57 protein-coding genes and 1 tRNA gene are annotated in these 54,643 nt (G+C 60.6%); 32 read left to right on the forward strand and 26 right to left on the reverse strand.

All coding sequences use genetic code 11. The features are described from left to right. Positions 1–25: 25 nt before the first annotated feature. The 5 genes from HYE77_RS12850 to HYE77_RS12870 form a co-directional block, all read right to left on the reverse strand. Positions 26–406 (reverse strand): Rho termination factor N-terminal domain-containing protein, encoded by a 381-nt coding sequence (locus HYE77_RS12850; RefSeq protein ID WP_177041392.1) that lies wholly within the window; start codon positions 404–406, stop codon positions 26–28. A gap of 57 nt (positions 407–463) precedes the next feature. After that, positions 464–730 carry a hypothetical protein gene (locus HYE77_RS12855; protein ID WP_087692767.1) on the reverse strand — a complete coding sequence of 89 codons (267 nt, stop codon included), beginning with the start codon at positions 728–730 and terminating at the stop codon, positions 464–466. 48 nt (positions 731–778) lie between these two features. Further along, complete coding sequence (locus HYE77_RS12860) at positions 779–1,126, reverse strand: hypothetical protein (RefSeq protein ID WP_008434934.1); 348 nt, start codon at positions 1,124–1,126, stop codon at positions 779–781. An 85-nt stretch (positions 1,127–1,211) separates the two neighbouring features. Continuing rightward, positions 1,212–2,405 carry an MFS transporter gene (locus HYE77_RS12865; protein ID WP_177068852.1) on the reverse strand — a complete coding sequence of 398 codons (1,194 nt, stop codon included), beginning with the start codon at positions 2,403–2,405 and terminating at the stop codon, positions 1,212–1,214. Positions 2,406–2,491: 86 nt separating this feature from the next. Then, a complete protein-coding gene (locus tag HYE77_RS12870; RefSeq protein ID WP_177027701.1) occupies positions 2,492–3,151 on the reverse strand; it encodes an HD domain-containing protein in 660 nt (219 codons plus the stop codon). Between the two features lie 112 nt (positions 3,152–3,263). On the opposite strand from HYE77_RS12870, the gene HYE77_RS12875 reads away from it, so the two are divergent. The 6 genes from HYE77_RS12875 (at position 3,264) to HYE77_RS12900 (ending at position 9,202) form a co-directional block, all read left to right on the forward strand. After that, positions 3,264–3,743 carry a GNAT family N-acetyltransferase gene (locus HYE77_RS12875; RefSeq protein WP_004371239.1) on the forward strand — a complete coding sequence of 160 codons (480 nt, stop codon included), beginning with the start codon at positions 3,264–3,266 and terminating at the stop codon, positions 3,741–3,743. Between the two features lie 149 nt (positions 3,744–3,892). After that, a complete protein-coding gene (locus HYE77_RS12880; protein ID WP_004371237.1) occupies positions 3,893–4,714 on the forward strand; it encodes an SDR family oxidoreductase in 822 nt (273 codons plus the stop codon). A 31-nt stretch (positions 4,715–4,745) separates the two neighbouring features. Continuing rightward, the gene (locus HYE77_RS12885) at positions 4,746–5,726 is read left to right on the forward strand and encodes a substrate-binding domain-containing protein (RefSeq protein ID WP_008434927.1); all 981 of its coding nucleotides are present in this window, start codon (positions 4,746–4,748) and stop codon (positions 5,724–5,726) included. Continuing rightward, on the forward strand, positions 5,723–7,231 hold the full coding sequence (araG, locus tag HYE77_RS12890; RefSeq protein WP_004371233.1) for an L-arabinose ABC transporter ATP-binding protein AraG: 1,509 nt from the start codon (positions 5,723–5,725) through the stop codon (positions 7,229–7,231). Before HYE77_RS12885 ends, araG begins: the two co-directional genes overlap by 4 nt. A gap of 16 nt (positions 7,232–7,247) precedes the next feature. Continuing rightward, positions 7,248–8,213 (forward strand): L-arabinose ABC transporter permease AraH, encoded by a 966-nt coding sequence (gene araH, locus HYE77_RS12895; protein ID WP_004371231.1) that lies wholly within the window; start codon positions 7,248–7,250, stop codon positions 8,211–8,213. Positions 8,214–8,398: 185 nt separating this feature from the next. After that, positions 8,399–9,202, forward strand: a complete 804-nt coding sequence (locus tag HYE77_RS12900; protein WP_004371229.1) for an IclR family transcriptional regulator — start codon at positions 8,399–8,401, stop codon at positions 9,200–9,202. Between the two features lie 139 nt (positions 9,203–9,341). Here the strand turns inward: HYE77_RS12900 and HYE77_RS12905 are convergent, their stop codons facing one another. Continuing rightward, positions 9,342–10,394: an NAD(P)-dependent alcohol dehydrogenase gene (locus HYE77_RS12905; protein WP_177019619.1), complete on the reverse strand. Its 1,053-nt coding sequence runs from the start codon at positions 10,392–10,394 to the stop codon at positions 9,342–9,344. Positions 10,395–10,575: 181 nt separating this feature from the next. On the opposite strand from HYE77_RS12905, the gene HYE77_RS12910 reads away from it, so the two are divergent. Continuing rightward, positions 10,576–11,466: an AraC family transcriptional regulator gene (locus HYE77_RS12910; protein ID WP_004371227.1), complete on the forward strand. Its 891-nt coding sequence runs from the start codon at positions 10,576–10,578 to the stop codon at positions 11,464–11,466. A 193-nt stretch (positions 11,467–11,659) separates the two neighbouring features. On the opposite strand, the gene HYE77_RS12915 is transcribed toward HYE77_RS12910, so the two are convergent. Then, positions 11,660–13,324, reverse strand: a complete 1,665-nt coding sequence (locus HYE77_RS12915; protein ID WP_008434918.1) for an electron transfer flavoprotein-ubiquinone oxidoreductase — start codon at positions 13,322–13,324, stop codon at positions 11,660–11,662. 554 nt (positions 13,325–13,878) lie between these two features. Here HYE77_RS12915 and HYE77_RS12920 point away from each other — a divergent pair. The 14 genes from HYE77_RS12920 (at position 13,879) to HYE77_RS12985 (ending at position 25,549) form a co-directional block, all read left to right on the forward strand. Continuing rightward, positions 13,879–14,628 (forward strand): electron transfer flavoprotein subunit beta/FixA family protein, encoded by a 750-nt coding sequence (locus HYE77_RS12920; RefSeq protein WP_004371224.1) that lies wholly within the window; start codon positions 13,879–13,881, stop codon positions 14,626–14,628. A gap of 2 nt (positions 14,629–14,630) precedes the next feature. Then, positions 14,631–15,560, forward strand: a complete 930-nt coding sequence (locus HYE77_RS12925) for an electron transfer flavoprotein subunit alpha/FixB family protein (protein WP_004371223.1) — start codon at positions 14,631–14,633, stop codon at positions 15,558–15,560. A gap of 83 nt (positions 15,561–15,643) precedes the next feature. Further along, on the forward strand, positions 15,644–16,459 hold the full coding sequence (locus HYE77_RS12930; protein WP_177019573.1) for an ABC transporter substrate-binding protein: 816 nt from the start codon (positions 15,644–15,646) through the stop codon (positions 16,457–16,459). A 9-nt stretch (positions 16,460–16,468) separates the two neighbouring features. Next, positions 16,469–16,831: a DUF4398 domain-containing protein gene (locus tag HYE77_RS12935; RefSeq protein WP_177068853.1), complete on the forward strand. Its 363-nt coding sequence runs from the start codon at positions 16,469–16,471 to the stop codon at positions 16,829–16,831. Further along, positions 16,828–17,640 (forward strand): OmpA family protein, encoded by an 813-nt coding sequence (locus HYE77_RS12940; RefSeq protein ID WP_177068854.1) that lies wholly within the window; start codon positions 16,828–16,830, stop codon positions 17,638–17,640. Before HYE77_RS12935 ends, HYE77_RS12940 begins: the two co-directional genes overlap by 4 nt. 312 nt (positions 17,641–17,952) lie before the next feature. Continuing rightward, a complete protein-coding gene (locus tag HYE77_RS12945) occupies positions 17,953–19,392 on the forward strand; it encodes a PLP-dependent aminotransferase family protein (RefSeq protein WP_008434911.1) in 1,440 nt (479 codons plus the stop codon). Between the two features lie 104 nt (positions 19,393–19,496). Beyond that, positions 19,497–19,997, forward strand: coding sequence for a translation initiation factor 2 (locus HYE77_RS12950; RefSeq protein WP_102369692.1), 501 nt, complete (start codon positions 19,497–19,499; stop codon positions 19,995–19,997). Positions 19,998–20,160: 163 nt separating this feature from the next. Beyond that, the gene (locus HYE77_RS12955) at positions 20,161–20,415 is read left to right on the forward strand and encodes a YkgJ family cysteine cluster protein (protein WP_004371217.1); all 255 of its coding nucleotides are present in this window, start codon (positions 20,161–20,163) and stop codon (positions 20,413–20,415) included. 44 nt (positions 20,416–20,459) lie between these two features. Then, a complete protein-coding gene (locus tag HYE77_RS12960) occupies positions 20,460–21,065 on the forward strand; it encodes an START domain-containing protein (RefSeq protein WP_004371215.1) in 606 nt (201 codons plus the stop codon). Between the two features lie 79 nt (positions 21,066–21,144). Beyond that, positions 21,145–21,405 carry a hypothetical protein gene (locus HYE77_RS12965; RefSeq protein WP_004371213.1) on the forward strand — a complete coding sequence of 87 codons (261 nt, stop codon included), beginning with the start codon at positions 21,145–21,147 and terminating at the stop codon, positions 21,403–21,405. A 213-nt stretch (positions 21,406–21,618) separates the two neighbouring features. After that, a complete protein-coding gene (locus HYE77_RS12970; RefSeq protein WP_003193463.1) occupies positions 21,619–21,960 on the forward strand; it encodes a ribonuclease E inhibitor RraB in 342 nt (113 codons plus the stop codon). A 425-nt stretch (positions 21,961–22,385) separates the two neighbouring features. Then, positions 22,386–23,795, forward strand: coding sequence for a circularly permuted type 2 ATP-grasp protein (locus HYE77_RS12975; RefSeq protein ID WP_004371206.1), 1,410 nt, complete (start codon positions 22,386–22,388; stop codon positions 23,793–23,795). Between the two features lie 3 nt (positions 23,796–23,798). Further along, on the forward strand, positions 23,799–24,749 hold the full coding sequence (locus HYE77_RS12980) for an alpha-E domain-containing protein (protein WP_004371204.1): 951 nt from the start codon (positions 23,799–23,801) through the stop codon (positions 24,747–24,749). Next, complete coding sequence (locus tag HYE77_RS12985; protein WP_004371203.1) at positions 24,746–25,549, forward strand: transglutaminase family protein; 804 nt, start codon at positions 24,746–24,748, stop codon at positions 25,547–25,549. The genes HYE77_RS12980 and HYE77_RS12985 overlap by 4 nt, the downstream gene beginning before the upstream one ends. A gap of 206 nt (positions 25,550–25,755) precedes the next feature. On the opposite strand, the gene HYE77_RS12990 is transcribed toward HYE77_RS12985, so the two are convergent. After that, a complete protein-coding gene (locus HYE77_RS12990) occupies positions 25,756–26,559 on the reverse strand; it encodes a cytochrome c (protein ID WP_177068855.1) in 804 nt (267 codons plus the stop codon). A 681-nt stretch (positions 26,560–27,240) separates the two neighbouring features. Here HYE77_RS12990 and HYE77_RS12995 point away from each other — a divergent pair. The 3 genes from HYE77_RS12995 to HYE77_RS13005 all read left to right on the forward strand — a co-directional run bounded on the left by HYE77_RS12995 (position 27,241) and on the right by HYE77_RS13005 (position 31,431). Next, on the forward strand, positions 27,241–28,446 hold the full coding sequence (locus HYE77_RS12995; RefSeq protein ID WP_008434901.1) for an acetyl-CoA C-acetyltransferase: 1,206 nt from the start codon (positions 27,241–27,243) through the stop codon (positions 28,444–28,446). Positions 28,447–28,462: 16 nt separating this feature from the next. Next, positions 28,463–30,607: a 3-hydroxyacyl-CoA dehydrogenase NAD-binding domain-containing protein gene (locus HYE77_RS13000; RefSeq protein WP_177068856.1), complete on the forward strand. Its 2,145-nt coding sequence runs from the start codon at positions 28,463–28,465 to the stop codon at positions 30,605–30,607. Positions 30,608–30,702: 95 nt separating this feature from the next. Further along, a complete protein-coding gene (locus HYE77_RS13005) occupies positions 30,703–31,431 on the forward strand; it encodes an amidotransferase (protein ID WP_008434897.1) in 729 nt (242 codons plus the stop codon). A gap of 131 nt (positions 31,432–31,562) precedes the next feature. Here the strand turns inward: HYE77_RS13005 and HYE77_RS13010 are convergent, their stop codons facing one another. The 3 genes from HYE77_RS13010 to HYE77_RS13020 all read right to left on the reverse strand — a co-directional run bounded on the left by HYE77_RS13010 (position 31,563) and on the right by HYE77_RS13020 (position 34,266). Next, the gene (locus HYE77_RS13010) at positions 31,563–32,534 is read right to left on the reverse strand and encodes a magnesium and cobalt transport protein CorA (protein ID WP_004371189.1); all 972 of its coding nucleotides are present in this window, start codon (positions 32,532–32,534) and stop codon (positions 31,563–31,565) included. A gap of 71 nt (positions 32,535–32,605) precedes the next feature. After that, the gene (locus tag HYE77_RS13015; protein ID WP_010165976.1) at positions 32,606–33,361 is read right to left on the reverse strand and encodes a 1-acyl-sn-glycerol-3-phosphate acyltransferase; all 756 of its coding nucleotides are present in this window, start codon (positions 33,359–33,361) and stop codon (positions 32,606–32,608) included. 215 nt (positions 33,362–33,576) lie between these two features. Then, positions 33,577–34,266, reverse strand: coding sequence for a crotonase/enoyl-CoA hydratase family protein (locus HYE77_RS13020; RefSeq protein WP_004371187.1), 690 nt, complete (start codon positions 34,264–34,266; stop codon positions 33,577–33,579). Positions 34,267–34,599: 333 nt separating this feature from the next. On the opposite strand from HYE77_RS13020, the gene HYE77_RS13025 reads away from it, so the two are divergent. After that, positions 34,600–34,689, forward strand: a tRNA-Ser gene (locus HYE77_RS13025). Positions 34,690–34,792: 103 nt separating this feature from the next. Here HYE77_RS13025 and HYE77_RS13030 read toward each other — a convergent pair. The 6 genes from HYE77_RS13030 to HYE77_RS13055 form a co-directional block, all read right to left on the reverse strand. Further along, positions 34,793–35,062, reverse strand: a complete 270-nt coding sequence (locus HYE77_RS13030) for a hypothetical protein (protein ID WP_004371186.1) — start codon at positions 35,060–35,062, stop codon at positions 34,793–34,795. Positions 35,063–35,390: 328 nt separating this feature from the next. Then, positions 35,391–35,744: a gamma-glutamylcyclotransferase family protein gene (locus HYE77_RS13035; RefSeq protein ID WP_008434891.1), complete on the reverse strand. Its 354-nt coding sequence runs from the start codon at positions 35,742–35,744 to the stop codon at positions 35,391–35,393. 18 nt (positions 35,745–35,762) lie between these two features. Continuing rightward, positions 35,763–36,425, reverse strand: a complete 663-nt coding sequence (locus tag HYE77_RS13040; protein WP_177035130.1) for a M24 family metallopeptidase — start codon at positions 36,423–36,425, stop codon at positions 35,763–35,765. A 158-nt stretch (positions 36,426–36,583) separates the two neighbouring features. Next, positions 36,584–36,859 carry a hypothetical protein gene (locus tag HYE77_RS32970; protein WP_161635744.1) on the reverse strand — a complete coding sequence of 92 codons (276 nt, stop codon included), beginning with the start codon at positions 36,857–36,859 and terminating at the stop codon, positions 36,584–36,586. A gap of 114 nt (positions 36,860–36,973) precedes the next feature. Then, the gene (locus HYE77_RS13050; RefSeq protein WP_177067022.1) at positions 36,974–37,552 is read right to left on the reverse strand and encodes a DUF4337 domain-containing protein; all 579 of its coding nucleotides are present in this window, start codon (positions 37,550–37,552) and stop codon (positions 36,974–36,976) included. A gap of 54 nt (positions 37,553–37,606) precedes the next feature. Continuing rightward, entirely contained in the window at positions 37,607–38,491 is an 885-nt protein-coding gene (locus tag HYE77_RS13055) for a LysR family transcriptional regulator (protein WP_177068857.1), read from the reverse strand. Between the two features lie 96 nt (positions 38,492–38,587). Between HYE77_RS13055 and HYE77_RS13060 the strand changes: the two genes are divergently transcribed. Then, positions 38,588–39,556 (forward strand): SDR family oxidoreductase, encoded by a 969-nt coding sequence (locus HYE77_RS13060; protein WP_177068858.1) that lies wholly within the window; start codon positions 38,588–38,590, stop codon positions 39,554–39,556. Here the strand turns inward: HYE77_RS13060 and HYE77_RS13065 are convergent. Further along, positions 39,543–39,899 (reverse strand): DUF2784 domain-containing protein, encoded by a 357-nt coding sequence (locus HYE77_RS13065; protein WP_177068859.1) that lies wholly within the window; start codon positions 39,897–39,899, stop codon positions 39,543–39,545. The genes HYE77_RS13060 and HYE77_RS13065 overlap by 14 nt on opposite strands. 136 nt (positions 39,900–40,035) lie before the next feature. Here HYE77_RS13065 and HYE77_RS13070 point away from each other — a divergent pair, with 136 nt between their 5' ends. Then, positions 40,036–40,722 (forward strand): HAD-IA family hydrolase, encoded by a 687-nt coding sequence (locus tag HYE77_RS13070; RefSeq protein WP_004371166.1) that lies wholly within the window; start codon positions 40,036–40,038, stop codon positions 40,720–40,722. A gap of 117 nt (positions 40,723–40,839) precedes the next feature. Here the strand turns inward: HYE77_RS13070 and HYE77_RS13075 are convergent, their stop codons facing one another. Beyond that, positions 40,840–41,232: a YbaN family protein gene (locus tag HYE77_RS13075; RefSeq protein ID WP_102606413.1), complete on the reverse strand. Its 393-nt coding sequence runs from the start codon at positions 41,230–41,232 to the stop codon at positions 40,840–40,842. A 20-nt stretch (positions 41,233–41,252) separates the two neighbouring features. After that, entirely contained in the window at positions 41,253–41,840 is a 588-nt protein-coding gene (locus HYE77_RS13080; RefSeq protein ID WP_004371163.1) for a YecA family protein, read from the reverse strand. Between the two features lie 276 nt (positions 41,841–42,116). On the opposite strand from HYE77_RS13080, the gene recQ reads away from it, so the two are divergent. Both recQ and HYE77_RS13090 read left to right on the forward strand, forming a co-directional pair. Further along, complete coding sequence (recQ, locus tag HYE77_RS13085) at positions 42,117–44,243, forward strand: DNA helicase RecQ (protein WP_004371161.1); 2,127 nt, start codon at positions 42,117–42,119, stop codon at positions 44,241–44,243. 121 nt (positions 44,244–44,364) lie between these two features. After that, positions 44,365–44,799 (forward strand): MarR family transcriptional regulator, encoded by a 435-nt coding sequence (locus HYE77_RS13090; RefSeq protein ID WP_004371158.1) that lies wholly within the window; start codon positions 44,365–44,367, stop codon positions 44,797–44,799. Positions 44,800–44,931: 132 nt separating this feature from the next. On the opposite strand, the gene HYE77_RS13095 is transcribed toward HYE77_RS13090, so the two are convergent. Beyond that, positions 44,932–47,121, reverse strand: coding sequence for a patatin-like phospholipase family protein (locus HYE77_RS13095; RefSeq protein WP_003214625.1), 2,190 nt, complete (start codon positions 47,119–47,121; stop codon positions 44,932–44,934). 83 nt (positions 47,122–47,204) lie between these two features. On the opposite strand from HYE77_RS13095, the gene HYE77_RS13100 reads away from it, so the two are divergent. Beyond that, positions 47,205–47,492, forward strand: a complete 288-nt coding sequence (locus HYE77_RS13100; RefSeq protein ID WP_003214624.1) for a SelT/SelW/SelH family protein — start codon at positions 47,205–47,207, stop codon at positions 47,490–47,492. On the opposite strand, the gene HYE77_RS13105 is transcribed toward HYE77_RS13100, so the two are convergent. Together HYE77_RS13105 and HYE77_RS13110 are read right to left on the reverse strand one after the other, a co-directional pair. Further along, on the reverse strand, positions 47,486–48,376 hold the full coding sequence (locus HYE77_RS13105; protein ID WP_003214622.1) for a DMT family transporter: 891 nt from the start codon (positions 48,374–48,376) through the stop codon (positions 47,486–47,488). The two genes, HYE77_RS13100 and HYE77_RS13105, sit on opposite strands and share 7 nt — an antisense overlap. Before the next feature lie 154 nt (positions 48,377–48,530). After that, complete coding sequence (locus tag HYE77_RS13110) at positions 48,531–49,322, reverse strand: AraC family transcriptional regulator (protein WP_087692744.1); 792 nt, start codon at positions 49,320–49,322, stop codon at positions 48,531–48,533. Positions 49,323–49,455: 133 nt separating this feature from the next. On the opposite strand from HYE77_RS13110, the gene HYE77_RS13115 reads away from it, so the two are divergent. Beyond that, on the forward strand, positions 49,456–50,265 hold the full coding sequence (locus tag HYE77_RS13115; RefSeq protein WP_003214618.1) for a UDP-2,3-diacylglucosamine diphosphatase: 810 nt from the start codon (positions 49,456–49,458) through the stop codon (positions 50,263–50,265). 79 nt (positions 50,266–50,344) lie between these two features. On the opposite strand, the gene HYE77_RS13120 is transcribed toward HYE77_RS13115, so the two are convergent. The 3 genes from HYE77_RS13120 to phhA form a co-directional block, all read right to left on the reverse strand. Further along, a complete protein-coding gene (locus HYE77_RS13120) occupies positions 50,345–51,541 on the reverse strand; it encodes an amino acid aminotransferase (protein ID WP_177068860.1) in 1,197 nt (398 codons plus the stop codon). Beyond that, a complete protein-coding gene (locus HYE77_RS13125; RefSeq protein ID WP_010166022.1) occupies positions 51,541–51,897 on the reverse strand; it encodes a 4a-hydroxytetrahydrobiopterin dehydratase in 357 nt (118 codons plus the stop codon). The genes HYE77_RS13120 and HYE77_RS13125 overlap by 1 nt, the downstream gene beginning before the upstream one ends. A 104-nt stretch (positions 51,898–52,001) precedes the next feature. Beyond that, positions 52,002–52,793, reverse strand: a complete 792-nt coding sequence (phhA, locus tag HYE77_RS13130; RefSeq protein WP_177068861.1) for a phenylalanine 4-monooxygenase — start codon at positions 52,791–52,793, stop codon at positions 52,002–52,004. 266 nt (positions 52,794–53,059) lie between these two features. Here phhA and HYE77_RS13135 point away from each other — a divergent pair, with 266 nt between their 5' ends. After that, positions 53,060–54,625: a sigma-54-dependent transcriptional regulator gene (locus HYE77_RS13135; RefSeq protein ID WP_177041426.1), complete on the forward strand. Its 1,566-nt coding sequence runs from the start codon at positions 53,060–53,062 to the stop codon at positions 54,623–54,625. The last annotated feature ends 18 nt before the right edge of the window (positions 54,626–54,643 follow it).

The following is a 54,643-nucleotide window of genomic DNA, read 5'->3' on the forward strand; positions in this document are numbered from 1 at the left end:
GCCCGCTCCCACATTTTGTTCCGCGTTAACCGGCCTTTTTCAGCGCCTCAATCAACTCATCCTTGCGCATGGTCGAGCGCCCGGGAATGTCCTTGGCACGCGCTTCTCTCAGCAAGCTTTCCTTGGTCTGCGTACCCAGCGAAACCCGGCTGTTACGCGGATGCCCCTCACGGCTGGCCGCAGCCCGCTTGGCCGACTCATGCCGGTCCTGGGACTTCTTCGCCGGCGCCTTGCGCTGGCCTGAACCGCCGGCCTTTTCGCCGCCGCCAGACTGCTTGTTGACGGTGGCCCAGGCCCGCGCCTCGGCTTCTTCTTTCGACAAGCCCTGGTGCTCATAACTCGCTTCGATATGGGCGGCCTTGCGCTTCTGTTCGGTGGTGTATTTGGCTTTGCTTCCACGAGGCATTGCGATACTCCTTCTGGCCCTCATACAAGATACGAGGGCCAGACCAGGCAAGGTGTGTTATTGGCTCGCTTCGCTTTCAAGCTTGCGAGCCGCTTCCACGCCGGACGCGGTGAGCTTGATCGGCAGGTTCAGCGAATGTTCACCGGCATCGTTGCAGGTCACATGGCCTTCCTTGATCCACCCGCGGTCCTGCAAGGTGGCCAAGGCGCTGGCCACCACTTTTTCACCTCGGTAGTTGTCCAGCACTTCTTTGCCCAACCCACTGGGATGAGCGTGGAGCAGACGGGTGAGGACTTCTTTTTCAAGGTTGTGATCGACGTTCATGCATACCTCTTCACTGGGAAATGGTTGGGTGTTCGTCTTTCTTGCGCATTAAGGCGCTGGCTGTTTTGGCGCGCCGGGGATGTTGGAGTCATCGCCTTTATTGATCGAGGGCGAAGTGGCACCTGGGCCCATTTTGCCGTTAGGCACCGCACCGCTGTTGCGATTGGTGTCGTCGCCCTGGGTGCGTGGGTCCCTGCTGTTGTCGATGATGGCGCCGCCGTTGGTGTCCATGCCGGTACCCATCGAGTCCTTCGACTCCTGGGCGGCCGGGTTGGGCGGGCTGCCGACAGGGTCGGTCGGGCCGGTGCTGGAACCTGTGGAGGCGGCAAAGCTGCTCAGCGAAACAGCAGACAGCAAACCGGTGAGGGCGAGGGCGGCAAATTTGGAAGTCGTCATGATGGTGTCTCCATATGATTAATGTCCTTACCTGATATTGGTCCGCCCCCGTTTGTGATTCGTGCCTCGATACCGACGAACGGTCTTAGGTCGCTTGTAAGATTTTGTGTGACGAGATTCGGCGCCAGATCAACCGCGCCACCGTGATCAGCCAATTGAGCAGCGCCACCGCCAGTACACTCATCAACAGGGTCGGCATGCCGTATTCGACGATGAGCTTGCCCGCCAGCAACGGGAAACCGAACACCCCGATAAAGTACGCCAGGCTGAACAGCAGCAACGCCTGGGACGTGGTGCCCGCAGGTGCCTCGTTCGCAGCCAAACCATTGATCACCGAATACGTCAGGCCATAACCCACGCCCAGGGTGACGGCCGCCAGCAGGTAGCTGTAGTTGCCACTGACCCTGAACCCGAACAGGAAAATCGACCCCAGCATCAACCCGGACAACACACACGCCGCCCAATACGGATCACGCTTGACCACGATGCCGGCGATCAGCAGGCGGCTGGTAATCGCCGCACTCATGAAGCCCAGGAAGAACAGCGAATAGTCCAGCCCGTGCAACGCCGCGTAGCTGGTCTGGAAACTCGACAGCCCGCCAAACACGCAACCGCCGAGGCCCACCATGATGATCGCGAACACCGCCCGGGACGACAGCACCTTGCGTGTCGCCGACCAGGAAATCTTCGCCGCCGGCGCGGTGTGTTGACTCAGCGCGCGACCCAGTCGCCAGAAAATCAGCACACCTACCAAGCTCGCCAGCGCTGCTATATGAAAGGCCGCCGTCAGCGAAAAATCCAGGGCACTTGCCGCCCGCCCCAGCAGTGGCCCGGAGCCGATTCCGGTCATCATGCTGCCCGACAGCAGGGCAAAATACTTGGCCCGTTGCGCCGGTTCCACCAGCATCGCGACGATGATCGGCCCCAACGTGTAGAACACGCCCCAGCCCAATCCCAACGACAAGCCAAAGAACATCAAGCCCTCGCCGAACCCCGGCGCCAGCGCAAAGCCCAGGCACGCCACCACCAGCAATACGCCGAGCAGGGCGATCGACCTGGCAGCCCCCAGCAGGTCGGCCAGATGCCCGGAAACCAGCACCGCCACAAAGGTGCTGAGCATCGCCATGGAGATCACGCTGCCGGCGTCGTGTTCGTTGCCGCCGCGCGAATGGATCAGCAGCGACAGCAAGAATGTCGAGCCATAGGATAGGGAAAGCAAATAGCTGGCGAGGCAGAAGAGGGCGAACAGTTTTCCGCCAACCGCAGGTGAGGCGTGCATGGAAGAGCCTTGCGTCTGTTGGATTTATGCCCAACTTTTTACCATGCACGGCACGTGGGATTGTTCTGTGGTTCGCGGTGCTTGCGTTAGCCCGCAGCGGAGTATGGTGTGCCGATTTCTTCGATGAACAGATCCATGAATCCCTTCAGCCGTTCATGGCGCGCCAGGGCCATGCGTTGCCCCGTCGGCGTCTGAAATCCGCTCGCCAGATGCAGCAGCTTGGTCTGGAAATGATCGAGGCAAAAGCGCTTGTCGTCGTACTCGCGATGCTGCGCCGTTGGGTCAGCCGGGTCATACAGCCCGCTGCCCATGCGCCCGGCGATGTAAAATGTGCGGGCCACGCCGATCATGCCCAGGGAGTCCAAACGGTCGGCATCCTGCATAATCTTTGCTTCAAGCGTCACCGGCGTCAGGCCCGCCGAAAAGCTGTGGGTCTCGATGGCGTGGGTCACCGCTGCAATCGTCTCGGGCTGCCACGCCAACCCCTGCAAAATCTGCCCGGCCTTGTCCGCCGCCAATGTTGAGGCCTTGGAACGCAACGGCGAATTCTTCTCCACCGCGACGCAGTCATGGAGCAGCACCGCCGCCAGCAGCACCTCCAGATCGCCACCTTCCTCTGCCTGGATCGACCGCACGTTGTGCCACACCCGTTGCAAGTGGGACAGGTCGTGGGCGCCGTCTTCCGAAGGCTCAAGGGCGTGAGGCAATAACGTCGCGGCGAGGTCGGTCAAGGGCGTGAAGGGCATGGGGATTCTCAAAGGTCGATGGCCTGCAGGTTAGCCGCGAATCAAATTGCACTGCAATCGGTCATTAAAGCGCCTTAGTATGTGTGCTTTATTTCCCTGACAAGGCCTGCCCATGACCATCGAGATTCGCCCCGCCGTGCCCAGCGATGCTGCGCAGATCCTGACCTTCATCACCGAGCTTGCCGACTATGAAAAAGCCCGGCACGAAGTGATCGCCAGCGTGGTGGACATCGAGCGCAGCCTGTTCAGTGAAGGTGCCACCGCCCACGGCCTGATCTGCCTGCGCGACGGTTTGCCGATCGGCTTTGCGGTGTTCTTTTTCAGCTATTCCACGTGGCTGGGCAGCAACTGCCTGTACCTCGAAGACCTGTACATCAACCCCGAGCAACGCGGTGGCGGGGCGGGCAAGAAGTTGCTGCGCCACCTGGCGAAAATCGCCTGCGACAACGGCTGCGGGCGTTTCGAGTGGAGCGTGCTGGACTGGAACGAGCCGGCCATCGCGTTCTACAAATCCATCGGTGCCCAGCCCCAGGAAGAGTGGGTACGCTACCGCATGGAAGGCGACGCCCTCAGGGATTTCGCACAGGGTTAAGTGTGCATAAAGGACCGGCTTTTAAAGCCGGTTTTTTTATATATTTGCTCACTATATGGGATGATAATTTATATATTGAGATGTTCCGGTTTCTGGGTTTATAGTCTTGCGCATCAGCACTCACTACCAAAAACAAAACAGGTGAAGCGATGCAGGCACAACCGTTGTCGTTACCTCCGGTGCCCGAGCCGACTTACGGCGAGCGACTGAAGAACAAAGTCGTGGTCATCACCGGTGCCGCCCAAGGCATTGGCGAGGCTATCGTCGCCTGCTTCCAGGCTCAGCAGGCGCGCCTGGTGATCGGTGATATCCAGGGCGAGAAGGTCGAGCAGGTCGCCGCCCACTGGCGCGAACACGGCGCCGAGATCTACGCACAACCTGTCGACATCACTTCCAAGGATCAATGGCGCGCCCTGGTGGACGTCGCTATCGAACGCTTTGGCCGCGTCGATGTGCTGGTCAATTGCGCCGGCGTCAACGTGTTCCGCGACCCGCTGGAAATGACCGACGAAGACTGGCGCCGCTGCTTCGCCATCGACCTCGACGGCGCCTGGTACGGCTGCCGTACCGTGTTGCCGCACATGATCGAGCAAGGCATCGGCAACATCATCAACATCGCCTCCACCCACTCCAGCCACATCATTCCCGGCTGCTTCCCGTACCCGGTGGCCAAGCACGGCTTGCTCGGGCTGACCCGCGCGCTGGGCATCGAATACGCGCCCAAGGGCATCCGCGTAAATGCCATCGCGCCGGGCTATATCGAAACCCAACTCAACGTCGATTACTGGAACGGCTTTGCCGACCCGCACGCCGAGCGCCAGCGTGCCTTCGACCTGCACCCGCCCAAGCGCATCGGCCAGCCGATTGAAGTGGCGATGACGGCACTGTTTCTTGCGACCGATGAGGCGCCCTTTATCAATGCCACCTGCCTGATGATCGATGGTGGGCGGTCGGTGATGTACCACGATTAAAACTTTTCCAAATAACAAGAAGAGGTGGTTCATGCTCAAGAAAACACTAGGCACCCTTGCCCTCACGATGGCGCTCAGCGGCCTGGCCTCTGCCGAAGAAGTAAAGATCGGCTTCCTGGTCAAGCAGGCGGAAGAGCCCTGGTTCCAGACCGAATGGGCCTTCGCTGAAAAAGCCGGCAAGGACCATGGTTTCACCGTGATCAAGATCGCCGTGCCCGACGGCGAGAAAACCCTGTCCGCCATCGATACCCTGGCCGCCAACGGCGCCAAGGGTTTCGTGATCTGCCCGCCGGACGTGTCCCTGGGCCCTGCGATCATGGCCAAGGCCAAGCTGAATAACCTCAAAGTGCTGGCGGTAGACGACCGCTTCGTCGACGCCAAGGGCAAGCCCATGGAAGACGTGCCTTACGTCGGCCTGGACGCCTACAAGATCGGCCAGAAACAAGGCGAAGCCATGGCCACCGAAGCCAAGCATCGCAACTGGGACTGGAAGGACACCTACGCCGTCATCAATACCTTCGACGAGCTGGAAACCGGCAAGAAGCGCACCGACGGTTCGGTAGAAGGCCTCAAGGCCGCCGGCCTGCCGGTTGACCATATCCTGTTCACCGCGCAGAAAACCCTCGACGTGCCGGGCGCCATGGACTCCACCAACTCGGCCCTGGTGAAACTGCCCAGCGGCGCGAAAAACCTGCTGATTGGCGGCATGAACGACAGCACCGTACTGGGCGGCGTACGCGCCACCGAAAGCGCCGGCTTCAAGGCCACAAACGTGATTGGCGTGGGCATCAACGGCACCGACGCCATCGAAGAACTGAAGAAATCCGACACCGGTTTCTACGGCTCGATGCTGCTCAGCCCCGATGCGTCCGGCTATAAAACTGCGACCTCGATGTTCGAGTGGGTGACCAAAGGCACTGAGCCTGCCAAGTTCACCGCACTGGATAACGTGACCCTGATCACCCGCGCCAACTTCAAGGAAGAGTTGAGCAAGATCGGTCTGTGGAAATGAACAGCGCCGCTGCAGAGAGCCTGCGCTTCAACGGCATCGGCAAGGAGTTTCCCGGGGTGAAGGCCCTGGCGCAGATCAGCTTTGAAGCGCGGCCCCATTCGGTGCATGCGCTGATGGGCGAGAACGGCGCGGGCAAGTCGACCTTGCTGAAAATCCTCGGCGGTTTTTATCCGCCCAACAGCGGCAGCTTGCAGTTGGGCGAACGCAGCGTGAGTTTCAAGTCGGCGGCCGACAGCATCGCCAGCGGCATTGCAGTGATTCACCAGGAGCTGCAACTGGTGCCGGAAATGACCGTCGCCGAGAACCTGCTGCTGGGGCATATGCCGTCGCGCTTTGGCGTGGTCAATCGCGGGGCGATGGTGCGCAAGGCACGGGAACTGCTCAAGGGCCTGGCGGATGAAATCGATCCGAACATGCGCCTGGGCAGCCTGTCCCTCGGCCAGCGGCAACTGGTGGAAATCGCCAAGGCCATGTCGCGCAACGCCCATGTGATTGCGTTCGACGAACCCACCAGCAGCCTCTCGGCCCGTGAGATCGAGCGGCTGATGGTGATCATCGCCCGGCTGCGGGATGAAGGCCGGGTGATCCTCTACGTGTCGCACCGCATGGAGGAGGTGTTCCGCATTTGCGATGCGGTGACGGTGTTCAAGGACGGGCGCTTCGTGCGCACGTTCGAGGACATGACGCAGTTGAACGTCGACCAACTGGTCAACTGCATGGTCGGGCGCGATATCCAGGATATCTACGACTACAGGCCGCGCGAGCACTGCGGTGAAGCGCTGCGAGTCGAAGGTTTGCTCGGGCCGGGGTTGCAGGAACCGGTGAGCCTGCAGGTGAACAAGGGCGAGATTCTCGGGCTGTTCGGCCTGGTGGGGGCCGGGCGCACAGAGTTGTTGCGCCTGCTCGCCGGGCTGTCCCGCAGCACCCAGGGGACTCTGGTGCTGCATGGCCAGGCGCAGACGTTCAAGACACCACGGGATGCGATTGCGGCGGGGGTGTTGCTCTGCCCCGAGGACCGCAAGAAGGAAGGCATCGTGCCCCGCGCGAGTGTTGCGGAGAACATCAATATCAGTGCGCGGCGTGACCATGCGCGCTTCGGCTGGCTGATCCAGGGCGGCTGGGAACGCACCAACGCCCAGCGGCAGATCAGCGCGCTCAACGTGCGCACGCCGTCGGCGGACCAGCCGATTCTGTTCCTGTCGGGCGGCAATCAGCAGAAGGCGATTCTCGGCCGCTGGTTGTCGATGCCGATGAAAGTGTTGCTGCTGGACGAGCCGACCCGCGGCATCGATATCGGTGCCAAGTCGGAGATCTACCAGATCATTCATAACCTGGCGGCCAGTGGCATCGCGGTGATCGTGGTGTCCAGCGACCTGATGGAAGTGATGGGCATCTCCGACCGCATCCTGGTGATGAGCGAAGGCGCCCTGACCGGCGAATTGACCCGCGATCAAGCGGACGAAGCACGGCTGCTGCAACTGGCTCTTCCGCGTACGCGGGACTGAAGAATACGAGGTGGGTATGTCACAGGTAAAAACTGCAAGAAGCTTCTGGCCGGGGTTCAACCAGCGCAAGTTTCTCGATGATTGGGTCATGCTGCTGGCGGCCTTGAGCATCTTTGTGCTCAGCGCCATCTTCATCGACAACTTCCTCTCGCCGCTGAACATGCGTGGCCTGGGGCTGGCGATTTCCACTGTGGGGATTGCGGCCTGCACCATGCTGTTTTGCCTGGCGTCGGGGCACTTCGACTTGTCGGTGGGTTCGGTGATCGCCTGTTCGGGCGTGGTGGCGGGGATCGTGATTCGCGACACCGACAGCGTGTTCTTCGGCGTGTCGGCGGCGTTGGCCATGGGCCTGGTGGTGGGACTGATCAACGGCATCGTGATCGCCAAGCTGCGGATCAACGCGTTGATCACGACGCTGGCGACGATGCAGATCGTGCGTGGGCTGGCGTATATCTTTTCCAACGGCAAGGCGGTCGGCGTGATGGACGAAAACTTCTTCGTCTTTGGTAACGGCCAGCTGTTTGGCGTGCCGGTGCCAATCGTCATCACCGTGCTGTGCTTTGTATTTTTTGGCTGGTTGCTGAACTACACCACCTACGGGCGCAACACCATGGCCATCGGCGGCAACCAGGAAGCGGCGCTGTTGGCCGGGGTGAATGTCGACCGCACCAAGATCATCATCTTTGCCGTGCACGGGGTAATCGGGGCGTTGGCCGGGGTGATCCTGGCGTCGCGGATGACCTCGGGGCAACCGATGATTGGCCAGGGGTTCGAGTTGACGGTGATCTCGGCGTGCGTGCTGGGCGGGGTGTCGCTGAGCGGCGGGATCGGGATGATCCGGCATGTGATTGCCGGGGTGCTGATTCTGGCGATCATCGAAAACGCGATGAACCTGAAGAACATCGACACCTTCTACCAATACGTGATTCGCGGCTCGATCCTGTTGCTGGCGGTGATTATCGACCGCATGAAACAGCGATAAAAAGGGCGCCACACGACCAATGTGGGAGCGGGCTTGCTCGCGAAAACGGTGTGTCAGTCAGCGTATGCATTAACTGGAAAACCGCATTCGCGAGCAAGCCCGCTCCCACATTTTGATCTCCTCTGTTTTGCTGGTCCGCATTTGCCATAATGCTCGCCGTTTTCGTACTTCCCAATAGGCCCGATATGCAGGAAAACGCCCAAACTCCCGTCAAAGAAGCCGCGCCCACCGGCACTCAAACCCTGCTTCGTGGCCTGGGCGTGGTGCAGGCAGTGGCGGCCGGTGCGCGGGATCTGAAGGAAATCGCCAAGCGCATCGGCACCACCCGCAGCACCACTCACCGCCTGGCCAGTTGCCTGGTGGAAGAACGCTACCTGCGCGTAGTGCCGCAAGTCGGTTATCTGCTGGGCCCCAAATTGATCGAGCTGGGTTTCCAGGCCCGTGAAGAACTGCCTTTGGTCAGCCTGGCAGTGCCGTATCTGGACGAGTTGTCGGCGTTGACCGGCGATACCATCCACCTGGCTATTCGCGAATACGACGACGTGCTGTACCTGCACAAGAACCCTGGCCGCAACGGCCCGGAAATGCGCTCGCGCGTCGGCCATCGCATGCCGCTGGCGCGCACCGGGATCGGCAAGGCGTTGTTGCTGGATGACAGCGTGGAAGAGTGGCAGCGCCTGTATCAGGTCAGCCTGCCGACGGGCGGGAAGAATCTGCAGTGGCCGCAGCACCCCGAGCAATCCTGGGCGCAGTTTGAACAGCGCATGCAGGAATACGTGGCGGGCGGTTATGCATTCGACCTGGAAGACAACGAACCGTCGATCCGTTGTGTCGCGGCACCGGTGCGCGATGCCAGCCGGCGAATCGTCGCCGGCATCAGCATCGCCAGTACCGTGCCCTACATGCCGCTGGAGAAAATGGCCGAGCTGATCCCTGTGATCAAACAGGTCGCAGCACGGCTGTCAGCGGAGTTGGGCGCGAAGGCCTGATCAGGCCGTGATCGTTCCCATGCTCCGCGTGGGAATGCCGCTTCGGACGCTCCGCGTCCAGCAGGACTTGAGCCCTGCGCAACGGTGACGCAGAGCGTCACAGCATGCGTTCCCACGCAGAGCGTGGGAACGATCATGATCAGGCCTTCAGGGTCGCCATGTCGATCACGAAGCGGTACTTCACATCACCGGCAATCATGCGGGTGTAGGCTTCGTTGATCTGGCGGATGTCGAGCATCTCGATGTCGCAGGTGATGCCGTGCTCGGCGCAGAAATCCAGGACTTCCTGGGTTTCGGCAATCCCACCGATCAACGAACCGGCCAGCACTTTGCGGCCCAGCACCAGCTTGGCAGCGTTGACGGGCGGGTCGACCGGCTCGATCAAACCTACCAGGATGTGCACGCCGTCAAAGCGCAGTACGTCGAGGTAGGGATTCAAGTCGTGCTGCACCGGAATGGTGTCCAGCAGGAAGTCGAAATGCCCGGCAGCGGCTTTCATCTGGGCTTCGTCGGTGGACACGATCACGTGGTCGGCGCCCTGGCGACGGCCTTCTTCAGCCTTGCTCGCGGAGCGGGTGAACAGCGTCACTTCCGCGCCCATGGCCTTGGCGAACTTGATGCCCATATGGCCCAAACCGCCCATGCCCAGAACGCCAACCTTGTCGCCAGCCTTCACGCCGTAGTGCTTGAGCGGCGAGTAAGTGGTGATGCCGGCGCAGAGGATCGGCGCGGCGCTGGCCAGGTCGAGCTTGGCCGGGATCTTCACCACGAAGTGCTCGCTGACCACGATGCTGTCGGAGTAGCCGCCCATGGTGTTGCTGCCGTCGACCCGGTCCGGGGTGGCGTAGGTCATGGTCGGGCCTTCGAGGCAGTATTGCTCGAGGTCCGCGTGGCAGGCGTCGCAGTGACGGCAGGAGTCGACCATGCAGCCAACACCCACCAGGTCACCGACTTTGTGCGCGGTGACGCTGGCGCCGACGGCGGTGACTTTACCGACGATCTCGTGGCCCGGCATCAGCGGGTACACGGCGATGCCCCATTCGTTGCGTGCCTGGTGGATGTCGGAGTGGCAGACGCCGCAGTAGAGAATTTCGATCGCCACGTCATCGACGCGCGGGCTACGGCGTTCGAAGGACATGGGGGCGAGGGGAGTGGTGGCCGATTGAGCGGCATAACCGATGGCGGTGTACATGGAGAAACCTCGCAGGTGCAGTAACAGGTGAGGTGGCGCATTCTCCGCGCCGTGCCTGGGTGCGGCCATGGCGATTGCTCCGAGTCTCATGCCTATTCGTCCGGGAGTGCACCTGGATTGGATCGTTGTGGCGCCAGACCTGCGATGATGGTCTCATCCCCTTTTTCGCGAAGTTTTTGCCATGTTGTTGACCCGCCATGTCGATGCCAATGCCGCGTTGGTTGCCTTGATCGAACCCCTGACACCCCGTGATGGGTTCTCGCCCACGAACCTGCCGGGCGTGCAGGTATTGCGTGCCAGTTGCGATGTGGCGCGGGGCCCGCAGATTTATGAACCGAGCCTGATGATCGTCGCCCAGGGCAGCAAGGTCGCGTACCTGGGCCCGCGTACCCTGGAGTACGGCGCGGGGCATTACCTGATCCAGGCGATGCCGGTGCCGTTCGAATGCGAGACTTTTGCCATGCCGAATGCACCGCTGTTGGGGGTGACGGTGGGCATTGATCGGGTGGTGCTGGGTGAGCTGGTGATGGCGATGGGGATCCAGAGCGGGCCACCGCCAGCGGCGCAAACGTTGGAGTCGATGAGTTCGGTGGTGCTGGACGACGCCATGCGCGGCTGTGTCGAACGCCTGTTGCAGTGCCTGCACGATCCGCTGGAGAGCCGGATCATGGGTCCGGCGCGGGTGCGGGAATTATTGTTCACCGCATTGCGCGGGCCACAGGCGGATGTGTTGCGCGCGCTGGTGGAGCAGCAGGGGCAGTTTTCGCGGGTGGCGACTTCGTTGAATCACCTGCATGCCCATTACGCCGAGCCGCTGAATATCGAGACGTTGGCGGGTTATGCGCACATGAGCGCGTCGACCTTCCACGAACACTTCAAGCGCTGCACGCTGTTGTCGCCGGTGCAGTACCTCAAGCGTCTGCGGCTGCTCAAGGCGCAGCAGTTGCTGCTGGTGGAAGGCATGGGCGTGGCGCAGGCGGCCCATAGTGTGGGGTATCAGAGCACGTCGCAGTTTAGCCGGGAATACAAGCGCTACTTCGAGCGCAGCCCTGGGGATGAGCGGGCGGCATAACTCTCCCGGGCACAATTCGGTCAAAAATGTGGGAGCGGGCTTGCTCGCGAAAGCGGTGGTTCAGCCAAAACATCTGTGACTGATACACCGCTTTCGCGAGCAAGCCCGCTCCCACATTTGACCGAGTCGATGGGTCTTTTTCTGGGCTACAAAAAAGGCCCCCATTTGGGAGCCTTCTGTTCAAGCAGCGGATTTACATATTCGGGTAAGTCGGCCCACCCGCACCTTCCGGCGTCACCCACGTAATGTTCTGCGAAGGGTCCTTGATGTCACAGGTCTTGCAGTGCACGCAGTTCTGGGCGTTGATCTGGAAGCGCTTCTCGCCGTCTTCCTTGGTGATCACTTCATACACGCCGGCCGGGCAGTAGCGCTGCGCCGGTTCATCGTAAAGCGGCAGGTTGGTGCCGATCGGGATGCTCGGGTCTTTCAGCTTCAGGTGGCACGGTTGTTCTTCTTCGTGGTTGGTACCGGAGATGAACACCGAACTCAGCTTGTCGAAGCTCAGCTTGCCGTCGGGTTTCGGGTAGTCGATCTTCTTGCTGTCCTTGGCCAGCTTGAGGCAGGCGTAGTCCGGCTTGGTATCGTGCAGGGTAAACGGCATTTTGCCGCCGAGGATGTTCTGGTCGAACCAGTTGAAGCCGGCACCAATGATCGGGCCGAACTTGTGCATCGCCGGGCCGAAGTTACGGCTGGCGAACAGTTCTTCGTAGAGCCAGCTGTTCTTGAAGCTGTCGACGTAAGCGGTCAGTTCGTCACCGCCTTCGGATTCGGCGAACAGGCGGTCAGCCACGGCGTCAGCGGCGAGCATGCCGGACTTCATAGCGGTGTGGCTGCCCTTGATCTTGGCGAAGTTCAGGGTGCCCAGGTCGCAGCCGATCAGCGCGCCGCCCTTGAACACCATTTTCGGCAGCGAGTTCAGGCCGCCTTTGCAGATGGCGCGGGCGCCGTAGCTGATGCGTTTGCCGCCTTCCAGGTACTGGGCCAGCACGGGGTGATGCTTGAGGCGCTGGAACTCGTCGAACGGCGACAGGAAGGTGTTGCTGTAGGACAGGTCGACGATCAGGCCGACGACCACCTGGTTGTTTTCCAGGTGATAGAGGAACGAACCGCCGGTGTTCTCGGCGCTCATGATGTCCAGCGGCCAGCCGGCGGTGTGCACCACCAGGCCTGGCTGGTGTTTGGCCGGGTCGATTTCCCAGATTTCCTTCAGGCCGATGCCGTAGTGCTGGGCGTCGGCGTCGCTGTCCAGGTTGAAGCGCTGGATCAGTTGCTTGCCGATGTGGCCACGGCAACCCTCGGCGAACAGCGTGTACTTGCCACGCAGTTCCATGCCCGGGGTGTAGACGCCTTCTTTCGGGTTGCCTTCACGGTCGACGCCCAGGTCACCGGTGATGATCCCGCGCACCACGCCGTTTTCGTCGAACAGCGCTTCCTGGGCGGCGAAGCCCGGGTAGACTTCCACACCCAGGTTTTCGGCCTGCTGGGCGAGCCAGCGGCACAGGTTGCCCAGGGAAATAATGTAGTTGCCTTCGTTGTGCATGGTCTTGGGCACAAAGAAGTCAGGCACCTTGGTGGAAGCTTCGCTGGAGCGCAGTACATAGATGTCATCACGCACAACAGGGGTGTTGAGCGGCGCACCGAGTTCTTTCCAGTCCGGGAACAGTTCGTTCAGGGCACGGGGTTCAAACACGGCACCGGACAGGATATGAGCGCCGACTTCGGAGCCTTTTTCGACCACGCAGACGCTGATTTCCTTACCGGCTTCGGCGGCCTTCTGCTTCAATCGGCAGGCGGCAGACAGGCCTGCCGGGCCAGCGCCGACGATGACCACGTCGAATTCCATGTATTCGCGTTCCACAGGCTATCTCCTACTCAAGGCTCAACGGCTTTTTTTTCTAATGGGTGGAGGTTCGGTGATCCGTCCCACAATGCCTGCATCAATCTCATGCAAAGGGCAGGGGACGACCCACCTTTCTCTCTAGGTGGCGCATTATATCTACACCACTCTCAGCGTCCAATACAAACGTTTGTTTGAATTGCCCGCAAGCTAGGTAAATCAAAGCAACGCGGCTTATAACTGACCATTTTGGCGTATTGACCGGAATAGGCGTTCCGGTCAATATACGGTCGGTTTTGCGCATCCCGTAGGCAGACTGTGGGTTTCAAGGCCACCTCGAAAGACAGGCTGAAGGCAAATAAGGGTGACGCGCGAGCCACGATGGCGCGCAGTTTACACGCCACGATAATGAATGACCTCTCAGTCACCGCTGACGAACGGTCATCACTCCCGTGAGCAAGGTCCCCCGCCGACGATTGCCGGTGTTTTTGGAGGTGCCCTTGTGTGCCGATGAGCATCAAACCGCCAGGTTCGCCTAGGCGACTTTCTTTTCACCGGAGAGTAACGAGGAATCCATGAAGGTTCTTGTAGCTGTCAAACGCGTTGTCGATTACAACGTGAAAGTTCGCGTCAAGGCGGACAATTCCGGCGTCGACCTCGCTAACGTCAAGATGTCGATGAACCCTTTCTGCGAAATCGCCGTGGAAGAAGCCGTACGCCTGAAAGAGAAAGGCGTTGCGACTGAAATCGTCGTCGTTTCCATCGGTCCGACCACTGCTCAAGAGCAGCTGCGTACCGCCCTGGCGCTGGGTGCCGATCGCGCCATCCTCGTCGAATCCGCTGAAGAGCTGACTTCCCTGGCCGTTGCCAAGTTGTTGAAAGCCGTTGTCGACAAGGAACAGCCATCGCTGGTGATCCTCGGCAAACAAGCCATCGACAGCGACAACAACCAGACTGGCCAGATGCTGGCTGCACTGACCGGTTACGGCCAGGGCACCTTCGCCTCGAAAGTCGAAGTGAGCGGCGACAAGGTTGCCGTGACCCGCGAAATCGACGGCGGCGCGCAGACAGTTTCCCTGAAACTGCCGGCCATCGTCACCACCGACCTGCGTTTGAACGAGCCGCGCTACGCGTCCCTGCCAAACATCATGAAAGCCAAGAAGAAGCCTCTCGAAGTGCTGACTCCGGACGCTTTGGGCGTTTCCACCGCCTCCACCAACAAGACCGTCAAAGTCGAAGCGCCGGCTGCACGCAGCGCGGGCATCAAGGTCAAGTCGGTGGCTGAACTGGTCGAGAAACTGAAAAACGAAGCGAAGGTAATCTAACCATGACTATCTTGGTAATCGCAGAACACGACAACAAGGTCGTGGCTCCGGCCACCCTGAACACTGTCGCCGCCGCCGCCAAAATCGGTGGTGATATCCACGTCCTGGTCGCTGGCCAAAACGTTGGTGCCGTGGCTGAGGCCGCTGCCAAAATCGCTGGCGTGAGCAAAGTACTGGTTGCCGATAACGCAGCCTACGCTCACCAATTGCCGGAAAACGTTGCGCCGCTGGTAGCAGAGCTGGGCGCTGGCTACAGCCACATCCTGGCTGCTGCCACCTCCAATGGCAAAAACATCCTGCCGCGCGTTGCTGCGCAACTGGACGTTGACCAGATCTCCGAGATCGTTTCGGTAGAAAGCGCCGACACCTTCAAGCGTCCGATCTATGCCGGTAACGCCATCGCTACCGTGCAGTCCACTGCGTCGGTAAAAGTCATCACCGTGCGTGCCACCGGTTTCGACCCGGTTGCAGCTGAAGGTGGTTCGGCTGCGGTTGAAGCTGTGGCTGCTGCCCACGACGCTGGCACTTCCAGCTTCGTTGGCGAAGAGCTGGCCAAGTCCGATCGTCCAGAACTGACCGCTGCCAAGATCGTCGTTTCCGGCGGCCGCGGCATGCAGAACGGCGACAACTTCAAGCACCTGTACGCCCTGGCCGACAAGCTGGGCGCTGCGGTCGGCGCTTCCCGCGCTGCCGTCGACGCAGGTTTTGTACCGAACGACATGCAGGTCGGCCAGACCGGCAAGATCGTTGCGCCACAGCTGTACATCGCCGTCGGTATCTCCGGCGCGATCCAGCACTTGGCCGGTATGAAAGACTCCAAGGTGATCGTTGCGATCAACAAGGACGAAGAAGCACCGATCTTCCAGGTGGCTGATTACGGCCTGGTGGCGGACTTGTTCGAAGCCGTACCCGAGTTGGAGAAGCTGGTCTAATCCAGCCGCTTCACTTATAAAGAGCCCGGTCTTTTGACCGGGCTTTTTTTTGCCCGGTAATTTTTCAACTGGAGAACCCTGCCATGGAATTGCGTCCCTGGACTGTACTGCTGGCCCTGTCACTGCTGCCGACGGTGTCGCTGGCGGCGGGCAAATGTGATCGGCTGGTGATCACCGGCAGCCCGGACGCCCCGCCTTATCTGTGGCGTGATCCCCAGGACCCCACGCACTTGATCGGCGCCACCGCCGACATGCTGCAGCAAGTGGCCAAAGACCTCGGGGTGAAAATCGACCTGCTGTACGGCGGCAAACGTTCCCTGGCGCTGGAAGAAGTGCGCAGCGGGCGCATGGACATCCTCGCCGACGCGCCATTGACCCTCGACGCCCTGGACTCCCTCGACTACATCCACCCGGCATTGGTGCAAACCGATTATCTGGTCTGGACCCGCAAGGATTCGACCCTGGCCTACAGCCAGGCCGGCGACCTGCACGGCCACAAGGGCGCGGTGTCGGAAAGGGCACGCCTGAGCCGCGACTTTGAAACCTTCGCCGGTGAGCAACTCACCCTGCAGCGCCTGCCCACCCTGACCCCGGCGTTCCAGAAATTGCTGTTGGGAGAAGTGGACTACGTACTCGCCGGACGTTATTCCGGCATGGCCATGGCCCAGACCCTGGGCATGAGCAACGACCTGGTGGCGCGGGAAATCCCCATCGACCAGCCGGGCCTGTACCTGGCCATTTCCCACAACTCCGCCTGCAACGATCCGTGGTTGCGCGGACAGCTCGCCAAAAAGATGACAGAATTGCCCGCGTCCGGTCTGGCGGAAACCGCGCTGCAGAGCAATCTTGAGCGCTGGAAAGCGCAGTTGCAGCAACCCGTCGGCACCCCAACAAAGTAGGGATTTTCAGTGACTATTCGACCTCTTTTCGCGGCCCTCGCCGTTGTAGCTCTGGCGGGATGTGCAGCCGATCCTGCGCCGAATGAACAAATGCGCCTGACCCAGCAAGCCCTGGAACAAGCCAGCGCCGTGGGCGCCGTCGCCAGCGATTCGCCCGAGCTGAAGCTGGCGGAAGACAAGTTCACCCAGGCCCGTGCCGACATGGCCGATGAATCCTACAAGGACGCCCGCATGCAGGCTGAAGAAGCCGAGCTGGACGCCCGCCTGGCGGAAGCGCTGGTGCTGACCCGCAAAAGCCAGGAGCAACTGAACGTGCTCAACACCCGTATCACCCGCCTGCGCAAGCAGTTGCAGTTGGGAGACGCCCAATGAGCCCGTTGATGCGTGGGTTGAGCTGTGTGGTGTTGCTGGGCAGTGCGCTGGGTGGTTGTGCGACCCATCCCGACAGTAACCTCGCCTTGCAACAGGCCAGCACTGACTTCCAGAAGGTCAAGGAAGATTCGAATGTGCTGCGTATCGCACCCAAGGACGTGATTCGCGCCGGTGAGTCCCTGGCCCGTGCCGACCGTTTCTCCAGCTTCTGGGGCAGCGGCGTCGATGTGGCGCATTACGCCTACCTGAGCCAGCGCTACAGCGCGATTGCCCGGGAACACACCGAGCAGGCACTCAATCAGGAGCGTGGGGTCAAGCTGGAGCTGGAACGCCAGCGCCTGCAACTGGCCCTGCGTGAAGCCAAGCTCTCCAGCGTTCAGCAACAGGGCAAATGGATTGAGGCGCAGATATCAAGCCTGACCACCGTCCAGCCTGATCGCGGGCTGGTGATGACCCTGGGTGACGTGCTGTTCGATACGGGTGATGCAGAGCTGCAAAACTCGGCCAACCGCACCGTGCTCAAAGTGGTGCAGTTCCTGCAACTGAACCCCAAGCGCGTGGTGCGCATCGAGGGTTACACCGACAATACCGGCGGCGAACAGGAAAATATCAAACTGTCCCGGGACCGCGCTCAAGCGGTTGCGGATGTACTGAGCGACCTGGGGATCGACGAAAAACGCATTCAGGTCGAAGGCTACGGCGATCAGTATCCGGTCGAAGCCAACGCGTCTGAGCGGGGCAGGGCGCAGAACCGTCGGGTAGAAATTGTGTTCTCCGACGAGAAAGGCCAGCTGGGCGCTGCTCGCTAAACCTGATTCTCAAGGTGAAAGGTGATTCCTGTGGGAGCTGTCGAGCCCCAGCGAGGCTGCGACAGGATCGCCTCGGTGCACCTGCGAGACCGCAGCGCCTGCATCGCAGCCTCGCTGAAGCTCGACAGCTCCCACATAAGCCCGATCAATGATCGGGTTTTTTATGCCCGCGATTCAGTTCGCAACCCTTACAGTTTTTTCTATCACTGCCGCCCGCGCTCGACTATTGTGGCAACTGTCCCCGTACACTTCTAAACTGTGCCGGTATGTTTCACACAAAAATAAAATACCCGTGAAATCGAGTGCTGCGTCATGACCAATCTGTTGCTCTACCAACGTATCGCCCAGCAGCTGGCTGAGGATATCCGCCGCGGTGTCTATCAACCGGGCGAGCGCGTGCCTTCGGTACGCAAAATGAGCTCCCAGCTCAACGTCAGCCACGCCACCGTGTTGCAGGCCTACGCGAACCTGGAAGACCAGGGTTTGATTCGCGCGCGGCCGCAGTCCGGGTATTACGTGCACCAGACGCCGGCGCTCACTGCGCCCACGCCGGACATCGCCCGGGTCGAGCGTCCAGGGTTGGTCACCCGCAGCAGCATCATTCAACAGGTGTTGGTGGAATCCCGCCGCGAAGGCGTGTTCCCGCTCGGCGCCGCCGTGCCGAGTGTCGACTACCTGCCTGTGCGCGCGCTGCATCAGCAACTGGCCAAGGTCACGCGTTTCCAGAGCCCGCGGGCGTTCAGCTACATGTTCAGCCCGGGTTTCGAGCCGCTGCGGCGCCAGGTGGCGATCCGTATGCGCGATGCCGGGGTGGTGGTCGACCCCTCCGAAGTGGTGATCACCCATGGGTGTGTCGATGCATTGCAGATGTCGCTGCGGGTGCTGACCCGCCCCGGCGACCTGATCGCCGCCGAATCGCCGACCTATTACGGCTTGCTGCAACTGGCCGATCTGCTGGGCCTGAAGGTCATCGAAATCCCCAGCGACCCGGCCACCGGCATGAGCCTGGAAGCCCTGCAACTGGCAGCCAACCAATGGTCGATCAAGGCCCTGGTGCTGACCACGCGCCTGAGCAATCCCCTGGGCGGCACCATGCCCGAAGAGCGGCAGAAACAGTTGCTGCGCCTGGCCTCGGATTTCGATATCCAGGTGGTCGAGGACGATATCTATGGCGAACTGATGTTCGAACTGGGCCGCACCAAGGCCCTGAAAGCCTACGACCGTCTGGACCGGGTCATCTATTGCTCGAGTTTCTCGAAGACCCTGTCACCGGGCATTCGCATTGGCTGGATGATTGCCGGCAAGTACCAGCAGGAAATCCAGCGCCTGCAAATGTTCAGCACCCATTCGGCCTGCAGCGTGACCCAGATGGGCACGGCGGCGTACCTGGAGAATGGCGGCTACGACCGCCATCTGCGCTATATCCGCCAGGAGTACCGCAAGAACCTCAGCGCGTTCCAGCTGGCCGTGCAGCAGTATTTTCCCGAAGGCACCCAGATGACCCGCCCGACCGGCGGTTTTATCCTGTGGGTCAGTTTGCCTGGACGGGTCAATACCCAGGAACTGCACGTGCGCGCCTTGCAGCAGGGCATCAGCATTGCACCGGGGCTGATCTTCAGTAATACGGAACAGTTCAACCACTGTATTCGCCTGAACTGCGGCACCCCGTGGAACCGCGAGGCGGAGCGCGCCTTGATGACCCTCGGGATGCTGGCAAGCCAGTTATGCCAGGAGACTGCGGCGGGTTTTTGAGGCATGGAAAGGGGACACGACGGGTAGCTGGCTAATTACCATGCTTGTCATACCGTCCTCAACAAGCGAGCATATGGCCTTCTGCCGTTAATGCTGCTGGCGATATGACTTATACCTTTCCTGCTGCCCTGCTGATCTGCGTGTTAAGCCTGTGTAACGCTGGCGCTGTCCTGGCGGCTCCCGCTAGTGAAGCGGTGCCTGCTGCCAGCTCCCAGCAAACGGTGCCGGCGAAAAAAGCCGCTGCGGCCAAGAAGGCACCGGTCGCGAAGAAAGCCCCCGCAAAGAAAGCAACGCCGGTGAAAAAACGTGCGCCTATCGCCAGCAAGTCAAAGTCGGCCCACGAAGTCGCCAAGACGCCGCTGCCGCCTGCAGAGCTGGATTTGAGCCTGCCGTCGAACATGGTCCGCCACCTGCAACCCCTCGGCACCATGCCGCAGCCGAAGAACGTGCCGCTGCTGCCGCCGATGTTTGCCGAAAAGCCCACTGACAACAGTGCATTCCAGATCAACGGGCGCCTGCTCAGCAATGAAATGCAGCTGCAACTGCGCAACGAAGAACGCCGCGAAGTAGAAGGCGCAGCGCTGGATTTCCAGTTCAAGCAATAAACCCGACGAGTAAACGTGACGCGCACCCCTGACCTTCTGTCGCAGACTGGTCAGTCACTTTTGTTTTCGGTGAAAAACCCCTGTTAAGCCAATTTAAAACGTCTGTTTAAGGGCGTAGTCTTACGTGGCCATCAACGCTTGAGTTGTCGAGGATCTGTTCGTCATGAAATGCCGTGAAGGCTGTGGCGCTTGCTGCATTGCCCCATCCATCAGTTCTCCGTTGCCGGGAATGCCTGCCGGCAAACCGGCGGGCGAACGCTGCCTGCATCTTTCGGTCGAACAACTGTGCCAGTTGTTTGGCCAGCCTGAGCGGCCGGCAGTGTGTAGTTCGTTCCAGGCGGATATCGAGGTCTGTGGCAGTAGCCAGGCAGAAGCGATCAGGTTGATCGGCTGGTGGGAACAGATGACGGCGGCTTAGTGGGCTGTTCAAAGTACTGAACTTCAACAATAAGGAATAAGACCATGGGTTCACTGAAACGAATTGCTGTGTTGTGCGGTTTTACCGCGTTGTTCGCTGCCGCAGCGCATGCTGAAGACTGGCAGACGGCCAAGGATGAAGACGGCATCAAAGTGTCCTTGAGTGAAATTGCCGGTTCCAAGTACAAGGCTTATCGCGGTGTGACGACCATCAAGGCGCCGCTGGCCAAGATCCAGGCGCTGCAGGAAGACGTGGCGGGGGCCTGTTCCTGGATCCACGAATGCAAGTCGCAGAAACTGCTCAAGCAGGAAGGCGACAAGAGCTGGACCTACACCCAGTTCAAGGCACCGTTCCCGGTGACCGATCGTGACTCGATCCTGGAAATCACCACCACCAAGGCTGCCGATGGCACCGTCACCCGCAAGCTGTTGGAAGTGCCGACCTACCAGCCAGAAGTCAAAGGCTATGTGCGCGTAGCCCAGGTCGATGGTTACTGGAAACTGGTGCCTAAAGGCGACAACCTGACCGAAGTGACCTACCAGGTGCACACCGAGCCAGGTGGCAGCGTGCCGTCGTGGCTGGCCAACAAGTTTGTGGTGGACGCACCGTTCAACACCTTGAAAGCCCTGAAAGAACACGCTGAAAAATAACTGCAGTTGATCAGGTGCCTCCTGCCTTGAGTGGAACGATTTCCAGGCCCTCAAGGTCCAGATAGATGTAAGCCCACCCATGGGTTTTATCGAGGAGGCTCTGATGCCAAAGTGGAACGTTTCCTTCACCAATGATCATGGTGAGTCGGTAGTCGAGCAATTCGAGTGCGAGCAGAAACCCACGCTTGAAGAAGCTGCGCGCCTGGTTCGCGCCCGCGTATCACCGGTGCTGGAGGAACTGGATCTCAACGATCTGGAGGGGCGTATCGCCGAACCCACGGTCAAGATTCTGAAAGATCAAAACAGCATCAAAGACCTCAAGGTCGACCCCGCCGCCTGAACATTCCCTGTACGCCTTTAAACAGACTCTGGTGGAGGTGATAGCTTCGCGCTACTCTGCAATGGAGATCAGCGAATGAATCGCTAAGGTCTGGTCTTGTCAGCTACATGCTTGTCTCCCAGCGGCGACGTCACTGCCGTAACACCCGCGTCCTTGCAGCGCGGGCCTTGGGAAGCACGGAAAGTCTATCCATCGGTTTGAGGAGGACGTTTCATGAGCACAGCCTATCAAGAAGACATCAGCACCAACGTGTTGCGCCGCATGAAAGAGGGCGGCTTTGACTTCTCGCGTTTCCACCCCATCGAGTTCTACGCCATTTTCCCGGATGAGGAACGTGCGCGGCGGGCTGCGGGTCGGTTTCGTGGGGAATCCCTGAATGCCCAGGTCAGCGCGCGGGATGACGGCGCCTGGTACCTGGAATTGAGCAAAATCATGTTCGCCACCTACGACGGCATAGGAGACTTCGAGCAGGACTTTGAGGCGGTGGTCGAGCCCTTGGGCGGAATCATCGAGGGATGGGGCGTGAAACAGGAGGTGCGTGGGTTACCCATGTAGCGACATGAGCAACAACACAGCGTATCGGCTGACCTTTGGGTCGGCCGTTTTTGTTTCTGGCGCGGGAAAAATCCTGCGCAAAAAAAAGCCACCCGAGCAGGGTGGCCAAAGGGAAGATCGCAAAGGAGGAGAGCGATTCGGTACAAGCGGTAATGCGCAATGGATGGAGCTGTAGGACGCGTCCTGTTCAGCTGATGGAGGTGATTATCCGCGGGGTTTGCCGGGCAGTGAAATCAACTCTGACTATGCTGGTGATAGTCATGGCCTGCATTGCAATGAGGCGCCGCCCATGACAGCGGGCATTTGCTGCACCGGGACGGTGCGATGAGACCTGCGTCTATATCCAACTGATTGATACTTAAGTGTTTATGCCGCTGGCACGGGCCTTGCGATGGTTCTGGCGTCCGGGTGACAAGGAGTACGGCATGATCCGCACTTATTATGATGAGATGTACGACGGGGCAGGGCAGGTGCGCCCCCATTACCGCGAATTTGCCCGCTGGTTGGCCGACACGCCGGCCGAACTGCTGGCCCAGCGCCGGCGCGAAGCCGATTTGCTGTTTCACCGGGCCGGTATCACCTTCACCTTGTATGGCGATGAGCAAGGTACCGAGCGCCTGATCCCCTTCGACACGATCCCCCGCAGCATCCCGGCCAGTGAATGGCGGATCGTCGAGCGCGGCTGCATCCAGCGGGTCAAGGCGCTGAACATGTTTCTCGCCGACCTCTACCACGAACAACGCATTATCAAGGCTGGGATCATCCCCGCCGAGCAAGTGCTGGCCAACGAGCAATACCAGTTGGCGATGCAGGGCCTGGACCTGCACCGGGATATCTATTCCCACATCTCAGGTGTCGACCTCGTACGCGATGGCGACGGCACTTACTACGTCCTCGAAGACAATCTGCGCACCCCCAGCGGCGTGAGCTACATGCTCGAAGACCGCAAGATGATGATGCGCCTGTTCCCCGAACTGTTCGCGGCCCAGCGCATCGCGCCCATCGACCACTATCCCAACCTGTTGCTCGACACCCTGAAAAGCTCCAGCCCGCTGGATAATCCCAGTGTGGTGGTGCTGACGCCTGGGCGTTTCAACAGTGCGTTCTTCGAGCATGCATTCCTGGCCCGGGAAATGGGCGTGGAACTGGTGGAAGGCGCCGACCTGTTCGTGCGTGATGACCGCGTGTTCATGCGCACCACCGATGGTCCCAAGGCGGTGGATGTGATCTACCGTCGCCTCGACGACGCGTTCCTCGACCCGCTGGCCTTCAACCCGGACTCCATGCTCGGCGTACCGGGCCTGCTGGCGGCGTATCGCTCGGGCAACGTGGTGTTGGCCAATGCCATCGGCACCGGGGTGGCGGATGACAAGTCGGTGTACCCCTTCGTCACCGAGATGATCCGTTTTTACCTGGATGAAGAACCGATCCTGAAGAATGTTCCGACGTTCCAGTGCCGTAATCCCAGTGAACTGTCCCACGTACTGGCCAACCTTCCGCAACTGGTGGTGAAGGAAACCCAGGGCTCCGGTGGCTATGGCATGTTGGTCGGCCCGGCCGCCTCGGCAGCGGAAATCGAAGCCTTCCGTGCACGCATCAAGGCCAAGCCCCACGCCTACATCGCGCAGCCAACGCTGTGCCTGTCGACGTGCCCGACCTTCGTCGAAAACGGCATCGCCCCACGGCATATCGACCTGCGCCCGTTTGTGCTGCAAGGCAAGGAAACCCGTGTGGTCCCCGGCGGCCTGACTCGTGTGGCGCTGCGGGAAGGCTCGTTGGTGGTCAACTCGTCCCAGGGCGGCGGCACCAAAGACACCTGGGTGGTCGAGGATTGAAATATGTTGAGTAGAACTGCCTCGGATTTGTATTGGATGTCACGCTACCTGGAGCGCGCGGAAAACCTCGCGCGCATGCTCGATGTCAGTTATTCGCTGTCGCTGATGCCCCAGGACGGGCGCGGCGATGGCCTGCATGAACTGGCGATGCCGCTGCTGATCACCGGCACCCTCGACGATTACCGCGAGCGCCACGGTGAACTGCACGCCGAACGCCTGCTGCACTTCTTCGCCCTGGATGCTGCCAACCCGGCCAGCATCTATAGCTGCCTCGGCGCTGCACGCGCCAGTGCCCATGCCGTGCGTGGGCGAATCACCGCCGACATGTGGGAAAACATCAACGCCACCTGGCTGGAGATTCGCGACATCGCCCAGCAAGGCCTGAGCCGCTACGGCATGAGCCGGTTCTGCGAGTGGGTCAAGGAACGTTCCCACCTGTTCCGCGGTGCCACCTACGGCACCATCATGCGTAACGACGCCTTTCGTTTTATTCGCCTGGGCACCTTTATCGAGCGCGCCGACAACACCCTGCGCTTGCTCGACGCCCGCTATGAAATGGCCGGCGACCAGGCCGAAGCGGTCACCGATGGTACCGCCCACGCCTACTATCAATGGAGTGCGTTGTTGCGGGCGTTGTCGTCGTTCGAGGCCTACACAGAAATCTACCGTGATGCCCCCGGCGCCCGACAAGTCGCCGAGCTGTTGCTGCTGCGCGCCGACGTGCCGCGATCACTGCGGGCCTGCAGTGAAGAGATCGACCAGATCCTTGGCAGCCTGCCCGGCATCAACGGTCGCCCGGCCCAACGCCTGGCAGCGGAAATGGACGCACGCCTGCGCTATACCGCCATCGACGAAATTCTCGAGGAAGGCCTGCACGCTTGGCTGACCGACTTCATCCCGCTCGTGCGCGAGCTGGGCGATGCTATTTACAGTTCCTACCTGGAGGCGGCATGAGACTTTCCATCAGCCACGAAACCACCTACCACTACGAAGACCAGGTGCGTGCCAGCATCCAGTACCTGCGGCTCACGCCCCACGACAGCGAGCGCCAGCATGTCCTCAGTTGGCAGTTGGACTTGCCCCGGCCGGTACGGGCGCAACTGGACCCGTTCGGCAACATCCTGCACGTGTTGACCCTGGACGAGCCCCATGAAGCCATCATCATTGGCGCCCGTGGCCAGGTGGATATCGACGAATTGCGCGAGGCCGAGCATGAAAGCCAGTCGGCCTTCCCGTTCCTGCGCTGCACCCGGTTGACCGAGCCGGACGAGGCCCTGCGCAGCTTTGCCGAAAAGCATTGCCATCAACGCCGCGACCGCAGCGCATTGATCGACCTGATGCACGCGCTGAACCAGTACATGACCTATTCGCCGGGTTCTACCGAAGTCGACACCTGTGCGGCCAAGGCGTTTGCCGGGCGTGCCGGGGTGTGCCAGGACCACACCCACGCCTTCCTCGCCTGTGCCCGCAGCCTGGGGATTCCGGCGCGTTATGTGTCGGGGTATTTGTATAGCGAAGACTGCGAGCACCTCGCCAGCCATGCCTGGGCTGAAGCGTGGCTGGATGACGCCTGGTACAGTTTTGACGTGACCAATCAACTGGCGCGGCCGGAGCGGCATTTGAAGCTGGCGGTGGGTCTGGATTACCTGGACGCCTGCCCGGTACGAGGCATGCGTCGTGGGGGAGGGCATGAGCAGATGCATGCCAAGGTATTTGTAGCGCCGACACCGGTGATTTCGGTGCAGCAGCAGTAGGATCCAGGGAGAGAGGGAGCTCTGTGTAGCAGGAAAGCTCTCCGTGCCAGGACAGCTTTTTGTGGCGAGGGAGCTTGCTCCCGCTGGGCCGCGAAGCGGCCCCAAGGCATGCCCCCGAGTTCTGTCTGGAGAAATGTGATTGCCTGATTGGGGCTGCTGCGCAGCCCAGCGGGAGCAAGCTCCCTCGCCACAGATTTACCCGAGCCTTAAGGCTGCTTTCTGCCCGCCATATGCTTCAAATACCCCACCAGCAGATCCAGGTCCGCATCCGGCAGCACGCTGGTGGCAAACGCCGGCATTTTCGCCTGTGGCCAGTGCCGCATGCTTTGCGGATCGCGGATGTAGCGCTTGAGGAAATCCCCGGCAAAATATTCAGTGGGGTTGTAAGGAATATTCAGGTCCGGCCCCACCTGCGCATCGCCGGCCCCGTTCAGGCGATGACATGCCAGGCAGTTCTTCTGGAACAGTGCGAACCCCTGATTCACCGGGTCATTCGCCGCCAGTTTCGGATCCGGCAACAACGCCGGGAAGCGCTCCGCCACCGACTTCAACTGCTTGATCCCGGAAATCTGAAACGGCCACTGCTCAGGGCTGATATGCCCGGCTTGTGGATCGGTCCACACCAGATAAAACGGCCCGGCACTGGGCTTGCCGTCTGCCAGTGGTGGCCACGGATGCGCCGGATCTTCCACCGCCAGCCAGGCCCGCGCGCCGCTTTTTGATAGCAGCGGTGCCGCCGTCAGTTCCGCGGCAAAGCCGTCGAGGGCCACTGCCTGCAGATGGTTATCCGGCATGATGCCTGGCAACAGCGCTGCCAACGGCACTGCGCGATACGTCATGTTGCGCTTGTAGGAAACGTCATCAACGATCTGCACCGTCTGCGCATCCGGACGCTTGAGCAGTTCGGTGGTTTCCCAGGTTTTGCTGGCGTGATCCAGCTCGACGGTCAATTTCGCGGCGTGCGCCGGCAAGGCCAGCAGCAGGATCAGGAGGACGATGATCTGTTTCAAGGAAGGGCCACATATCGGAAAAGGCGGTGGAACTCACGATACCGCAAAATCAAAAAATCTCGGCGCGCAAAACGGCAGCCCCTGACGGGATCGCTATACGCAATATCCCGAAAGGCGCTGCCAAAGGCTGCGATCCTGGCGCTGTGTCTGCGCAGAATGTGGGGTGTGAGAGGTCACCCAATGACCTTGGTGAGGTTGGGCAAGATCAGAATCAGGGTGGTGGCGAACAGAATAAGTCCCGCCTGACGTACTTTCGAATGCTTGAACATGGCTGACTGCCTTTTGTTGTTATTCCTGAGCGTCAAATGCGTGCCGGTCGATTCAACTATGACGGTGCTACATGACTCTTTTCTTACAGTTCCTACGGGTGCTCCAGCAAAACCCGGCAGCAACCTTTAACTTCTCTTACAGATTCAACCTTAGAGCCCTCGTTCTACATGGCTTAGATCCATTTCATCTCATTAACTTAATAAAACTTATTAAAAAGGCATGAGGCCAATTGCCAGCCAGACGCCAGCCCTACGGCTAGACAGCTAAAACGATTAATCAGCCGATTCCCGTAGCCTCCTACCGTTCGTCTGAGCGTGAGCGTCAAGGTCAATGAGCGGTTCGGTCATTGAATCCGGCGCCCTGGCGCCTAAGGTAAGGGCACGATTCGTTGCATAGTGATTCGAGGACGTCATGACCCAAGCTTTGATCTTTGATGCGATACGCACGCCCCGGGGCAAAGGCAAGGCGGATGGCGCCCTGCACAGCGTCAAGCCGGTGAACCTGGTGGCCGGTTTGCTGACGGCACTGCAACAGCGCACCGACCTCGACACCCGGCAAGTGGATGACATCGTCCTGGGCTGTGTCACACCGATTGGCGACCAGGGCGCCGACATCGCCAAGACCGCCGCCTTGGTGGCGGACTGGGATATCAGCGTCGCCGGTGTGCAGATCAACCGGTTTTGCGCCTCGGGCCTGGAAGCCGTGAACCTCGGCGCGATGAAAGTGCGCTCCGGCTTTGAAGACCTCGTGGTGGTGGGCGGCGTCGAGTCCATGTCCCGAGTGCCCATGGGCAGTGACGGCGGCGCCTGGGTGCTCGACCCGCAAACCAATATGCACAGCCATTTCACCCCGCAAGGCATCGGTGCCGACCTGATCGCCACCCTGGAAGGCTTCACCCGCCAGGACGTCGACGCCTTTGCCCTGCACTCACAGCAGAAAGCGGCGCGGGCCAGATCAGACGGTTCCTTCAACAAGTCGCTGATCGCCGTGCAGGACCAAAATGGCATTGTGCTGCTGGATCAGGACGAATTCATCCGTGCCGACTCCACCCTCGAAGGCCTGGGCAAACTCAAGCCCAGCTTCGAAATGATGGGCCAGATGGGCTTCGACGCCACGGCGTTGCGGGTCTACAGCCACGTCGAACGCATCAATCACGTGCACACACCGGGCAACAGTTCCGGGATCGTCGATGGCGCGGCGCTGATGCTGATCGGTTCTGAAGCCAAAGGTCGCGAACTCGGCCTGCAACCCCGGGCGCGGATCGTCGCCACCGCTGTCACCAGTACCGACCCCACCATCATGTTGACCGGCCCGGCACCGGCAACCCGCAAGGCACTGGCCAAGGCGGGTTTGCGGGTTGAAGACATCGACCTGTTCGAGGTCAACGAAGCGTTTGCGTCGGTGGTGCTCAAGTTCATCAAGGACATGGGCATCGACGCCGCCCGGGTCAACGTCAACGGTGGCTCCATCGCCATGGGCCACCCGCTGGGCGCCACGGGCTGCGCGATTCTCGGCACCTTGCTCGATGAGCTGGAGGTGCGCCAGCAGCGTTATGGCCTGGCCACCCTGTGTGTCGGCGGCGGCATGGGTATCGCCACTATCATCGAACGCCTCTGAGCCTAAGGAATCAGTCATGACCGATGCCATTCGTTACGAAAAGGGCCAGGACCAGATTGTGGTGCTGACCATCGACATGCCCGGCCAGAGCGCCAACACCATGAACGGGGTGTACCGCGAGGCCATGGCGGCCACCGTCGCCCGCCTGGACGCCGAGAAGGATTCGATTGCGGGCGTGATCATCACCTCGGCGAAGAAGACCTTCTTTGCCGGCGGCGACCTTAATGAACTGATCAAGGTCGACAAGCCCCACGCCAAGGATTTCTACGACAGCGTGCTGGTGCTGAAGGCGCAACTGCGCACCCTGGAAACCCTCGGCAAACCGGTAGTGGCCGCGATCAACGGCGCAGCGCTGGGCGGTGGCTGGGAGATCTGCCTGGCGTGCCAGCACCGTGTGGCGCTGGACCACAAGTCGGTACAGATTGGCCTGCCGGAAGTCACCCTCGGGCTTTTGCCGGGTGGCGGCGGTGTGGTGCGCATGGTGCGGATGCTGGGCCTGGAAAAAGCCTTGCCCTACTTGCTGGAAGGCAAAAAGATTACGCCGCAGCAGGCGCTGCAAGCCGGGTTGATTGATGAGCTGGCGGCAGACCGTGACGAGCTGCTGGCCAAGTCCCGGGCGTGGATTCTGGCCAACCCCGAGGCGAAACAGCGTTGGGACATCAAGGGCTACCAGATCCCGGGTGGTACGCCGTCCAACCCGAAAGTCGCGCAAATGCTCGCCATTGCGCCATCGATCCTGCGCGCCAAAACCAACGGCTGCTTCCCGGCCCCGGAAAAAATCCTCTGCGCCGCCGTGGAAGGTGCCCAGGTGGATTTCGACACCGCGCACTTGATCGAGACCCGCTACTTCACCGAGCTGGTCACCGGGCAAGTGGCGAAAAACATGATTGGCACCTTCTGGTTCCAACTCAATGAAATCAATGCTGGCAGTTCGCGGCCCAAGGGCTTTGCACCTTATGTAACACGCAAGGTCGGCGTGCTCGGCGCCGGGATGATGGGCGCGGGCATTGCCTACGTCAGCGCCTCGGCGGGCATTGAGGTGGTGCTCAAGGACGTCAGCCAGGCGGCGGCAGAGAAGGGCAAGGCCCACTCGGCCACGTTGCTGGACAAGAAGGTCGGGCGTGGGCAATTGACCGCCGAACAGCGGGAAACCATCCTCGCGCGGATTGTTCCTACCGAATCCGACGCCGATCTTGCCGGCTGCGACCTGATCATCGAAGCCGTCTTCGAGGATCGGGAACTCAAGGCCAAGGTCTCGGCGGCCGCGCAAAGCGTGGTGGGTGCCGAAGCGGTGATCGCCTCCAACACCTCCACCTTGCCCATCAGCGGGTTAGCCACCGCCGTTCCAGACCAGGGCAAGTTTATCGGCCTGCATTTCTTCAGCCCGGTGGACAAAATGCCCCTGGTGGAAATCATCAAGGGCGCCCGCACCAGCGACGAAACCCTGGCGCGGGGATTCGACTTCGTACTGCAAATCAAGAAAACCCCGATCGTGGTCAACGACAGCCGCGGCTTCTTCACTTCAAGGGTGTTCGGCACCTTCACCAATGAAGGTATCGCCATGCTCGGCGAAGGCGTGGCCGCACCGATGATCGAGACCGAGGCGCGCAAGGCCGGGATGCCGGTGGGGCCGCTGGCGGTCTCTGACGAAGTTTCCCTCAGCCTGATGAGCCATATCCGTCAACAGACGGCCAAGGACCTACAGGCCGAGGGCAAGCCGTTACCGCAGCACCCGGCGTTTGCCGTGATCGACCTGTTGCTCATTGAATACAAGCGCCCGGGCAAGGCGGCGGGTGGCGGTTTCTACGAATACCCGGCGGGCGGGCAGAAACACCTGTGGCCGGAGCTGAAAAACCGCTTCGAAAAGCCTGGCCAACAGATCTCGCCGCAAGACGTGCGCGACCGTTTGCTGTTCATCCAGGCCATCGAAACCGTGCGCTGTGTGGAGGAGGGCGTATTGATGTCGACGGCTGATGCCAACGTCGGCTCGATCTTCGGTATCGGCTTTGCCGCCTGGAGCGGCGGAGCGCTGCAATTCATCAACCAGTACGGCCTGAACGATTTCGTCGCCCGCGCCCGCTACCTGGCCGAGCAATATGGTGAGCGCTTCACGCCGCCGGCGCTGCTGTTGGAGAAAGCTGCACAGAACGCGACCTTCTGACGCTTTTGGGCATGTGCGGGGCTTGCCTTGAAAGGGTATTTCAAGGCAGGCTCTGGGGGTGTTCATTATTCCCATCGCCGTGTCAGGTATTTTTTATGTCGTTACGCGTGTGCATCCTGGAAACCGATATCCTGCGTCCTGGGCTGATCGATCAGTACCAAGGGTACGGGCAGATGTTCAAGCGCCTGTTCTCCAAACAGCCGATTGCCGCCGAGTTCGTCATCTATAACGTGGTGCAGGGTGAATACCCGGCGGATGAAGAAGTGTTCGACGCGTACCTGGTGACGGGCAGCAAGGCCGACTCCTTTGGCACCGATCCGTGGATCCAGACCCTCAAGACCTACCTGCTGGACCGCCATGCCCGCGGCGACAAGCTGATCGGCATCTGCTTCGGCCACCAGTTGCTGGCGCTGCTGTTGGGTGGCAAGACCGAGCGGGCGACCAAGGGCTGGGGCATGGGCATCCATGACTACAAACTGAACGCCAAGGCACCGTGGATGAGCCCGGTGGTGGAAGAACTGACGCTGTTGATCAGCCACCAGGACCAGGTCACCACCTTGCCGGAAAACGCCACCGTGATCGCCTCCAGCGAGTTCTGCCCGTTTGCGGCGTACCACATTGAAGACCAGGTGCTGTGCTTCCAGGGCCACCCGGAATTTATCCACGACTATTCCCGCGAGTTGCTGGAGATTCTTCAGACAACGCTGGGGGAGAAGGTCTACACCAACGGTGTGGCCAGCCTGGAGCGAGACCATCACGGCGTTACCGTGGCGGAATGGATGATGCGGTTTGTGGCGCACAAACCAAAAGCGGACGTGGCCTAACTATTCGGGTTGATTGACGAGCTTTTTGTGGCGAGGGAGCTTGCTCCCGTTCGGCTGCGCAGCAGTCGCAAGCCTTGGGGGCGCTTCGCACCCCAGCGGGAGCAAGCTCCCTCGCCACAACAGCAGTTTTCCTACAGCCAGCCTGAACGCTTGAAGCTGGCCCACAAACTTGTACACCCCACCGCAATAAACCCCAGCACCGCAAAATAGCCGTAGTGCCACTGCAGCTCCGGCATGTTCTGGAAGTTCATCCCGTAAATCCCGGCCACCGCCGTTGGGAACGCCAGAATCGCTGCCCACGCGGCAAACTTGCGTTGCACCACGCTTTGGCGCGAGGCTTCCAGCAACACCCCAATCTCGATGGTCTGGCTGGCGATATCCCGCAAGGTGGTCAGGTCTTCCATCTGCCGGGTGACGTGAATCTGCACATCGCGAAAGTACGGACGCATGTTCTTGTCGATAAACGGGAAGCTCAGTTTCTGCAATTCCTGACTGATCTCCACCATCGGTGCCACATAGCGCTTCAGTCGCAGCACATCGCGGCGCAGGCCGTGGAGCTTCTGGATATCCGCTTCACTCAGGGAGTTGCACAACACGTTGCGCTCCAGCTCATCGACCTCGGCATGAATCGCCTCGCTCACTGGCTGGTAGTTCTCGGTAACAAAATCCAGCAGCGCATAGAGTACGAAATCTTCCCCATGCTCCAGCAACAGCGGCCGCGCCTCACAGCGCTGGCGCACATAGCCGTAGGACGCCGAATGGCCGTTGCGGGCGGTGATGATGTAGCCGTTGCCGGCAAAGATATGGGTTTCGATAAACTCCAGCTTGCCGTTATCGCGCACCGGTGAGTAGGTCACGATAAACAGCGCGTCGCCGAAGGTTTCAAGCTTGGGCCGGCTGTGTTTTTCCAGGGCGTCTTCGATGGCCAGTTCGTGCAGGTTGAACTGGCGCTGCAGGTTGGCCAGTTCCAGTGCGCTGGGCTCTTCCAGGCCGATCCACACAAAGTGGTCAGGCTTGGCGGCCCACGCGGCGCCTTCGTCGAGGGTGATATCAGTGACTTTCTTTCCGGCGCTATAGACGGCGGCCGCAACAACTCTACCCATAGTGCTGATCGCTTCTTCTTGAATGGCAGATGACAACTGTCAGGCAGCTTAGCTGCCCTGCCCAATCAGAGTCAGCAAATTCGGCGGGGTTCAGCCGTGATTGCAGGCGTGGTTTGCAGCTCGCGGTCCATCGCCTCGATGCAGTCGCGCATTTGCTCGCGACAGGTCTGCATTAACAGCGGCATGTCATCCATCGTCAGCCCCTTCGTAGGAATCGGCGGCAACGAGCGAATCAGAATATCGCCACTGTTCCAGCGATTGAGCTTCATCTGCTTCACATAGGTGCTGACACACACCTGCACAATCGGCACGCCTGCGGCGATCGCCATCTGGAACGCGCCTTTCTTGAACGGCAGCAGGGTTTCACCGAAGTTGCGCGTGCCTTCCGGGAACACCCAGATCGAGGTGTCGGCATGCTGCAAGGTGTGGGTGGTGGTCAGCATCGAACGCCGCGCCTTGTGCGCATTGCCCCGGTCGATCAACACATTGCCCGCCAGCCAGAACAACTGTCCGAACAACGGCACCCACTTCAGGCTCTTCTTGCCGATACACACCGTGCGGTACGGCACCACGGTGCCGAACACAAACAGGTCGTAGTTGGATTGATGGTTGGCGATGATCACGCAACTGCTGGGCTTGTTACGCAGCGAGTCGACATCGGCCTTCACTCGCAGGCGCAATAGCCACATCGCCGGCACCGCATACAGGCGCGCGCAGTAACGGCTGTTGTCCGGATTGAACGGCCGACAGATCCCCAGCAGCACGCCCAGTACGCCCGCAATCATAAAATGCAGGCCCATCAACAACATGCGTAACAAAAAAAGCATCGACACAGCCCATCGGGACAAAAGGTCGCGCAGTGTACGGATGTGCACTGTATTCGGCAATTGCCCCTATAGAGTCAGAAGATAGGCGATGTTTAAGCGCATGTTTCAACATGCTGTGACAGACACTGTCTAGAGCGGTTGTAGGCAAACCGGAATTCTTTGTAAGAAAAAGCCCGACTCAAGGTCGGGCTTCGATTCAGCAGGCGTAGGTTTGATTAACCCAAGTGCCCCTGATCCTGAATGATCGCGTCATCCAGGGCTTCCAGCAGCGCCTTACGCACCTTCAGCTTGGTGTGCTTGTGGGCGTTCATATTGATCTTCTTCAGTTGGCGAGCGGCTTCCAGCGCTGCGGCCTGCAACTCTTCCGGCGCGACCACCTTATCCAGGAACCCGGCGCTCAACGCGTCCTGCGGGTTAAACATCTCGGCATTGATCACCGATCGGTGGAAGGCCGACTTGCGCAGACGATCCCGCGCCAGCTCGATCCCGGCGTGGTGCATGGTCATGCCGATCATCACTTCATTCAGACCAATGCTGAACGGTCCGTCTACACCGATCCGGTAATCCGCCGACAACAGCAGGAATGCCCCCTTGGCCACCGCGTGCCCGGGGCACGCCACGATCACCGGGAACGGGTGCGACAACAGGCGGCGGGCGAGGGTCGAACCCGACGTCACCAGGCTCACCGCTTCTTTAGGGCCGGCGGTCATCACCTTCAAATCATAGCCACCGGACAAAATCCCCGGCGTGCCCGTGATGATCACCACCGCCCGATCCTTCTCGGCCTGATCCAGCGCTTGATTAAACGCACTGACCACTGCCGGCGAAATGGCATTCACCTTGCCGTTGCTCAGGGTCAGGGTCGCGATACCGTCTTCGAGGTGGTAGGCAATCAACTCACTCATGACGCGATTCCTTGTAATGCTTGTAATAGAAGGACAGACGGCAGACGTTACCCACCGCGCCCGCCCTGGTAAAGCGCCATGACTGACTACCCAGTCAGACTTTTCCCGCATGCCCGCCCGCAGGCGGCCTTCGGCAAGGCGCAGCAGCTACTATAGACAAGCGCCGTGAGTGCCCGAGAATGGCAGAATCGCCGTGGTGTGCATGGCGCCACAGAGGGCTGGAACGGCATAACCGCCTAAGCGCATGAAAATTCTGAAAAAAACCTTTGCCATCGGAAAAGCTTTCGACTACATTAGCGCGCCTCGACAGACTGAATCAGTTTGACGAGATACGGTGAAGTGTCCGAGTGGCTTAAGGAGCACGCCTGGAAAGTGTGTATACAAGAAATTGTATCGAGAGTTCGAATCTCTCCTTCACCGCCAAATTCGATGTAAACAAAACCCCTGGTTTCGAGAGAAGCCAGGGGTTTTGTGGTTTCTGGGGTTTGAATAGGTGGTTGTGCCAGGGAAAATTAAGCCAATGGGTTTAGGAACACTGCGTAGCCATACGTCGCCCAATAACATCCAGCAAATCACAACCATCGCGCAATGGAATTGAACACAGCAGCGAAAAATCGCTAAGCACAACCGTATCGCTGCTGATTTCCGCACGCAGTGCCAGATTTTCAAGAACTTGAGTAACAGCACGAATTCGATACCCAGCAGCGTCCAGCAAAACGTCCAGCGGCGCAGTGGTATCTACAAAAAGGGCAGGTGTCTCGCAATCGTTGCTGGTGAGGGCCATGTATTGGTTCATGCGTGAATCTCCGTTTGCTTAAGGAGAGCTGCCACACATTCGTTACCAAACAAAAGGGTGGCAGCTGTACGCAGGTTGGCGAACCGGACAAATTGGAAAACCGGCAGACCCGAAGGTCTCCCACGCACAGCTACCATCGAGCAGCTTATTGCGCGTAGGGGCATCCCGCAAACTTAGCCGGGAGGCCTCTGCCAATTTGTAGTCGAGTCGCCAAACCCGGTCGCTATGAGAGCGACCGGCGAACTATATGCCCCACCTCACAAACCCGGCAGGGCATGCCTTCCGATTGATCTGTAGGAAATCACTCCGACTGACCAACTGCACGCCCTCAAGCCTGCACATACACCCAAGCCGTCAACCCCGAAGCCAACCCCACCGAAACCCGCTTATAGTCCGACACTTCATACGCATCCGCCGCCGCCAGTTCCTGCTCGGTAATCTGAAACACCATCCCTTCAACACTGTCCTCATTCCGCCCGCTCGGCGAAACAATCGGATGATGGGTCTTGCCACTGGCCGCCAACACCTCAGGATCGGTAATCTCCACCCAGCTTGTCGAATACCCCAGCATCGCATCCTGCTGACCCACCAACTCCCGCCCAAAGTTGGCCAGCTGCACTGCCTTGTCCTGCAACGTGCCGTAGGAAAACAACAGCACGGGAAATTCGGTCGAGCGTTCCATCTTTATTCCTTGAAAAAGTTAAGCCAGCAAATCTTCGTAAAACGCACCATAAGCCCCGCTCGGGTGCGCGATCTGTATCTCCAGAATCCACAGCCCTTCATTCGGATACTGGTCAAAATCCCCAAGATCACCGCCACGGTAAATCGCATGGGGAAAGTCGCTGACACGGTGCCCTTTGATGTCCAGGTTCAGCACCCAACCCATTTCCTTCGCTTGCTCTTCGGCAAAACGATACAGCTCCAGGCCGACGACTTTATCGTTCCTCCAGCGCCGCTCAACCCGATCAAACAACTCTTTTGCCGCGCTCGCACACGCCTTCAGCTCGGGGTCGTTACCGGTGCTGAAGGTCGCCCCCGCATCACCTTCATGGCCTTGCCAAACGGCGCCCATGTCGATGAAGTAGATGTCGTTTTCCCCCAGCACCGGGTCGCCGTCGGAGCGTTCCTTGAAGGTCTTGAGGGTGTTGGCGCCGAAGCGCACCAGCAGCGGGTGCCAGATGCGCTGCATGTCGAGGTCGGCGAGGACTTTTTTGCCGAGTTCGCGGGCTTCGGATTCGAGCATGCCGGGGCGGATGAGTTTGGACAGCGCTTCGATGGCGCGCCAGGTCATGGCCTGTGCGTAGCGCATTGACTCGATGCTGTAGGCGACGCCCACAGCTTCCTTGGATGATTGTGCGGTCACCGGCTTTTCCTCGGCTTTATAGTGTCAGGCGTTATGCGTTTTACTATATAGCGAGTAGGTGTAGGGCCCCAAGCGGATATGCCGGAATATGCCGATGTTTTCTGACGCGAGGGGTCTGGTGAATATAAGTGAGTCTAGGAGGAGGGGGTATCAGATGGTCAGTAGAAGATTCCCGCAAGATTGCCCTTTTCTACGAATTCACGCGGCTCGCGTAAAATTTGCTCCAGAATTGAGAGTCTCGAGCTGCCTTCTTCGCGTAGAAGGGTACCGACGAGTAGGCCTCTTTTAAGCGTCGCGAGCCCTGCGCCCGCCTTTCGGCTTCCTGGATGCTCAAAGCTCCACTTTGCCAGATTTCCATCCAGAAGCTGTCGGCCCGCAGTGTCTCGGAAGGTTTTGTTTGCGAAGTCGTAATAAGCATTTCGTACCTCCGGCACGTTGCGAGCGATGGCGAGTTTTATAGTCGGTTTGGTTTGGTGATAGCTATCAGCGAAATACGACGATACGTGACGTCGTATTTCTGCTTTCGAGGGGCGATGAAAATCCAGCTCTCAAATATGCAACCACGCCATCCCACCCAACACCACACTCATGCCACCGGCGGTATAGGCCATGCGTTTCAACCACTCCTTCCTTGTCAGCAAGGTAATCGCCGCCATCGAAATCGCGATCTGAATCGCGGTCATCGCCTGCGCCCAGCGGTGATGCTGATGCAGCGCCTGTTCTGACTTTTCATCCCATTCCTTCGACGTGGCCTCGAGCTTTTCGGCTTGTTTGCGCACGTCTTCCTTCTGGGTTTTATAACGCTCGATCTCGTCGGTGTAGTGCTTGGCATCAACCCCCGGAATATGCGTCGCCAGCTCCGCAAGGTTCTGCCGGCTGGATTTGGCCTGGTAGTAGTTCCACTGGTTGGCGGCTTCGGTCTTGAAGATGGCGGCGTTGTTTTTGTCCATCGCCGCTTCGCTTTCGGTGGAGCCGGCCTGGTAGCTGAGCATGGCGCCGACGGTGGCCATGATGGCGGTCATCACGGCGATGCGGCTGGCGAAATTGTCCCCGCTGCGGTGGGCATGTTCGGTGGCGTGTTCGACGTGTTTTTCGTGGGGGCTGGGGACTTCGAAGGCTTCGGACATGGGGGCGTCTATGAAGGGTTTGAGGGACTCTGATTCTTCACCAGCGAAGCTGTCTCAATCCTGTACGTAATGCTGCAAACCGGCCACCAGGGCGTCAAAGGTGACGCGGCAGCGCGGGCTGTTGCGCAGGTCTTCGTGCATGGTGACCCAGGTGTCCAGTTGCAGGGCAAATGCGTCCGGCAGCACTCGGCTCAGGCGGGCGTCTTGCCGGGCCAGTTTGACCTGGCAGCCACCGATGCCGGCGCCGGCGCGGATCAGGGCCAGTTGTGCGAGGTCGCTGTCGCTGCTGAGGGAAAAGGCGCTGCGGTCGAAGCCTTTGACGGCCAGGCTGCGGATGAAGGCGCTTTCCTGGTCGTAGCCGATGACTGAATGGGCCGTGAGGTCATTCAGGCTCTGGGGCGTGCCGTGTTGTTGCAGGTAGTCGTTGCGCGCGTGCAGGCCGACTTCAATAACGCCGATCCTTTTCGCCAGAAGTTGTTCCTGGCTGGGTCGGATCATTCGCACCGCGATGTCGGCCTCCAGTTGCAGCAGGTCCAGCAGGCGATTGCTCAGCACCAGTTCGACCTTGAGGTGCGGGTGCTGTTGGCGCAGGCGGGTGATGATCGGCGGCAGGACTTCCACGCCGATCACTTCGCTGGCAGACACTCGTACCACGCCGCGCACTTCGGGGCCTTGGGGCGACGCGGCGCGCTCGAGTGCGGCAGCCGTGGTTTCCATGGTTTCGGCATGGGTGCGCAGGGTGAGGGCGACCGCCGTGGGCAACAGGCCGCTGGCGGAGCGGGTGAACAGCACCACGTTGAGGGATTTTTCCAGCGCAGCGATGTGCCGCCCGACCGTGGGCTGCGTGATGCCGAGCTGCCGTGCGGCCCCCGACAACGATCCTTCCTTGAGTACCCCGAGGAACGACCGGTAAAGCTCCCAACCAATATTTGATGCCATGCATAAATGTATAGCGTCTGGATGATCTTCGGCAATTCCTCTATAGCTCGCCGGCGAACAGAATCGCCCCATCACACAACCCTCAGGGGAAAAAGCATGAACAAGGTTCTGGTAATGGGCGCGACAGGCGGGATTGGTGGCGAGGTGGCGCGGCAGTTGTTCGCTGCCGGCTGGCAGGTGTGCGCCCTGACGAGGGATGTGGATAAGGCTCACAAGCAGAATGCCGATTTCACCTGGATAAAAGGTGATGCGCTGAACCGTGGGGAAGTCGTCGCAGCGGCCCGGGGTTGTTCGGTGATCGTGCATGCGGTGAATCCGCCCGGTTACCAGCGCTGGGCGGAGCTGGTGCTGCCGATGATCGACAACAGCATCGCGGCGGCAGTCGCTGAAGGGGCGACGATTGTCTTGCCGGGCACGGTGTACAACTTCGGGCCTGATGCATTCGCGCGGTTGGAGGAAGATTCGCCGCAGCATCCACTTACCCGCAAGGGCGCGATCCGGGTAGAGCTGGAGCAGCGTTTGCTTGAGGCGACCCGGCAGGGCGCACGAGCGCTGATCGTGCGGGCAGGCGATTTTTTCGGCGCCAAGGCCGGCAGCAGCTGGTTTTCCCAAGGCCTGGTCAAGCCCGCAAAACCGGTGGCCAACGTGAGCTATCCAGGGGCGCCAGGCGTGGGGCATCAGTGGGCTTACCTGCCTGATGTGGCGAGGACCATGGTCGAGTTGATTGCCCGCCGCGACAGCCTTGATGCCTTCGCCCGTTTTCATATGGCGGGGCACATAGATGCCGATGGTCGGCAGATGAGCCAGGCGATTCAGCGGGTGGTGTCACGCAGGACCGGCCAGCAGCCTTCTGTACGTGCTTTCCCGTGGTGGCTGCTGAAACTGGCCGCGCCCTTTGTCACCACCTTCCGCGAGATGCAGGAAATGCGTTACCTGTGGCAAACCGAGGTGCGCATGGATAACGGCCGTCTCGTACAGATATTGGGCAGCGAACCGCACACGCCTTTGGACGAGGCGGTTGAGGCGACATTGGTGGGTATCGGCTGCTTGCCTAAGCGCGCCTGATCAGCCGCACATACACCGCGATATTGATCAACAGCACCAGCGCGCCCAGCCCCAATTGAATCTGCGGCGTCAGCCCGGCCGGGTAGATCAGGGTCAGGATGTAATGCTCGATAAAGCCGCCGCCATATCCGTCCTGCCCGGCCAAATGACGAAACAGATTTTCCCAGCGGGTCAGCGGGCAGGGCAGGTGGAACACTTCCACCGCAACGCCCCACGCAGCGGCGGGCAAATGCAGCCACATCACGGGCCGCCATTTTAGGGCGAGGAGGCCGCCGAACAATACGAAGAGGATGAACGACAGGTGAAACAGCACCAGGCCGTCGGCGCAAAGGCGGTAGAGCATTGGGGGCACTTCCATGGGTAAGGCAGATATTCTAAAGGGCAGTACTGCCGGTCGGAAGCTTAACGGTTGCTTGCAGGCAAGGCGGGCCGTTATTGTGCTGAATCCTTTTAGTCCTTTTGCCCACGGATCTGTAGTGATGAATGCACCGCGTACCGCTGTCCCGATCAAGGCTGTCATTTTCGATATGGACGGGTTGTTGCTGGACACAGAAGGCATCTACACCGAAGTCACACAGATCATCGCCGAACGCTATGGCCGTACCTATGACTGGGGGATCAAGCAGCACATCATTGGTCGCGGCGCCCAGGACCTGGCGGATTACGTGGTCAAGGCGCTGGACCTGCCGATTACCCCCGCAGAATTCCTGGTGATCCGCGAGCCGCTGATGAGCGAGCGTTTCCCCAAGGCCTTGGGCATGCCGGGTGCTGAGGCGCTGGTGCGGCATTTGAAGGCGCATAACATTCCGATTGCCGTGGGCACCAGTTCGTCGCGCAACTCGTTTGGCCACAAGACTACGTTGCACCGTGAGTGGTTTGGGTTGTTCGACACCATCGTCACGGCGGATGACCCGGAGGTCGGGGCGGCCAAGCCGGCGCCGGATATCTTCCTGACGGCGGCGCGCCGCTTGGGTGTGGCACCGGAGGATTGCCTGGTGTTTGAGGATTCGCCGTTTGGCGTGACGGCGGCCAAGGCTGCGCACATGACCGCGATTGCGGTGCCGGATGAGGCGATGGCGGACAGCAAGTATCACCATGCTGACCAGATTATTCGCAAGTTGGCTGACTTTGATTTGGCGGCGTATGGCTTGCCGCCGATGCGTTGATCCCTCTGAAGCGACTGGATTAAAAATGTGGGAGCGGGCTTGCTCGCGAATACGGTGTGTCAGCCGATACATGTGCTGACTGATCCACCGTATTCGCGAGCAAGCCCGCTCCCACATTTAGTCCTGCGGTGCCTTGGGCAAGGTCTTCTGCCGCAAAATATAAACCGTCACCAACACCGCACTGGTCAGCATGAACCCTCGCGCCCAGATCAGCGGCACCAGGTAGCAGGAAAACCCGATACTCACCCACATCAACCCAATGGCATACACCTTGCCCTTGAGCGGAATCCCGTTGCCATCCAGATAGTCACGAATCCACGGCCCCAGGCGCGGGTGTTCCACCAGCCAGCGGTAGAAGCGCGGGGAGCTACGGGCAAAGCAGGCGGCAGCCAGCAGAAGGAAGGGGGTAGTGGGCAGCACCGGCAGGAAGATGCCGATTACCCCGAGCGCCACGCTCAACCAGCCGATGGCCAGCAGAACGTAACGCAGGATCGCGGAACGGTTGCCCATGGGCGCCACGGGCAACGGTCTTAGTGGTGGCGAGGCTTGAGGATCGCCGGCTTTTCGTCAGGTGCGTTGCACAGCAGGTACAGGGCGGTCAGCGCTTCCGGGATCTGAACGATCATGTCGTCCATCAGGTTGGCGTCGGCGGCGATGTCGGAGAACTCAGGTTGCTCGTCGAACAGGCCGGAACCGACCATGATCGGCAGCAGCATTTCGCTGACTTCTTCTTCAGCCGTTTCGAACCAGGCCTCTTCACGCAGGAACACGCCTTCCATGAAACCGATGCACCAGCCGCGCAGTTCGGAGTCGTCCGGGTCTTCGCCCAGGTCCAGGTCGCAAGGCAGTTCGAACTCTTCATCGGAAGCCAGTTGGCGGCCAATGTGAGCCTTGAGGGCCAGCAGGGTCGATTCGATTTCTTCGCGCTGGGCGGCATCACTGTAGTGAGGCTCTTCGGAGAACAGGGCGTCGATCCATTCACGGTCGGGAACGACATCGGAGCAGATCGACAGCGCGGTCAGATAGCCGTGGGCGGCCACGTAGTCCAGCGCCTCGTCGTGCAGCTCATCGGCATCGAGGAAGGCTTGCAGGCGGGTTAGTTGCTCAGCGAAGGACATTGACGGACTACCTTGGGAATAAACGATGGGCAATTCTAGGCTTTCTTGAGCTGCCAGGCCAGCCGCAGCACAGATTTGAGAGGTATTTGAGCCCGGCGGCAATTCACCAACGGCACCCTTTGCCGGGTAACGCTCGGGTATACTGCCGCGTTTTGTGATGCCCCTGCAGGCCAAGCGCCAGTCGCGGGAAAAGTTCGCTTACGGATTATTTCCCGCTCAAGCGTGCTTTTTCGACCAGCCTGTACAGAGGGATTTCGGCGATATTTGGAGTTTTTCATGCTCGAGCAGGCTCAACGCGTCCTCAAGGACATCTTCGGCTACGACAGTTTTCGTGGCCGCCAGGGTGCGATCATTGAGCGCGTGGCCAACGGCGGCGATGCCCTGGTGCTGATGCCTACCGGCGGCGGCAAGTCGCTGTGCTTCCAGGTACCGGCACTCCTGCGGGAAGGGCTTGCGGTGGTGGTGTCGCCGTTGATCGCCCTGATGGACGACCAGGTGGCCACCCTTGAAGAGCTCGGCGTGGCGGCCGCTTCGCTGAACTCCACCCTCAGCGCCGAACAGCAGCGTGACCTCGCCGCCCGGATCAAGCGCGGCGAAGTGAAGATGCTTTACCTCGCCCCCGAGCGCCTGGTGCAGCCACGGATGCTGGCGTTCCTGCAGAGCCTGGAAATCGCCCTGTTCGCTATCGACGAAGCCCACTGTGTGTCCCAATGGGGCCACGATTTCCGTCGTGAATACCTGCAACTGGGCCAACTGGCGGAACTGTTCCCCAACGTCCCGCGCATCGCCCTGACCGCCACCGCCGACAAGCGGACCCGCGAAGAAATCGTCGAGCGCCTGCACCTGCAGAACGCCGAGCGCTTCCTCTCGAGCTTCGACCGGCCGAATATCTTTTACCGCATTGTGCCCAAGGAACAGCCGCGCAAGCAGTTGCTGGCGTTCCTCTCCGATCGGCGCAGCGACGCCGGCATTGTCTATTGCCTGTCGCGCAAGAAGGTCGATGAGGTCGCCGCATTCCTCAGTGAACAAGGCTACCCGGCACTGCCGTATCACGCGGGTTTGCCCAACGAACTGCGGGCCTACCACCAGAAGCGCTTCCTCAACGAGGAAGGCCTGATCATGGTCGCCACCATCGCGTTCGGCATGGGCATCGACAAATCCAACGTGCGCTTCGTGGCCCACATGGATTTGCCCAAATCCCTTGAGGCGTACTACCAGGAAACCGGGCGTGCCGGCCGTGACGGCCTGCCGGCGGATGCGTGGATGGTCTACGGCCTGCAAGACGTGGTGATGCTCAAGCAGATGCTGCAGAACTCCGAAGGCGACGAGCGCCACAAGCGCCTGGAACAGCACAAGCTCGACGCGATGCTGTCGCTGTGTGAAGAAACCCGCTGCCGTCGCCAGACCTTGCTCGCCTACTTCGACGAAGACATGCCCAAGCCCTGCGGCCACTGCGACAACTGCGTGGACGGCGTGCAGACCTGGGACGCCACCGAGCCGGCGCGCCAGGCGTTGTCGGCGATCTACCGCACCGGTCAGCGCTATGGCGTCGGCCACCTGGTGGACGTGTTGCTGGGCAAGGACAATGAAAAGATTCGCAGCTTCGGCCACGAAAAACTCTCGGTCTACGGTGTGGGCAAGGCTCGCGCCGAAGGTGAGTGGCGCTCGCTGTTCCGGCAGATGGTCGCCCGTGGCCTGGTGGACATCGACCTGGAAGGCTACGGCGGCCTGCGTCTGAACGACAGTTGCCGGCCGCTGCTCAAGGGCGAAGTCAGCCTGGAGCTGCGCCGCGACCTCAAGCCGCAAACCACCGCCAAGAGCAGCACCAGCCAGGCCAGCCAACTGGTGCGTTTCGAAGAGCGCGAACAGTGGGAAGCCCTGCGCGCGCTGCGTAAGAAGTTGGCGCAGGAACACAGCGTGCCGCCTTACGTCATCTTCCCGGACTCCACCTTGCTGGAAATGCTCCGCGACCATCCCACTACCCTCGGCGAGATGGCCAGGGTCAGCGGCGTCGGTGCGCGCAAGCTGGAGCGTTATGGCCAGGCCTTCCTCGAAGTGCTCGGCGGCCAGGTCGAGGCGCCGAAAGAGGTCGCCGACATCCGCCACGAGTTGATCAGCCTCGCCCGTGCCGGCATGACCCCGATCCAGATTGCCGGGCAGCTGCAGTGCTCGGAAAAGAACGTCTACACCTTGCTCGCCGAGTCCATTGGCAAGCAGCAGTTGTCGTTGGAGCAGGCCCTTGATCTGCCGGAAGATTTGCTCGGTGAAATCCAGGATGCATTTCTGGACGGAGAAGGCGAATTGCCACCCGTTTCCGAGATTGCGCCGCTGTTTACCGGCCGCGTTCCCGAGGGCGTTTTGTACTGCGTAAGGGCCGCTTTGCAGTCGGAATTCGAGATTTGATGTGCCAATTACGACAATGTAACGAATCAGTACATACCGGGTCTTGCCTACTGGCATGGGTCATGCTTAGCTGACTAATAATTAGCCACACTTTATTTTCAGTCTAATCCATGAGTTTTTTATGCCGTTAACCGATCAACACCGTTTTGGCATGCAGTTGGCGCATATGTCCCGAGGATGGCGTGCCGAGCTGGATCGCCGCTTGGCAGGTTTGGGACTGTCCCAGGCACGCTGGCTGGTGCTGCTGCACCTGGCCCGTTTTACCGAACCGCCTACCCAGCGTGAGCTGGCGCAGAGCGTCGGGGTAGAGGGGCCCACCTTGGCCCGTTTGCTCGACAGCCTGGAAAGCCAGGGCCTGGTGCAACGCCAGGCCGTGGTGGAAGACCGCCGCGCCAAGCGCATTGTGCTGTGCGACACCGCGAAGCCGCTGATCGAGCAGATCGAGACCATCGCCACGGCCTTGCGCCATGAGCTGTTTGTGGGGGTTGATGAAGAGGATCTGCGGGTGTGCATGCGGGTGCATGAACACATCCTCGGAAATCTCGAGAAGTCCTGATCCCAAGTACACAGAAGATCAAAAATGTGGGAGCGGGCTTGCTCGCGAAGGCGGAGTGTCAGTGAATACATGTGCTGACTGACACACCGCCTTCGCGAGCAAGCCCGCTCCCACATGGGTTTTGCGGCGTAGTTAGAAGGTTTGCCCCAGGTTCAGGTACACCGCCTGCTGACTGTCATCGTTAAACCCATAACTGAAATTCAACGGCCCCAGCGGCGTATCAAACCCCAGGAAAATACTGGCGGCGTTGATGTACCCGCTGTCGTATTCATTGTCGTTGTTCCACGCTCGCCCACGTTCCAGTGATGCGCCCAGGTACAACGGGAAATCCAGCGGCAAATAAGACCGCGGCGTCAGCCGGCGATAGTAGACCGCGCGCATCAGGCTGATGTTCTGCCCGGCAATCGCATCCTCCCGGAAGCCCGACAGCTGCCGCGCGCCCCCCAGCAGGAAGCTGGAAATCACCACGTCCGACTTATCCAGGGTGCGCCCATAGCGCCCGCCGAGGATCAGCGTGTCCGGCCCGCTGCTCATGGCTTTGTCCAGCTTGAACTCCCACTGGCGATAGCGCTGGTCCGAACCCAGCCCCGGTTCGAACTCCCGGAAGGCCAGGCCAATGTCTTCGCCGGTATGGGGGAAGTACACGTTGTCGAACGAGTCGAAGGAGTACTTCAGCTCATAGAAACCCTCGCTGAAGTTGATGCTCGGTGAATTCCGGTCGCCAATGCGCACATCCGCCTTGCCCCAGGCCTCGCCGACGCCGAAACGAATCTCGCCGCTGTTGCCGATCTGCCGGCCCACGTTCAGGCCGAAGCCGTAGCGTTCCAGGCGGTATTCGGAGATCGGGTTATTGTCTTCAATCAGTTCGACGTTCTGTGCCTGGGCACTGATATAGGGCGCGACGAAGTAGCGTGAACCGGTGTCCATCGGCTGATAGAACTCGCTGTACAACTCCTGCTTGTCCCCGATCTGCACCCGCGTCAGCCATTCGGCGCCGAGGCGGTTGATGCCGTTCATGCGGTAGCTGGCGCCGAGGTTGAAGGCGCTGTCGCCGCGCATGTCATCCGACAGGTTCAGGCCCAGGCGCAGGTAGTCGGTGCCGCTGCGTTTGCCCCGGGCACTGATGACCAGGGTGTTGTCCTTGCCCTTTTTCACCACGCGGTATTGCACCTGTTCGAAGTAATCCAGGCCGTACAGAGTGCCCATGTCGGTTTGCAGGCGGGCCAGGTCCAGAGGCTCGCCGAGGTTCTGGCGGATGTAGTAGCGGATCACCTCGTCGCCCACCTTGGAGTCGTTCTCTACCTTGATTGCGGTGATCACCGGGTTGCGCTCGCCGGGCGTTCGCGCGGCCACCAGCGACGGGTCCACCGGTTCGGCCGGGCGCAGGTGCGCCAGGCGCACGTCGAGTGCGCGGGTGGCGCGGTAGCCCGCGTCGATCATGTCCTTGGCGCGCCCGAAATCCGTCACCCCGTAGGCGGCCAGGGGCGGCTGGATCAGCACGTCGCGGGGCGCCAGGGCCTTGAGTTGTTCTTCGGAATTGCGCCGGGTCATCAGGGTGATGGACTGGTTGAGCACGTCCACCACGGTGTTGAGTTGCTTGCGTGAGCGCAGCGGGGTGCCGATGTCGACGACGATGGCGATGTCGACCCCCATTTCCCGCGCCACATCCAGCGGGATGTTATCGGTCATGCCGCCATCCACCAGCAGCCGGCCATCCAGCTCCACCGGGGCAAACACCGCCGGGATCGACATGCTGGCGCGGATTACCTGGGGCAGGTGGCCTTTGCGGAACACCACTTTTTCACCACTGGTGATGTCGGTGGCCACGGCGCGGAAGGGGATCGGCAGCTTGTCGAAATCCCGCACGTTACTGGTGTGGGCGAACATGCTTTCCAGCAGCAAGGCCAGGTTCTGACCCTGGATCACCCCCAGTGGCAGGCCGAGGCTGCCGTCGTCGCGGAAGCTGAGTTTCTGTTTGACCAGGAAATCCCGGTCATCCTGCTTGCGCCGGAATGGCACGTCTTCCCGCGGTGGCGCGTCAGACAGGGCGAGCTTCCAGTCGATGTTCAGCGCGAGTTTTTCCAGCTCGTCGATCTTGTAGCCCGAGGCGTACAGCCCGCCGATCACCGCACCCATGCTGGTGCCGGCAATCGCATCGATGTGGATGCCCTGTTCTTCCAGGGCCTTGAGCACGCCAATGTGCGCCAGGCCACGGGCGGCACCGCCGGAGAGCACCAGGCCGATCTTCGGGCGCGGATTTTCGACGGCTTGGACGAGGACAGGGAACAGGCACAGCAACAGACAGGACAACAGGCGGCGCATCATCAATCTCAAGGCAGGACGATAAAGGCCGGTATTATAGCCACTCGATCCTTTCAACCCGCCAAGCAGGAGCCAGTCAATTCATGTCAGCGGCCAAGCCCGAGATTGTCATCACCTATTGCACCCAGTGTCAGTGGCTGCTGCGCGCCGCCTGGCTGGCCCAGGAACTGCTGAGCACGTTCGCCGATGACCTCGGCAAAGTGGCCCTTGAGCCGGCCACTGGCGGTGCGTTTCGCATCACTTGCGATGGCGTGCAGATCTGGGAACGCAAGGCCGACGGCGGCTTCCCGGAAGCCAAGGTGCTCAAGCAACGGGTACGTGACCAGATCGACCCGCAACGGGACCTGGGGCATAACGACCGTACTCAGTGAACCTCGGCCGTGGTGGCCGGCTGCTTGGCCGGTTTGGCGCCGCCCATCAGCCCGGACACCACGATGGCCACGATGATCAGCGCGCCGCCCATCAGCATGCGCAGGGTTGGTGTTTCAGCAAACAGTAGCCAGGCCGCGGTGATGCCGTACACCGGCTCCATGGCAAACACCACCGCCGCCGTGCGGGCCTTGAGCACCGCGAGGCTGGCGACAAACAGGCTATGGGCCAGGCCGGTGCAGAACACCCCGAGCAGGCCGATCCACAGCCAGTCCAGTGGTCGCACTTCGGCCAGCCCGGGCGCGGCGACGGGCAACAGGCACAGCGCTACCACCACGTTCTGGCACAAGGCGGCCTGCACCGGCGGGATGCGCCCACTGGCGCGGTTGTTCAGCGACAGCAGCGAGAACAACAACCCGGAGCCGACCGCCCACAACAAGCCGCTGGTGGCCTGGCTGGCGAGATTGAAATCCGGCGTGACCAGCACCAGGCCGATGCTCACCAGCACCACCAGCAGGATCTCGTTGGCGCGAATCCGCTCGCGGAAAATCAAGCCTTCTAGAATCACTGTGAACGCCGGGAAGGTGGCGAAGCCCAGGGTGGCGATGGCCACACCGGCGACCTTTACCGCAATAAAGAAACTCACCCAATGCCCGGCCAGCAGCAGGCCGCTGACCAGCAGGCGTCGCCAGTCGCGGGCTTGCAGCTTCTGCCAGGGCGTGTTGCTGGCAAAGCGCGCAAAGATTGCCAGGGCAATGACCGCGAACGCGGCGCGGCCGAACACGATAATCGCCGGCGAAGCGGCCGCCAGTTTGCCGAACACGCCAGTGAGGCCAAACATCAATGCGCCGATATGCAGGGCGCCGAGGGCTGTGCGGGGAGTCATTGCGATCCTTAAACGACGGGTTTACAGGATCGCAGTCTAGAGGGTTGCAGGCATTCGCGTCTGTCGTTGGGCTCGCGGCTTTTGTCGCAGGACTCTTGCTTGGTGAAGATCCCTGTGGGAGCTGGCTTGCCTGCGATGCAGACAACTCGGTCGTTCAGATAGCGCGCGGTGATGCTATCGCAGGCAAGCCAGCTCCTGCACCGGGCGGTGCTCGTCTGAAGGCTCGGGGCGAGAGGCCAAACTCGCGCAGCATCGCCGCAGCAAATGCACTTTGCGAACCATAGCCCACCCGCGCGGCAATCTCGCCGATCGGCAGCTGGCTGTCGCGCAACAGGCCGCGGGCCATCTGCAAGCGCCGGGTGCGTATGTAGTCCATCGGCGTCTGCCCGCTTTCCGCGATAAATCGTGCATGCAGGCGGGCGACGGACAGGTCGGCGAGCTTCGCCAGGTCCGCCACTTGCAGTGGGTGCGCGGCGTGCCGCTGGATATGCGCATCGAACGCGGCATAGGGCAGGCGCTTGCCCACCGGCGGCTGCGCAAGGTTGAGGCTGGCCAGCAGCAATACGGCGCCTTGCTGGGCGATCAGCGGATCGTCCACCGGGCTGCTTGCCAGCCATTGCACCAGTTGGCTTTGGCGATTGTCGAGGGTCAGGTGTGCGCACCGGTCGAGCAAGCGGCGGCTGGCGTCGGCATGCTCGCCCAGGGACTGGGCCAGCCAGTGCTCATCGGGCACGTCCAGCACCAGGCAGCGGCTGCCATCGCGACTGCGGCACGCGTGATGGGCGGAGTAGGGCAGCACCATCACACTGCTGTGCTGCACCTGGCCGCCCCGGCCATCCACCTCGAAGTCCAGGTGCCCGGACAGGCCAAACACCAGCTGTGCATGGTCGTGGCTATGGGCGATAGGCGCATCGGGGTAGTGGCGTAGCGTGAGGTTGGGTCTCATCGCAGTCTCCTGGGCAGGCCCGCAGTTTACATCGCTTCGCCGCCTGTGGGCGCTGTCATCAGACTGACGCAACACTGTCATGGGCTATTAATCCCATGGGCGCAAGCTCGCGAAAACACCGTGAGGCATGCCCATGACCAGCGCCGAACTCGCCAAACCCAGCCGCAAGCAACGCGTGCGTACCCTGTGGATTTCCGACGTGCATTTGGGCACCCGGGATTGCCAGGCCGAACACCTCTCGCATTTCCTCAAGGGCTACCACGCCGACAAGGTCTACCTGGTGGGCGACATCATCGACGGCTGGAAGCTGCGCAGCGGCATGTATTGGCCCCAGGCCCACACCAACGTGATCCGCCGCCTGCTGACCATGAGCAAGCGCGGCACCGAGGTGATCTACGTCACCGGCAACCACGATGAATTCCTGCGGCGTTATTCGAAGCTGATCCTTGGCAATATCCAGTTGGTGGACGAAGCGGTGCACGTGACTGCCGATGGCCGGCATTTGCTGGTGATCCATGGCGACCAGTTCGACGTGATCACCCGGTACCACCGCTGGCTGGCGTTCCTCGGCGATTCGGCCTACGAATTCACCCTCACGCTCAACCGCTGGTTGAACCACTGGCGGGCGCGCTATGGCTACGGCTATTGGTCGTTGTCGGCGTACCTCAAGCACAAGGTCAAGACGGCGGTGAGCTTTATCAGTGATTTTGAAGAAGCGATCGCCCACGAAGTGACCAAGCGCGAGCTGCATGGCGTGGTGTGCGGGCACATCCACCATGCGGAGATTCGCAAGGTGGGCGAGGTGGACTACCTCAATTGCGGGGATTGGGTGGAGTCGTGCACGGCGCTGATCGAGCACTGGGACGGGCATATCGAGCTGTATCGATTGGCGGATGCCCAGGCGAAAGAGGCACAGCTAAAGGCCGAAATGGTCGCGGGCTAAGCCTCAAACCCACAGACTCACTCGGTCTAAATGTGGGAGCGAGCAAGCCCGCTCCCACATTTGGAGCCGGTTTCTTCAGTCAGGTGTGGGAAACATCCGCGATCGCTTCTGCCAACAACGTCAACCGCGTCGCATCAATCCCCGCCACGTTCGCACGCCCGGAATTGACCATATACACGCTGTGCTTGTCCCGCAGTTGCTTCACCTGTTCCGCACTCAACCCGGTATAGGAAAACATCCCGCGTTGCGCCGCGATGTGCGCAAACCGCTCCGACAACCCATGGGGCGCCAACGCCTCCACCAGCCCGGAACGCAGCTGTGCAATCCGCGCCCGCATCGCTTCCACTTCCTCGGCCCACTGCTTTTTCAGCCCGGCGTCACCGAGAATCGTCGCCACCACAGCAGCACCATGGTCCGGCGGCGTCGACCACAAGTTACGCGCAATGAACGCCAGCTGGCTGCGCACATCCGTCAGTTTCTCGGCGTCCGCCGCGCACACAATCAACGCGCCGACACGGTCGCTGTACAAGCCGAAGTTCTTCGAGCAGGAACTGGTGATCAGCACTTCAGGCAGCTCAGCCGCGAACAGCCGCACGGCCCATGCATCCTGTACCAGGCCATCGCCAAAACCCTGATACGCAAAGTCGATCAGCGGCAGCAACTGACGCTCCTGGACGATCTTCAGCACCTGGCGCCAGTCATCGTGGGACAGGTCGAAACCGGTCGGGTTGTGGCAGCAGGCGTGCAGCAGCACCACATCGCCTTTTGGTACGGTGGACAGGGTGGCCAGCATCGCCGCTACGTCCAGGCGATTGTCGCTGCCCACGTACGGGTAATGGCTGACCTTGAGCCCGGCCTTGGCGAAGATGGTTTCGTGGATCGGCCAGGTCGGGTTGCTCAGCCATACGCCACGGCCGGGCAGGCTGTGGGCGATAAAGTCGGCGCTCAGGCGCAGCGCGCCGGTGCCGCCAGGCGTCTGGGTGGCGCCGGCGCGGCGTTCACTCAGCAGCGGCGAACCAGCGCCCAGCACCAACTCACTGATCAGCGTGCCGAACGCGGCATTGCCATGGCCGCCGATGTAGGTCTTGGTGGTTTGTTGTTCCACCAGGCGCTGCTCGGCCAGTTTTACCGAATGGGGGATCGGCGTCAGGCCCTGGTCGTCCTTGTACACGCCCACGCCGAGGTCGAACTTGTTCGGGTTTGGATCCTGGGCGTACAACTCCATCAGCCCGAGGATCGGGTCCCCGGGTACCCGGCCAATTGCGTCGAAATGCATTACTTGCGGCCCTCGGCATCCTTGGCCACTTCGTCGGTGCGCGCGGCCATGATGAAGTCGTTGCGGTGCAGGCCCTTGATGGAGTGGCTCCACCAGGTCACGGTGACTTTGCCCCATTCGGTGAGCAGGCCCGGGTGATGGCCTTCAGCTTCGGAGATCGCGCCCACGGCGTTGGTGAAGGCCAGGGCGAATTTGAAATTCTTGAACAGGAAGACCTTTTCCAGCTGCATCACGCCATCGCGTACTTCGATGTTCCAGTCGGGGATCTGCTTGATCAGCACCGGCAACTCTTCGTCGCTGACTTGCGGGGCGTCGGCGCGGCAGGCTTCGCAGTGGGCTTGGTTCAACGTGGTCATGTGGGTATTCCTGAAATCGAGTATTTGGAAACGGTCGTCAGTAGCGTCACCCTAAAGCAACGCGGGGCCAGGGAACAGACTCACCTGGCCCTAAAAGCCGCAGTTCAAGCAACTTTTGGCTTGGGCGGGAACTTCGGTGCGTGCAGCCCCAGCTGCATCCCGCGTTCGACCATACCCATGATGTCTTCCTGCGCCACTTCGAACAGGCGCTTGAGGTTGGGCAGGGCGAAGTACACGGGTTGCAGAATGTCGATGCGATACGGCGTGCGCATCGCTTCGAGCGGGTCGAAGGCTTGATGCTCGGGCACGTCCGAGAGGCAGTACACGGTCTCCTTGGGCGAAGACAGGATGCCGCCACCGTAGATGCGCCGGCCTTCGGGCGTGTCCACCAGGCCGAACTCGATGGTCATCCAGTACAGGCGCGCCAGGTACACGCGCTGTTCCTTGGTGGCGGCCAGGCCGAGCTTGCCGTAGGTGTGGGTGAATTCCGCGAACCAGGGGTTGGTCAGCAGTGGGCAATGGCCGAAGATCTCGTGAAAAATGTCCGGTTCCTGCAGGTAATCCAGCTCTTCACGGGTACGAATAAACGTCGCCACCGGAAACTGCTTGTTGGCGAGCAATTCGAAAAAAGTCTGGAAGGGGATCAGCGCCGGCACCCGGGCGACTTGCCAGCCCGTGGTCTCGGCCAGCACTTTGTTGACTTCCGCCAGCTGTGGAATGCGGTCGTGGGGCAGGCCGAGCTTGTCGATGCCGTCCAGGTATTCCTGGCAGGCGCGGCCCTCGATCACTTTCAGTTGGCGCGTGATCAAGGTGTTCCACACCGCGTGTTCTTCGGGCGGGTAGTCGATAAAACCGTTCGCGTCGGGCTCGCGGGCCACGTACTGCGTCTGCTTCATACTGCTCTCCTGCTAGGCATTCGTTCTTGTTATGTCCTGGGATGAGCCTATTGATACGCCGCCTGGGCCAGGAAGCCATCCTCCTGCGCCACGCTTTTGTAGGAAAAGTTACCGGTATTCGTAAAGTTTTCGTTACGGCTGAGGCGATTCGTTCTCCCTGTGGCGTATTTTGGGTGTGAATCGCCTCGCAGCTGTCACATAATCTTGACGATTATCTGCGGCCGGCGGCAAAAAGACGCAGCGACTCCACCTCTTCGGGCCTTCTCATGCGTATCAAAGTGCATTGCCAGAACCGCATCGGCATCCTGCGGGACATCCTCAACCTGCTGGTGGAGTACGGCGTGAACGTTGCCAAGGGCGAGGTCGGTGGCGAGCACGGCAACGCCATTTACCTCTATTGCCCGAACCTGGTGAACCTGCAGTTCCAGGCATTGCGCCCGCAGTTCGAGGCGATTGCCGGGGTATTTGGCGTCAAGCGGGTAGGGCTGATGCCCAGCGAGCGTCGGCATATGGAGCTCAACGCGCTGCTGGGGGCGCTGGAGTTTCCGGTGCTGTCCATCGACATGGGCGGCTCCATCGTCGCGGCCAACCGCGCGGCGGCGCAGTTGCTCGGAGTACGGGTGGATGAGGTGCCGGGCATTCCGTTGTCGCGCTACGCCGAAGATTTCGATTTGCCGGAACTGGTACGGGCCAGCAAGTCTCGAATCAACGGCCTGCGGGTCAAGGTCAAGGGCGATGTATTCCTGGCCGATATTGCGCCGCTGCAATCCTCCGAGCATGACGACAGCGAAGCCATGGCCGGCGCCGTACTGACCCTGCACCGCGCCGACCGGGTGGGTGAGCGTATCTACAATGTGCGCAAGCAGGAGCTGCGCGGCTTCGACAGCATTTTCCAAAGCTCCAGGGTCATGGCTGCCGTGGTGCGTGAGGCTCGGCGCATGGCGCCGTTGGATGCGCCTCTATTAATAGAAGGCGAAACCGGCACCGGCAAAGAGTTGCTGGCCCGCGCTTGTCACCTGGCCAGCCCACGCGGCCAGTCGCCGTTGATGGCGCTCAACTGCGCCGGTTTGCCCGAGTCCATGGCCGAGACCGAGTTGTTCGGCTATGGTCCCGGCGCCTTTGAAGGGGCGAGGGCGGAGGGCAAGTTGGGACTGCTGGAGCTGACGGCGGGCGGTACGTTGTTTCTCGACGGCGTCGGCGAAATGAGCGCGCGGTTGCAGGTGAAGTTGCTGCGCTTTCTGCAGGACGGCTGCTTTCGCCGTGTAGGCAGTGATGAAGAGGTGTACCTGGATGTGCGGGTTATCTGCGCGACCCAGGTGGACCTTTCCGAACTGTGTGCCCGGGGCGAATTCCGCCAGGACCTTTACCATCGTCTCAATGTGCTCTCGCTGCATATCCCGCCGCTACGCGAGTGCCTCGACGGTTTGCCGCCGCTGGTGGAGCACTTTCTGGATCAGGCCAGCCGGCAGATCGGCTGCCCGCTGCCCAAGCTCGCACCGGCGGCGATGGAACGCCTCAGCCATTACCACTGGCCGGGGAATGTGCGGCAGTTGGAGAACGTGCTGTTCCAGGCGGTTTCGCTGTGTGAGGGCGGCACCGTCAAGACCGAGCACATTCGCCTGCCGGACTATGGCGTGCGCCAGCCGCTGGGGGATTTTTCCCTGGAAGGCGGGTTGGAGGAGATCGTCGGGCGCTTTGAAAAGGCCGTGCTGGCGCAGTTGTATGCCGAACATCCCAGCAGCCGTCTGTTGGGCAAGCGGCTGGGCGTGTCCCACACCACTATTGCCAACAAGTTGCGGGACTACGAAGTCGTCAAAGCCGAACGCGGTTAAACCTGTGGGAGCGGGCTT

The sequence above is a fragment of the Pseudomonas sp. IPO3774 genome, from assembly GCF_013386835.1.
Classification (GTDB): Bacteria; Pseudomonadota; Gammaproteobacteria; order Pseudomonadales; family Pseudomonadaceae; genus Aquipseudomonas.

What these genes read in the sequence shown, in the direction of transcription:
- HYE77_RS12850 (WP_177041392.1), bottom strand. Translation starts at nt 406, where the DNA reads ATGCCTCGTGGAAGCAAAGCCAAATACACCACCGAACAGAAGCGCAAG.
- HYE77_RS12855 (WP_087692767.1), bottom strand. Translation starts at nt 730, where the DNA reads ATGAACGTCGATCACAACCTTGAAAAAGAAGTCCTCACCCGTCTGCTC.
- HYE77_RS12860 (WP_008434934.1), bottom strand. Translation starts at nt 1,126, where the DNA reads ATGACGACTTCCAAATTTGCCGCCCTCGCCCTCACCGGTTTGCTGTCT.
- HYE77_RS12865 (WP_177068852.1), bottom strand. Translation starts at nt 2,405, where the DNA reads ATGCACGCCTCACCTGCGGTTGGCGGAAAACTGTTCGCCCTCTTCTGC.
- HYE77_RS12870 (WP_177027701.1), bottom strand. Translation starts at nt 3,151, where the DNA reads ATGCCCTTCACGCCCTTGACCGACCTCGCCGCGACGTTATTGCCTCAC.
- HYE77_RS12875 (WP_004371239.1), top strand. Translation starts at nt 3,264, where the DNA reads ATGACCATCGAGATTCGCCCCGCCGTGCCCAGCGATGCTGCGCAGATC.
- HYE77_RS12880 (WP_004371237.1), top strand. Translation starts at nt 3,893, where the DNA reads ATGCAGGCACAACCGTTGTCGTTACCTCCGGTGCCCGAGCCGACTTAC.
- HYE77_RS12885 (WP_008434927.1), top strand. Translation starts at nt 4,746, where the DNA reads ATGCTCAAGAAAACACTAGGCACCCTTGCCCTCACGATGGCGCTCAGC.
- araG (WP_004371233.1), top strand. Translation starts at nt 5,723, where the DNA reads ATGAACAGCGCCGCTGCAGAGAGCCTGCGCTTCAACGGCATCGGCAAG.
- araH (WP_004371231.1), top strand. Translation starts at nt 7,248, where the DNA reads ATGTCACAGGTAAAAACTGCAAGAAGCTTCTGGCCGGGGTTCAACCAG.
- HYE77_RS12900 (WP_004371229.1), top strand. Translation starts at nt 8,399, where the DNA reads ATGCAGGAAAACGCCCAAACTCCCGTCAAAGAAGCCGCGCCCACCGGC.
- HYE77_RS12905 (WP_177019619.1), bottom strand. Translation starts at nt 10,394, where the DNA reads ATGTACACCGCCATCGGTTATGCCGCTCAATCGGCCACCACTCCCCTC.
- HYE77_RS12910 (WP_004371227.1), top strand. Translation starts at nt 10,576, where the DNA reads ATGTTGTTGACCCGCCATGTCGATGCCAATGCCGCGTTGGTTGCCTTG.
- HYE77_RS12920 (WP_004371224.1), top strand. Translation starts at nt 13,879, where the DNA reads ATGAAGGTTCTTGTAGCTGTCAAACGCGTTGTCGATTACAACGTGAAA.
- HYE77_RS12925 (WP_004371223.1), top strand. Translation starts at nt 14,631, where the DNA reads ATGACTATCTTGGTAATCGCAGAACACGACAACAAGGTCGTGGCTCCG.
- HYE77_RS12930 (WP_177019573.1), top strand. Translation starts at nt 15,644, where the DNA reads ATGGAATTGCGTCCCTGGACTGTACTGCTGGCCCTGTCACTGCTGCCG.
- HYE77_RS12940 (WP_177068854.1), top strand. Translation starts at nt 16,828, where the DNA reads ATGAGCCCGTTGATGCGTGGGTTGAGCTGTGTGGTGTTGCTGGGCAGT.
- HYE77_RS12945 (WP_008434911.1), top strand. Translation starts at nt 17,953, where the DNA reads ATGACCAATCTGTTGCTCTACCAACGTATCGCCCAGCAGCTGGCTGAG.
- HYE77_RS12950 (WP_102369692.1), top strand. Translation starts at nt 19,497, where the DNA reads ATGACTTATACCTTTCCTGCTGCCCTGCTGATCTGCGTGTTAAGCCTG.
- HYE77_RS12955 (WP_004371217.1), top strand. Translation starts at nt 20,161, where the DNA reads ATGAAATGCCGTGAAGGCTGTGGCGCTTGCTGCATTGCCCCATCCATC.
- HYE77_RS12960 (WP_004371215.1), top strand. Translation starts at nt 20,460, where the DNA reads ATGGGTTCACTGAAACGAATTGCTGTGTTGTGCGGTTTTACCGCGTTG.
- HYE77_RS12965 (WP_004371213.1), top strand. Translation starts at nt 21,145, where the DNA reads ATGGGTTTTATCGAGGAGGCTCTGATGCCAAAGTGGAACGTTTCCTTC.
- HYE77_RS12970 (WP_003193463.1), top strand. Translation starts at nt 21,619, where the DNA reads ATGAGCACAGCCTATCAAGAAGACATCAGCACCAACGTGTTGCGCCGC.
- HYE77_RS12975 (WP_004371206.1), top strand. Translation starts at nt 22,386, where the DNA reads ATGATCCGCACTTATTATGATGAGATGTACGACGGGGCAGGGCAGGTG.
- HYE77_RS12980 (WP_004371204.1), top strand. Translation starts at nt 23,799, where the DNA reads ATGTTGAGTAGAACTGCCTCGGATTTGTATTGGATGTCACGCTACCTG.
- HYE77_RS12985 (WP_004371203.1), top strand. Translation starts at nt 24,746, where the DNA reads ATGAGACTTTCCATCAGCCACGAAACCACCTACCACTACGAAGACCAG.
- HYE77_RS12995 (WP_008434901.1), top strand. Translation starts at nt 27,241, where the DNA reads ATGACCCAAGCTTTGATCTTTGATGCGATACGCACGCCCCGGGGCAAA.
- HYE77_RS13000 (WP_177068856.1), top strand. Translation starts at nt 28,463, where the DNA reads ATGACCGATGCCATTCGTTACGAAAAGGGCCAGGACCAGATTGTGGTG.
- HYE77_RS13005 (WP_008434897.1), top strand. Translation starts at nt 30,703, where the DNA reads ATGTCGTTACGCGTGTGCATCCTGGAAACCGATATCCTGCGTCCTGGG.
- HYE77_RS13010 (WP_004371189.1), bottom strand. Translation starts at nt 32,534, where the DNA reads ATGGGTAGAGTTGTTGCGGCCGCCGTCTATAGCGCCGGAAAGAAAGTC.
- HYE77_RS13015 (WP_010165976.1), bottom strand. Translation starts at nt 33,361, where the DNA reads ATGCTTTTTTTGTTACGCATGTTGTTGATGGGCCTGCATTTTATGATT.
- HYE77_RS13020 (WP_004371187.1), bottom strand. Translation starts at nt 34,266, where the DNA reads ATGAGTGAGTTGATTGCCTACCACCTCGAAGACGGTATCGCGACCCTG.
- HYE77_RS13030 (WP_004371186.1), bottom strand. Translation starts at nt 35,062, where the DNA reads ATGAACCAATACATGGCCCTCACCAGCAACGATTGCGAGACACCTGCC.
- HYE77_RS13035 (WP_008434891.1), bottom strand. Translation starts at nt 35,744, where the DNA reads ATGGAACGCTCGACCGAATTTCCCGTGCTGTTGTTTTCCTACGGCACG.
- HYE77_RS13050 (WP_177067022.1), bottom strand. Translation starts at nt 37,552, where the DNA reads ATGTCCGAAGCCTTCGAAGTCCCCAGCCCCCACGAAAAACACGTCGAA.
- HYE77_RS13055 (WP_177068857.1), bottom strand. Translation starts at nt 38,491, where the DNA reads ATGGCATCAAATATTGGTTGGGAGCTTTACCGGTCGTTCCTCGGGGTA.
- HYE77_RS13060 (WP_177068858.1), top strand. Translation starts at nt 38,588, where the DNA reads ATGAACAAGGTTCTGGTAATGGGCGCGACAGGCGGGATTGGTGGCGAG.
- HYE77_RS13065 (WP_177068859.1), bottom strand. Translation starts at nt 39,899, where the DNA reads ATGCTCTACCGCCTTTGCGCCGACGGCCTGGTGCTGTTTCACCTGTCG.
- HYE77_RS13070 (WP_004371166.1), top strand. Translation starts at nt 40,036, where the DNA reads ATGAATGCACCGCGTACCGCTGTCCCGATCAAGGCTGTCATTTTCGAT.
- HYE77_RS13075 (WP_102606413.1), bottom strand. Translation starts at nt 41,232, where the DNA reads ATGGGCAACCGTTCCGCGATCCTGCGTTACGTTCTGCTGGCCATCGGC.
- HYE77_RS13080 (WP_004371163.1), bottom strand. Translation starts at nt 41,840, where the DNA reads ATGTCCTTCGCTGAGCAACTAACCCGCCTGCAAGCCTTCCTCGATGCC.
- recQ (WP_004371161.1), top strand. Translation starts at nt 42,117, where the DNA reads ATGCTCGAGCAGGCTCAACGCGTCCTCAAGGACATCTTCGGCTACGAC.
- HYE77_RS13090 (WP_004371158.1), top strand. Translation starts at nt 44,365, where the DNA reads ATGCCGTTAACCGATCAACACCGTTTTGGCATGCAGTTGGCGCATATG.
- HYE77_RS13095 (WP_003214625.1), bottom strand. Translation starts at nt 47,121, where the DNA reads ATGCGCCGCCTGTTGTCCTGTCTGTTGCTGTGCCTGTTCCCTGTCCTC.
- HYE77_RS13100 (WP_003214624.1), top strand. Translation starts at nt 47,205, where the DNA reads ATGTCAGCGGCCAAGCCCGAGATTGTCATCACCTATTGCACCCAGTGT.
- HYE77_RS13105 (WP_003214622.1), bottom strand. Translation starts at nt 48,376, where the DNA reads ATGACTCCCCGCACAGCCCTCGGCGCCCTGCATATCGGCGCATTGATG.
- HYE77_RS13110 (WP_087692744.1), bottom strand. Translation starts at nt 49,322, where the DNA reads ATGAGACCCAACCTCACGCTACGCCACTACCCCGATGCGCCTATCGCC.
- HYE77_RS13115 (WP_003214618.1), top strand. Translation starts at nt 49,456, where the DNA reads ATGACCAGCGCCGAACTCGCCAAACCCAGCCGCAAGCAACGCGTGCGT.
- HYE77_RS13120 (WP_177068860.1), bottom strand. Translation starts at nt 51,541, where the DNA reads ATGCATTTCGACGCAATTGGCCGGGTACCCGGGGACCCGATCCTCGGG.
- HYE77_RS13125 (WP_010166022.1), bottom strand. Translation starts at nt 51,897, where the DNA reads ATGACCACGTTGAACCAAGCCCACTGCGAAGCCTGCCGCGCCGACGCC.
- phhA (WP_177068861.1), bottom strand. Translation starts at nt 52,793, where the DNA reads ATGAAGCAGACGCAGTACGTGGCCCGCGAGCCCGACGCGAACGGTTTT.
- HYE77_RS13135 (WP_177041426.1), top strand. Translation starts at nt 53,060, where the DNA reads ATGCGTATCAAAGTGCATTGCCAGAACCGCATCGGCATCCTGCGGGAC.